Annotated in this window: 45 protein-coding genes and 2 pseudogenes (2 of these 47 cut by a window edge); 37 read left to right on the forward strand and 10 right to left on the reverse strand. The window is 42.6% G+C overall.

The genetic code is table 11. The annotated features are described in order from the left end of the window. Both V5J77_RS04540 and V5J77_RS04545 read left to right on the forward strand, forming a co-directional pair. Nucleotides 1-389 carry the 3' portion of a DUF47 family protein gene (locus V5J77_RS04540; RefSeq protein ID WP_338554607.1) on the forward strand. 223 nt of this gene lie to the left of the window's left edge, so only the last 389 of its 612 coding nucleotides appear in the window; its start codon lies off the left edge, out of view; the stop codon is at nucleotides 387-389. 24 nt (nucleotides 390-413) lie between these two features. Further along, nucleotides 414-1,409 (forward strand): inorganic phosphate transporter, encoded by a 996-nt coding sequence (locus V5J77_RS04545; RefSeq protein ID WP_338554608.1) that lies wholly within the window; start codon nucleotides 414-416, stop codon nucleotides 1,407-1,409. A 288-nt stretch (nucleotides 1,410-1,697) separates the two neighbouring features. Here V5J77_RS04545 and V5J77_RS04550 read toward each other — a convergent pair whose 3' ends face one another. Next, complete coding sequence (locus V5J77_RS04550) at nucleotides 1,698-2,267, reverse strand: hypothetical protein (RefSeq protein ID WP_338554609.1); 570 nt, start codon at nucleotides 2,265-2,267, stop codon at nucleotides 1,698-1,700. A gap of 341 nt (nucleotides 2,268-2,608) precedes the next feature. Between V5J77_RS04550 and V5J77_RS04555 the strand changes: the two genes are divergently transcribed. The 5 genes from V5J77_RS04555 to V5J77_RS04575 all read left to right on the forward strand — a co-directional run bounded on the left by V5J77_RS04555 (nucleotide 2,609) and on the right by V5J77_RS04575 (nucleotide 8,541). Beyond that, entirely contained in the window at nucleotides 2,609-2,899 is a 291-nt protein-coding gene (locus V5J77_RS04555) for a YerC/YecD family TrpR-related protein (RefSeq protein WP_046231556.1), read from the forward strand. A gap of 13 nt (nucleotides 2,900-2,912) precedes the next feature. After that, on the forward strand, nucleotides 2,913-3,701 hold the full coding sequence (locus tag V5J77_RS04560; protein ID WP_338554610.1) for a CbiX/SirB N-terminal domain-containing protein: 789 nt from the start codon (nucleotides 2,913-2,915) through the stop codon (nucleotides 3,699-3,701). Nucleotides 3,702-4,152: 451 nt separating this feature from the next. After that, the gene (locus tag V5J77_RS04565; protein ID WP_338554611.1) at nucleotides 4,153-5,070 is read left to right on the forward strand and encodes a diacylglycerol kinase; all 918 of its coding nucleotides are present in this window, start codon (nucleotides 4,153-4,155) and stop codon (nucleotides 5,068-5,070) included. A gap of 153 nt (nucleotides 5,071-5,223) precedes the next feature. Next, nucleotides 5,224-6,780 carry a 23S rRNA (uracil(1939)-C(5))-methyltransferase RlmD gene (rlmD, locus tag V5J77_RS04570; protein WP_338554612.1) on the forward strand — a complete coding sequence of 519 codons (1,557 nt, stop codon included), beginning with the start codon at nucleotides 5,224-5,226 and terminating at the stop codon, nucleotides 6,778-6,780. 1,131 nt (nucleotides 6,781-7,911) lie between these two features. Beyond that, a complete protein-coding gene (locus V5J77_RS04575; RefSeq protein WP_338554613.1) occupies nucleotides 7,912-8,541 on the forward strand; it encodes a hypothetical protein in 630 nt (209 codons plus the stop codon). An 87-nt stretch (nucleotides 8,542-8,628) separates the two neighbouring features. Here the strand turns inward: V5J77_RS04575 and V5J77_RS04580 are convergent. Next, a pseudogene (locus V5J77_RS04580) lies at nucleotides 8,629-8,810 on the reverse strand (IS5/IS1182 family transposase); the annotation flags it as partial. A gap of 447 nt (nucleotides 8,811-9,257) precedes the next feature. Then, nucleotides 9,258-10,421, reverse strand: a complete 1,164-nt coding sequence (locus V5J77_RS04585) for a DNA cytosine methyltransferase (RefSeq protein WP_338554614.1) — start codon at nucleotides 10,419-10,421, stop codon at nucleotides 9,258-9,260. A gap of 392 nt (nucleotides 10,422-10,813) precedes the next feature. On the opposite strand from V5J77_RS04585, the gene V5J77_RS04590 reads away from it, so the two are divergent. The 5 genes and pseudogenes from V5J77_RS04590 to V5J77_RS04610 all read left to right on the forward strand — a co-directional run bounded on the left by V5J77_RS04590 (nucleotide 10,814) and on the right by V5J77_RS04610 (nucleotide 19,268). Next, nucleotides 10,814-13,957 carry a sensor histidine kinase gene (locus tag V5J77_RS04590; protein WP_338554615.1) on the forward strand — a complete coding sequence of 1,048 codons (3,144 nt, stop codon included), beginning with the start codon at nucleotides 10,814-10,816 and terminating at the stop codon, nucleotides 13,955-13,957. Beyond that, nucleotides 13,954-15,864, forward strand: a complete 1,911-nt coding sequence (locus V5J77_RS04595; protein WP_338554616.1) for a response regulator receiver domain — start codon at nucleotides 13,954-13,956, stop codon at nucleotides 15,862-15,864. Before V5J77_RS04590 ends, V5J77_RS04595 begins: the two co-directional genes overlap by 4 nt. 74 nt (nucleotides 15,865-15,938) lie before the next feature. Then, nucleotides 15,939-17,615, forward strand: coding sequence for a hypothetical protein (locus V5J77_RS04600; protein ID WP_338557093.1), 1,677 nt, complete (start codon nucleotides 15,939-15,941; stop codon nucleotides 17,613-17,615). After that, nucleotides 17,598-18,845 (forward strand): annotated as a pseudogene (locus V5J77_RS04605) (DUF3427 domain-containing protein); the annotation flags it as partial. The gene V5J77_RS04600 and the pseudogene V5J77_RS04605, both read left to right, overlap by 18 nt. 15 nt (nucleotides 18,846-18,860) lie before the next feature. Further along, nucleotides 18,861-19,268: a (deoxy)nucleoside triphosphate pyrophosphohydrolase gene (locus V5J77_RS04610; protein ID WP_338554617.1), complete on the forward strand. Its 408-nt coding sequence runs from the start codon at nucleotides 18,861-18,863 to the stop codon at nucleotides 19,266-19,268. A gap of 260 nt (nucleotides 19,269-19,528) precedes the next feature. Here the strand turns inward: V5J77_RS04610 and V5J77_RS04615 are convergent, their stop codons facing one another. After that, on the reverse strand, nucleotides 19,529-20,359 hold the full coding sequence (locus V5J77_RS04615; RefSeq protein WP_338554618.1) for a helix-turn-helix domain-containing protein: 831 nt from the start codon (nucleotides 20,357-20,359) through the stop codon (nucleotides 19,529-19,531). Nucleotides 20,360-20,502: 143 nt separating this feature from the next. On the opposite strand from V5J77_RS04615, the gene V5J77_RS04620 reads away from it, so the two are divergent. Together V5J77_RS04620 and V5J77_RS04625 are read left to right on the forward strand one after the other, a co-directional pair. After that, entirely contained in the window at nucleotides 20,503-20,694 is a 192-nt protein-coding gene (locus tag V5J77_RS04620) for an S-layer homology domain-containing protein (RefSeq protein WP_338554619.1), read from the forward strand. A gap of 305 nt (nucleotides 20,695-20,999) precedes the next feature. Next, the gene (locus V5J77_RS04625; RefSeq protein ID WP_338554620.1) at nucleotides 21,000-21,401 is read left to right on the forward strand and encodes a hypothetical protein; all 402 of its coding nucleotides are present in this window, start codon (nucleotides 21,000-21,002) and stop codon (nucleotides 21,399-21,401) included. A 176-nt stretch (nucleotides 21,402-21,577) separates the two neighbouring features. Here V5J77_RS04625 and V5J77_RS04630 read toward each other — a convergent pair whose 3' ends face one another. Continuing rightward, nucleotides 21,578-22,573: a serine hydrolase domain-containing protein gene (locus V5J77_RS04630; RefSeq protein ID WP_338554621.1), complete on the reverse strand. Its 996-nt coding sequence runs from the start codon at nucleotides 22,571-22,573 to the stop codon at nucleotides 21,578-21,580. Between the two features lie 477 nt (nucleotides 22,574-23,050). Here V5J77_RS04630 and V5J77_RS04635 point away from each other — a divergent pair, with 477 nt between their 5' ends. Next, nucleotides 23,051-23,335 carry a hypothetical protein gene (locus V5J77_RS04635; protein ID WP_338554622.1) on the forward strand — a complete coding sequence of 95 codons (285 nt, stop codon included), beginning with the start codon at nucleotides 23,051-23,053 and terminating at the stop codon, nucleotides 23,333-23,335. A 537-nt stretch (nucleotides 23,336-23,872) separates the two neighbouring features. Here the strand turns inward: V5J77_RS04635 and V5J77_RS04640 are convergent. Beyond that, nucleotides 23,873-24,787 carry a 2-dehydropantoate 2-reductase N-terminal domain-containing protein gene (locus V5J77_RS04640; RefSeq protein WP_338554623.1) on the reverse strand — a complete coding sequence of 305 codons (915 nt, stop codon included), beginning with the start codon at nucleotides 24,785-24,787 and terminating at the stop codon, nucleotides 23,873-23,875. A 148-nt stretch (nucleotides 24,788-24,935) separates the two neighbouring features. Between V5J77_RS04640 and V5J77_RS04645 the strand changes: the two genes are divergently transcribed. Further along, nucleotides 24,936-25,526, forward strand: coding sequence for a TetR/AcrR family transcriptional regulator (locus V5J77_RS04645; RefSeq protein ID WP_338554624.1), 591 nt, complete (start codon nucleotides 24,936-24,938; stop codon nucleotides 25,524-25,526). Nucleotides 25,527-25,668: 142 nt separating this feature from the next. On the opposite strand, the gene V5J77_RS04650 is transcribed toward V5J77_RS04645, so the two are convergent. Next, nucleotides 25,669-26,130: a response regulator transcription factor gene (locus tag V5J77_RS04650; protein ID WP_338554625.1), complete on the reverse strand. Its 462-nt coding sequence runs from the start codon at nucleotides 26,128-26,130 to the stop codon at nucleotides 25,669-25,671. Between the two features lie 249 nt (nucleotides 26,131-26,379). On the opposite strand from V5J77_RS04650, the gene V5J77_RS04655 reads away from it, so the two are divergent. Next, nucleotides 26,380-26,598, forward strand: coding sequence for an S-layer homology domain-containing protein (locus tag V5J77_RS04655; protein WP_338554626.1), 219 nt, complete (start codon nucleotides 26,380-26,382; stop codon nucleotides 26,596-26,598). Nucleotides 26,599-26,690: 92 nt separating this feature from the next. Here V5J77_RS04655 and V5J77_RS04660 read toward each other — a convergent pair whose 3' ends face one another. Continuing rightward, on the reverse strand, nucleotides 26,691-27,299 hold the full coding sequence (locus V5J77_RS04660; RefSeq protein ID WP_338554627.1) for a transglutaminase-like domain-containing protein: 609 nt from the start codon (nucleotides 27,297-27,299) through the stop codon (nucleotides 26,691-26,693). A gap of 722 nt (nucleotides 27,300-28,021) precedes the next feature. Between V5J77_RS04660 and V5J77_RS04665 the strand changes: the two genes are divergently transcribed. The 15 genes from V5J77_RS04665 (at nucleotide 28,022) to V5J77_RS04735 (ending at nucleotide 50,467) form a co-directional block, all read left to right on the forward strand. Further along, nucleotides 28,022-28,540, forward strand: coding sequence for an HNH endonuclease signature motif containing protein (locus tag V5J77_RS04665; protein ID WP_338554628.1), 519 nt, complete (start codon nucleotides 28,022-28,024; stop codon nucleotides 28,538-28,540). A gap of 118 nt (nucleotides 28,541-28,658) precedes the next feature. Next, a complete protein-coding gene (locus V5J77_RS04670) occupies nucleotides 28,659-32,207 on the forward strand; it encodes a restriction endonuclease (protein WP_338554629.1) in 3,549 nt (1,182 codons plus the stop codon). A 16-nt stretch (nucleotides 32,208-32,223) separates the two neighbouring features. After that, a complete protein-coding gene (locus tag V5J77_RS04675) occupies nucleotides 32,224-33,885 on the forward strand; it encodes a restriction endonuclease (protein WP_338554630.1) in 1,662 nt (553 codons plus the stop codon). A 540-nt stretch (nucleotides 33,886-34,425) separates the two neighbouring features. Beyond that, nucleotides 34,426-35,133: a DNA alkylation repair protein gene (locus tag V5J77_RS04680; protein ID WP_338554631.1), complete on the forward strand. Its 708-nt coding sequence runs from the start codon at nucleotides 34,426-34,428 to the stop codon at nucleotides 35,131-35,133. A gap of 87 nt (nucleotides 35,134-35,220) precedes the next feature. Next, on the forward strand, nucleotides 35,221-35,799 hold the full coding sequence (locus V5J77_RS04685) for a DUF4256 domain-containing protein (protein WP_338554632.1): 579 nt from the start codon (nucleotides 35,221-35,223) through the stop codon (nucleotides 35,797-35,799). Between the two features lie 111 nt (nucleotides 35,800-35,910). Continuing rightward, entirely contained in the window at nucleotides 35,911-36,162 is a 252-nt protein-coding gene (locus V5J77_RS04690) for a hypothetical protein (RefSeq protein WP_338554633.1), read from the forward strand. 90 nt (nucleotides 36,163-36,252) lie between these two features. After that, entirely contained in the window at nucleotides 36,253-36,822 is a 570-nt protein-coding gene (locus V5J77_RS04695; protein ID WP_338554634.1) for a hypothetical protein, read from the forward strand. Between the two features lie 36 nt (nucleotides 36,823-36,858). Then, nucleotides 36,859-38,004: a response regulator gene (locus tag V5J77_RS04700; protein ID WP_338554635.1), complete on the forward strand. Its 1,146-nt coding sequence runs from the start codon at nucleotides 36,859-36,861 to the stop codon at nucleotides 38,002-38,004. Continuing rightward, nucleotides 38,004-41,057, forward strand: coding sequence for an ATP-binding protein (locus V5J77_RS04705; protein WP_338554636.1), 3,054 nt, complete (start codon nucleotides 38,004-38,006; stop codon nucleotides 41,055-41,057). Before V5J77_RS04700 ends, V5J77_RS04705 begins: the two co-directional genes overlap by 1 nt. A gap of 232 nt (nucleotides 41,058-41,289) precedes the next feature. Then, nucleotides 41,290-46,092, forward strand: coding sequence for an S-layer homology domain-containing protein (locus V5J77_RS04710; RefSeq protein ID WP_338554637.1), 4,803 nt, complete (start codon nucleotides 41,290-41,292; stop codon nucleotides 46,090-46,092). Between the two features lie 187 nt (nucleotides 46,093-46,279). Further along, a complete protein-coding gene (locus V5J77_RS04715) occupies nucleotides 46,280-47,242 on the forward strand; it encodes a YafY family protein (RefSeq protein WP_338554638.1) in 963 nt (320 codons plus the stop codon). A 92-nt stretch (nucleotides 47,243-47,334) separates the two neighbouring features. Continuing rightward, entirely contained in the window at nucleotides 47,335-47,961 is a 627-nt protein-coding gene (locus V5J77_RS04720; RefSeq protein WP_338554639.1) for a type 1 glutamine amidotransferase family protein, read from the forward strand. Between the two features lie 36 nt (nucleotides 47,962-47,997). Further along, nucleotides 47,998-48,402: a DUF3224 domain-containing protein gene (locus tag V5J77_RS04725; protein ID WP_338554640.1), complete on the forward strand. Its 405-nt coding sequence runs from the start codon at nucleotides 47,998-48,000 to the stop codon at nucleotides 48,400-48,402. A gap of 352 nt (nucleotides 48,403-48,754) precedes the next feature. Next, a complete protein-coding gene (locus tag V5J77_RS04730; RefSeq protein WP_338554641.1) occupies nucleotides 48,755-49,396 on the forward strand; it encodes a glycoside hydrolase family 11 protein in 642 nt (213 codons plus the stop codon). Nucleotides 49,397-49,531: 135 nt separating this feature from the next. Then, entirely contained in the window at nucleotides 49,532-50,467 is a 936-nt protein-coding gene (locus V5J77_RS04735; RefSeq protein ID WP_338554642.1) for an SUMF1/EgtB/PvdO family nonheme iron enzyme, read from the forward strand. 203 nt (nucleotides 50,468-50,670) lie between these two features. Here the strand turns inward: V5J77_RS04735 and V5J77_RS04740 are convergent, their stop codons facing one another. Beyond that, on the reverse strand, nucleotides 50,671-51,237 hold the full coding sequence (locus V5J77_RS04740; protein ID WP_338554643.1) for a TetR/AcrR family transcriptional regulator: 567 nt from the start codon (nucleotides 51,235-51,237) through the stop codon (nucleotides 50,671-50,673). A 210-nt stretch (nucleotides 51,238-51,447) separates the two neighbouring features. On the opposite strand from V5J77_RS04740, the gene lpdA reads away from it, so the two are divergent. The 3 genes from lpdA to V5J77_RS04755 are packed head-to-tail and all read left to right on the forward strand — an operon-like array spanning nucleotide 51,448 to nucleotide 54,487. Continuing rightward, complete coding sequence (gene lpdA, locus V5J77_RS04745) at nucleotides 51,448-52,836, forward strand: dihydrolipoyl dehydrogenase (RefSeq protein ID WP_338554644.1); 1,389 nt, start codon at nucleotides 51,448-51,450, stop codon at nucleotides 52,834-52,836. Nucleotides 52,837-52,887: 51 nt separating this feature from the next. Further along, complete coding sequence (locus V5J77_RS04750) at nucleotides 52,888-53,316, forward strand: HlyD family efflux transporter periplasmic adaptor subunit (RefSeq protein ID WP_338554645.1); 429 nt, start codon at nucleotides 52,888-52,890, stop codon at nucleotides 53,314-53,316. Further along, nucleotides 53,300-54,487: an ABC transporter permease gene (locus tag V5J77_RS04755; RefSeq protein WP_338554646.1), complete on the forward strand. Its 1,188-nt coding sequence runs from the start codon at nucleotides 53,300-53,302 to the stop codon at nucleotides 54,485-54,487. The genes V5J77_RS04750 and V5J77_RS04755 overlap by 17 nt, the downstream gene beginning before the upstream one ends. Here the strand turns inward: V5J77_RS04755 and V5J77_RS04760 are convergent. Continuing rightward, nucleotides 54,454-54,792 (reverse strand): hypothetical protein, encoded by a 339-nt coding sequence (locus tag V5J77_RS04760; RefSeq protein ID WP_338554647.1) that lies wholly within the window; start codon nucleotides 54,790-54,792, stop codon nucleotides 54,454-54,456. The two genes, V5J77_RS04755 and V5J77_RS04760, sit on opposite strands and share 34 nt — an antisense overlap. 306 nt (nucleotides 54,793-55,098) lie before the next feature. Between V5J77_RS04760 and V5J77_RS04765 the strand changes: the two genes are divergently transcribed. Then, a complete protein-coding gene (locus tag V5J77_RS04765; RefSeq protein WP_338554648.1) occupies nucleotides 55,099-56,652 on the forward strand; it encodes a glycosyltransferase family 39 protein in 1,554 nt (517 codons plus the stop codon). Between the two features lie 521 nt (nucleotides 56,653-57,173). Beyond that, on the forward strand, nucleotides 57,174-57,671 hold the 5' portion of the coding sequence (locus V5J77_RS04770) for a hypothetical protein (RefSeq protein ID WP_338554649.1). Its footprint extends 48 nt past the window's final position; the window shows 498 of its 546 coding nt (coding positions 1-498); its start codon is at nucleotides 57,174-57,176; its stop codon lies off the right edge, out of view.

The raw sequence follows: 57,671 nt of genomic DNA on the forward strand, positions 1-57,671 counted from the left end.
TGGCGCTGACGACCTCGCTTGACGATGTGCTGGATGGAATCGAGGCTTGCGCTTCGCGTTTCGAAATGTACAACATCAAGGAAAAGGATGAGTACATTCAGCTGTTTGGCGACATTTTGCTGCGCTGCGCGCATCAGATCAAGAAGGCTATTTATTTGCTGACGCAGAGGAAGCTGCTGGCTATTCGCGAGCCGAACATTGCGCTCAATGAGCTGGAAAATCAAGCCGATGATTTGCTTCGCGTATGTATTACAAGCTTGTTCGCGAACGTTAACGATCCGATTGAGCTGATGAAACGCAAGGAAATTTATGAAATGCTGGAGCAAACGACCGACTATTGCGAGGATGTTGCCAATACGCTGGAATCGATCATTATGCGCAATAGCTAACGCGGAAAGTGGGAGTCAACTCTAATGGATTCATATATTTTATGGACGGTTGTCATTCTGGCACTCAGTTTTGATTTTATTAACGGCTTCCATGATACCGCGAATGCGATTGCGACCTCGGTATCGACCCGTGCGCTGAAGCCTCGCGTTGCCATTATGATGGCTGCGGTGATGAACTTCCTCGGCGCGATTATGTTTACCGGGGTAGCCAAAACGATCGGAAGCGGCGTTGCGAATCCGGCTGATTTGCCGAATGGTGTCGAAGTCGTTATCGCGGCGCTCATATCGGCTATTATTTGGAATCTGGTTACGTGGTGGTTCGGAATCCCGTCCTCCTCGTCCCATGCGCTCATCGGCTCATTGGCCGGTGCGGTTATTGCAGGTTCAGGTATGGGCGCGATTAATGCATCGGGCTTTACAGATATTGTTAAGGCGCTCATTTTATCGCCGCTTATTGCTTTCACGGCTGGCTTCATCATTATGTGGCTGCTCAAGCGGATTTTCGCCAAATCGAGCCCGCATCAGGTGAACAAGGGCTTCCGCTTCAGTCAAATTATAACGGCGGCCTTCCAGTCGTTCTCGCACGGTACGAATGATGCGCAGAAGGCGATGGGGATCATTACATTCGCGCTCGTTGCAGCGGGAGTGCAGGATAATCTGGATGTACCGCTATGGGTTAAGCTGTCCGCAGCTCTCGCAATGGCGCTTGGTACTTCCGTCGGCGGCTACAAAATCATTAAGACGATGGGCACGAAGATTTTTAAAATCGAACCGATCAACGGCTTTGCTGCCGATATCGGCTCGGCTGCCGTTATTTTGACGGCTACGGTGCTGCATTTGCCTGTAAGTACGACGCATGTTATCACGTCCTCGATTCTCGGCGTAGGCAGCGCGAAGCGCTTCTCCAACGTGAAATGGTCGATGGCGGGCCGGATTTTGGTCGCTTGGGTCATTACGATTCCGATCACGGTTTTGATGGCAATGGCTGTCTACTGGGCAATAGATTGGTTGTTCATTTAAGCTTGCATAGCGTTTTGAGGCCCGGTCCGTTGGTGGACGCGGGCTTTTTTGTTGGGCGGGGAGGGGCAGATGGTGAAAAATAGAGCTCCTGCCAGCAGCGCCTGCGGCTGGCAGAAGGGAAGGAACGCGCTTCGGTAACCGTACATTTGTTGCTGCGGAGGCAGGCCAAGTTTACGGCGCTGCTCGCTTCGCATGGCGGTGAAGTCAGGCCGAGTTTACGACGCTGCCCGCTTCGCATGGCGGTGAAGGCAGACCGGATAGCGGGACTGCTCTCCGCAGTCTGTGGCCTTAGCGCCGGCGTTTTCTTCTGCGTCTGCGGTTGGCGGGGCCTGTGGCTGAGCCGCTGCCGGATTTGCGGCGCTTGCGTTTAGGGACGAATTCTTCCACGTCATCGGCGGCGTCATCCTCGGCCCCTTTTTTCCCAAAGGAGCCCATGATCACCTTCACAAGCGGAGCCATCTGGGAGACGCTGCTCATGACCTTCTGAACCTTCGTCACGGTCGACAAAATCCCATCAATGCCGCCTATGCGGTCGACGAAGCCTTTAATCTCTCCTAAATTGGCGAGCGAGAAGGCCCCGCCTTTGGCAGGTGCTACGGTTTCAGCAAGCTCGGCTGCGGTAGCTGGGACGACGGTTTGGGATTCCGGCTGTACGGCTTGAACCGCTTGAAGCGGCGGCTGGAACTCCGGGATCGCATTTTCATTCAGTAAGCCGGCTACGCTGGCGTTATGGTTAACGGCGGGGCTGAGCTGGCTCGGCCCCTGGCGGCTGCTGCGGTGCTGGAAATGCTGCGGCTGCTGAGCATGCGGGTAGCGGGGATATTGGGGATAGCCGCCGGGATTGTTGCGATAGTTCACGCTGATCACCCTTTTATTTTTTATAGTCAAATCGCCGTGCTTCATCGTGGAAGGCTCTGCCCGTGGAGGGCGAGATGCGTGGTGTAGAGCGGCTCCAGTGAAGCGCGGGCTCCTCCGCCAGAGCGGCGTTGAAGCGGTGTACACTTGGTATTAGTCTATGGCATAGGCAAACGTAAGGATTGGACGAATGTCACGGGTCTTGCAGAAAAATAACGGCAGATGTCCCGCGTTTCCTCTTCTGTTCTGTAAAGCGTGAATACGGTAATGCTTGAAAAAAACGGGTAAAAAAGCTACAATGTGAGCATTGGAAGTCCGGTTAGAAGACTAGAGGAGTGAAGAACATGCAGCTCAAAAAGCTGAACGATAAAGCAGTAGATCAATTATTTGAGGCCATATTAACTTTAAAATCCGTTGAGGAATGTTATGTGTTTTTTGACGATTTGTGCACGGTTAATGAAATTCAGTCGCTGTCGCAGCGTCTGGAGGTAGCACGCATGCTCGGCAAGGGCAGCACATACAATCAGATTGAAGCGGAGACAGGGGCGAGCACAGCGACGATCTCGCGGGTGAAGCGCTGTTTGAATTATGGCAACGACGGGTATAAAATGGCTTTAGAACGTTTAGGACGGTAGGTGCGTGAAAGCTATGAGAAAACCCGGTATTCTCGTCATAAGCCATGGCTCGCGCGATGCGCAGTGGGTGCGGCTTGTAGATGAAGCAGTAGAGCGGGCAACAAAGACGATGCAGCGGGCCGAGGTGCCCGTGTATTCGTCTTTTCTTGAAATTGTAGAAGGACGGCTCATTCAGGACGGCATTGATGAGCTGGAGGCGCAGGGCGTAACGGAGCTTTATGTGCTGCCGCTGTTTATTTCATCGGGCAGTACGCATATTGATGAGATTGGACAGGCCTTTGGCTTTGCGCCGATATCGGATTTTGAGGGCGATCTGGGCGTGTTTCGGGTGAACGCGCATGTCCATATGGGAATGCCGATTAATGATGATCCGGAAATTGCTGAGCTGCTGCTGGAGAATTTGAAGCCGCTCAGCGAGGAGCCGAGCCGCGAAGCGCTGCTATTAATTGGCCACGGCAGCAAGGAGCCGGTGTTCCATGAGCGCTGGCAGCAGGGTTTGGATGCGCTAGCTGGGCGTATTCGCGAGCTGGGAGGCTTCGCGCGCGCGGAAACGGCGATGCTGCTGCCTGATCAGGCGGCAGAGCGGTTGAAGGGCATGCAGGTGGAACGGCCGGAGGAAGCGGTTATCGTCGTGCCGCTATTTTTGAGCAATGGCTATTTCACGAATGAGGTCATACCGGAGCGCTTGTCGGGACTAGAGTACCGCTATAACGGTAGGCCGATGCTGCCTGATCCGGCGATTGAGCGCTGGCTGGTAAGGAATATGGTGGATTGGCTGGCGGGAGTGGAACGGATGGAATAGACGGAACGGATGGAATAGATGGAAGTCAAGTGAATCGAAGTGTATTGAATTAAAGTGAAATGTAATAGAATTGAAATGAATTGAAGTGTAGTGAAGTATAGAGGATTCGATTGAAATATAGTGAAGTACAGTGAAGTACGATGAAGTGAAGTGTAGTGGATTGAATCGAAGAGGATTAAATTGGAACATAGTGAAGTATAGCGAAGCGTATTGAAGTGCATTGTAGTGAAGTGGTTCGAAAGGCGCGAAATTCGAGTGAAATAACGCAAAGTTGGAGTGAAATAAATAGTTGGTAAATGAAATGAACACCCGAGTAGGCGGGTAAACGTATAATAGTGGAACGTGAATAGCTGGAAGTGGAAAGCAAAATACAACGAATGAAGCATGCGCGAAGGCGATAGGTAGGCCTACCGACACATGAGAAATAGCAAAAGGCTTGGAGGTCACGCTGATGGCAGCATATAAAAGAGCAAGATTAATCTATAATCCTTCCTCCGGCAGGGAAGAAATGAAGCGCAGGCTTCCAGATATTTTGCAGCGGCTGGAGCGCGGCGGCATTGAGACGAGCTGCCACGCGACGATAGGCGAGGGCGATGCGACGCTTGCAGCAGCCGAGGCCGCGGAGCGCGGCTATGATCTGATCATTGCGGCGGGCGGTGACGGAACGCTGTATGAGGTCATTAATGGGCTGGCGGAAAAGCCGAATTTGCCGCCGCTGGGCATTTTGCCGCTCGGAACAACGAATGATTTCGCTAGGGCGCTCGGCATCCCGAAGCATTGGGAATATGCGGTCGATCTGATCATTCAGCAGTATACGCGCCCGATTGATGTCGGCAAGGCGAATGAGCGTTATTTTATCAATATTGCGGGTGGCGGCTCGTTGACGGAGCTTACGTATGATGTGCCGAGCAAGCTAAAGACGATGATTGGGCAGCTGGCGTATTATATGAAGGGCATGGAAAAAATGACGCGCCTCAGCCCGACGGAGCTGAAAATCCAGGCCGCAGGCGTTGGCGATTTTCATGAGGAATTTATGCTTTTTCTCATCTGCAACAGTAACTCGGTTGGCGGGTTTGAGAAGCTGGCACCAGACTCGAAGCTTGACGATGGGTTGTTTGACGTTATTTTGCTGCGAAAATGCAATTTGGCGGAGTTTATTCGTCTCGTGTCGCTCGCGCTGCGCGGGGAGCATATGAATGATCCGCATATTATCCATTTCCGCACGAATGAGATGAAGGTCACGACGCCAGACTACGTGCAGATCAATCTCGATGGCGAGTACGGCGGCAAGCTGCCGTTTACGTTCTCGGTGCTGCCCTCGCATTTGCGAATTTTTGCCGATGAGATGGGCGAGTCGACCTATCGGTAGTATAATGGATTTATGTGAGCGTGAAGTGGATAGGATAGATCAGGGATTCGTGTATGATGGCGAGTCATTTTGTGAAAAAGAATAAGAGCAGAAAGTTGGCCGCTTAGCGGCCTGCTTGCGTTAATGGCGATATAGAGCGGAGCGGGTAGAGCAATGAACAGAAGGAATAACAGAGGTGGCGGCGGACGTGGGCGCAGCAATTCCCAGTCGAAGCCGCCGGAAAATGTGCCGGTAAGCAAAAATGAAGAGGTCATCCTCGATATTATCGGACTGACGCATGACGGGGAAGGGGTAGGCCGTACTGATGGCTACACCCTTTTTGTGCAGGGCGCACTCCCTGGTGAGCGCGTGCGCGCGAAGGTCATGAAGACGAAGAAACAGTACGGCTATGCTCGCTTGCAGGAGCTACTCATTGAGAGCGATGACCGCGTTGAGCCGCCATGCGATATTTACAAGCAATGCGGCGGCTGCCAGCTTCAGCATATGGACTATGACGCCCAGTTGAGCTGGAAACGCCAGCATGTGGTGGACAATCTCGTGCGGATCGGCAAGCTGAGCGTGGCTGGGGAAGCGGAGAAGTTACAGACACAGGCACAGGTTCAAGTAGGCAGCTCTGTGGAAAATAAAGTGGCGGACGCAGCCGTTATTGTACATCCGACGATTGGGATGGACGAACCTTGGCGCTATCGGAATAAGGCGCAGGTGCCTATTGGTATGATGACGGGCGGTCATGCTAATGACGGTGATGGTGCGGAAAGTAAGCTGATTGCTGGTTTTTATGCGCGCGGCAGCCATAGGATCATTGATATGGACGATTGCCTGATTCAGCATGATCGAAATGATGAGATCGTGAGGGCAGTGAAGTCGATTGGTCGTGAGCTAGGCGTAACTGGATATGATGAGGAGAGCGGACGCGGCGTGCTGCGCCATGTGATGGCGCGTACGGGCTTTGTAACGGGTGAAATGATGGTTGTGCTTGTGACGAATGTGCGCAAGCTGCCGCAGGCTGAGCGCTGGGTGGAGCGCATTCGTGAGGAGCTTCCAGGTGTGACGAGCATCGTTCAAAATGTGAATGAGCGGAACACGAATGTGATTTTTGGCGATGAGACGAAGGTGCTGTGGGGCAGCGACGTTATTTATGATGAGCTTGACGGTATTCGCTTCGCGATATCGGCGAGATCGTTCTATCAGGTGAACCCGCTGCAGACGGTAGCCTTGTACCGCAAAGCGGTGGAGTATGCGGCGCTGACCGGGACGGAGTCGGTCATTGACGCTTATTGCGGGATCGGGACGATATCGCTATTCCTAGCGCGGCAGGCTGGGCGCGTGTACGGCGTAGAGATCGTGCCGGAGGCGATTGAGGATGCGAAGCGCAATGCGGAGTTGAATGGTATTGGGAATGCGACGTTCGAGGCGGGTCCTGCCGAGGTCGTCATTCCGCGCTGGCGTGAGGAGGGCGGAATTGTGCCCGACGTCATCGTCGTCGATCCGCCGCGTAAAGGTTGCGATCCCGAGCTGCTGGAGACGATTCTAGCGATGCAGCCGGAGAGAGTCGTGTATGTGAGCTGTAATCCGTCGACGCTGGCGCGGGATTTGCGGGTGTTGGAGGATGGTGGGTATCGGACGGTTGAAGTGCAGCCGGTGGATATGTTTCCGCATACGACACATGTGGAGTGCGTGGTGGGGATATATAGGGATCATAAGCATTGATGCACGTGGGAAAAAGAGGAGTAGTGATATGTTCCCGCATTCAAAAAAATGTCGTGAGGTTGAGTGTGGAAACATTATATTCTTTTCATGCACATGGCACGTGGAGTGCTGTGTGTGGTTGGTTAGGGAGTAGTAATTGGATCCACATTTTACCTATATCAAAAGCCCAATCCTTTGTGAGAGGGCTTTTGTTTTATAATATGATATTTTAACAATACTGCAACTTCAATCGAGTATCTTTTTTTAGTACTGATTTTGCTAATTTTGTGGAGGATATTAGGTTCGTATAGTGAAACATCAAAGTTGTAATTTTTGAAATGAAAAGTATGGAGTGTTGAAATTGCTATAGAGATTACTGAGCAACAAAGTGAACTAGCCCGTATGCCCAATTGTAGCAAAGCTTTAAATCACATTACAGATTCTAATATAAATAAAATGACTGCCAATTTTGATCAAATAGGTTTAGTAACGGAAGTCTGTACTTGGATATAATAAATCAATGAAATTCAAAATGAAGTATTATAAAAGATTAAGTGAAAATGGGGGCTGGGGTTACATAGGATGTGGAACCCGCCATTTTTTAGAACATTGAGCAAATCTAAATCACGATGAAGGACGTGTTCAAGGACGGACTGGAGGCCAAAGTGGAGATTGACACCCAATTGGATTATGCCCATTATGATCATAATAAAGTAAACCAAGAACAGTTGAAACGACTATGGTAATAAAAACCGTGCACACCGAGTACTGCGATCAGGCGATCAAAGTCCCACGCGATCGGCTGGTCCTAATCGAAACTGTCGTCGGTTGCAATTAAAAGATAAATTTGTAGAATTTTGCAGGACTTTGTACCGGGTCTATAGAAGTAATTCTAAAATCATGGGTATTTTATCATTCTAAATAAATAATTGACTAAACGGAGGACGGCTGGGACGCCTACATTCGCTTGCTAGCTATCTCATTGGGTGCTACAGGTTGCTCTTACATCTATCCTAAGATCATTGAAAAGATTAACCAAAAACCTGCATAAGTCTCTCGGGAGACTAATGGTTTTTGCAAACTTAGCAGTTCAAAAAATATAAAATAAAGAATTACAGTTTAAAAAAAATAATTAAACTAAGTGAGGGAAATATGGGGGAAAATCAAAAAAATATTAATCAATATAACTTTAATGAAAAGACAAATTTTAATGGACCAACACAAATTGCTGCAGGAGATATAATAAACAACGTACCAAATACTTATCTTCAAGAGGCAAAATATACGCCTGAACCAGCATGGCGAAGCCCATTTACTATGGCTGTTTTAACGTGGATTAGCTGTGCCATTTCAATTGGAGGGTTGCTTCCTATTGGTAGTAAAATAGTAAAAAATGGTCTCAATGTTTTTCATGGAACTCCGAAGGCATCATTAGGTTTTGAAATTCAGGTTTATTTAATAATATTTGTAATATTGATTATCTTATTTGTGGTTTTTCTCAGTCTTAGGAGAATTGCCAAAAGTCAAACTAGGTACCCTCTGTTTTTTAATTTTGCAATCAGTGGTTATGGTAAAAGATTGACATTAGAGAAAATACATATTGATAAATGTCCTCAATGTGGGGGAAAGATGAAATATTATAATAAACCAGTGGAATGGAGGGAGGTACAGTATAGTGATGGTAGAAAAAAGCGTGAAACTACAAAAAGGGTACCTGCATTAGAGTGTAAGCGAAATTCAGAGCATTGGTATAGAGTTGACCCTGCCGAAGATATGTTATGATAGTTTTCGTTAGGTGATTCAATTTCATAATGCATTGACTTGAAAAATTACAGACGTCCACAATGTGATGGTGTTGCCTTTGTATTTTTATGCTGTTTGCATGTCTTGTTGCTTGCTGACACGGTCTACGAAGAGCTTCATGCTGTTGTAGACTAAGGTAACGAGGTTAAAATGTAGTTTTGCCCTTTGACCAGTACGGGTCGTCCCAAGTCGTTCAATTGAAAAAATTTGAGATACGCATTTACGTGTTCTACTACGGGTCTCCGCTTTGGCTCAAGGTAGACTTGGGCCTAAAGGGGAGGAGGAAATGTATATCTGGTCCATGCCGATCACTTAACACATGTGGAGTGCGTGGTAAGGTTATATCGGGAAGATAAGCATTGTCCCAATTGGGAAAAAGAGGAACAGTGATATGTTCCCACATTCAAAATATGTTCTGAAGTTAGTGCGGGATATACATGACATGTGAATTATTGTGTTGATGTTCAGGTAATGGGGTTTAGGATTATTTTGACTAATCAGGATAATACAGTAAAGGCTCCAGCTTAAATGCTGGAGCCTTTACTGTATACGTACTACTCTATTTTATTTATATATTTAATGGGGAGGAAATACTCATTAAAGGCAGTAGTAGAATATTTTTAGGAAAATAAACTTTCTTCCTAAAAGTATTTTTTGACTCTTGATATTGATTGTAGTGTTGGCTCAACGTAACTTTAAAATTTTTTTAAATCATCATAGAACATCTTAATAAATGAACTAGCCAATTTAACTGGGACGGCATTACCAATTTGAGTTGCAATATTCTCAGTTGAACCTTCGTTTGGCTTGCCATCAAGTCGTCCAGTGAATTTGTATGTCTCGGGGAAGGTCTGGATTAAAGCTGCTTCACGCATACTTATTGCCCGATCTTCTAACGGGTGACCAAACCGACCTTTGGTGTATGCTAAGCAGCCGCACGTAATAGTAGGAGAATAACTAAAAAAGTTCATTCTTCCATATACGTCTCCAAAGTTCACATTCTTTTTAGTGTGACACTCTAATCCTAGATTTAAAGTAGCCTCCCAATCTGATCTACTACCACCGTTTTTAGGTGTATTTTGAATTCTTTTCAAATTGGTCTCCGATAAGTTTCTACATTTGTGCAATTTATCGTTAGGATCAGTTTCCCCAGCTTTAATTGATGCCAATTTAAAACTTTTTAAGTACTCTCCTAATGTTGGAGCGGTTTTTTTCTCAGGCCACAACGGGAGTGGATTCTTTATAAATGGTATTCCTTTAGAATTGTACATAATTACGGAATCAATATTTGGGAAAATATCTATTTTTTTTCCGATTAATATAAGTCTTTTTCTATGCTGAGGTACTCCGTAGTCAACGGCATTCACGACTTCAAAACGAAGTTGATAAGAGGGTCTGTTCACATACCTTTTATGACCCGTATTTGTTAAGTTGCAAATTACCTCAAGAAATTTATGGAAAATTTCAAAGTTGAGAATATTGTCTACATTCTCAAAAAAAATAAATTTTGGCTCAAACAGGTTAGATACTCGAATAATCTCCATAATTAGTTTATTTCTCTCATCAGTGCTATTTGAACTTTTTTTTCTACTATGTCTGGAAAATCCTTGACAAGGGGGCGTAGCGACAAGAAGATCAAGATTTCTGCCATTAAGATTCATTTTCTTGATTTTGAGTAATTTCTTTTTCTTGATTTTTCGTATATCTTTTATGAGAAGATGGTCCTTATTATGATTCAATGAATATGTACTTGCAATAATTTTGTCGTATTCAACAGAACAAATTATTTTAAAATGTTCCTTCAATGCTTCGGACACTCCACCTGCCCCTGAAAATAAGTCGATAGCCGTATATTTCAACGAAGTAACCCTCCATATAATCAATCCTTATAACTCACTATTGTAACTTAAATTATGCATCTATGAAAAGGGGGAATTAATCATTGAAATCTATATTATAGTTTTTAAAATCTAAGATGAGGGAATAATCGAGAAGAGTATGAAAGTCTGAATGATTTTATAGGCGATAAATTGGGGGAATAATCAGTAATCATTATTGATAACACTACGGACCTAGCTAAGATGTGAGTCAGAAGAACGAGTAACTACTTGAAAAAACAAAGGTAAATAATTGATAAAGTGACATATAAATATTCCACTGTTTTAGAATAAATGGTAAACTAATTATGGGAATAGGCGATTTGTCCTAGGTATGGGTATGAGTATAATTTGATGGGGGGCATCTTCGCATCATGAGCTTAAATAAGTTTAGAACGAAGGCAAGAGCTGTTGAGCTATTAGGGCGTAAGCAAATAAGAGATGATATTACGGCACTTATTGAGCTAATGAAAAACTCATTTGATGCTGATGCAGATTCTTTATTAGTAGATTTTAAACTAAATCAAACTTCAACACCATATTTAATTATTTATGATGATGGACATGGTATGACTCAACAGGAATTGTTAGAAAAGTGGTTAGTAATAGGTACTGACTCAAAAAAAATGAATTCCAAATTAAAAAAATCAAGAAAAAAGAAAAGAACTCTCATGGGCGAAAAGGGAATTGGACGCTTGGCATCTGCGGCATTAGGTGAACAGTTCTTAATGTTTACCAAATCAATGGATGAAAATTGGAATTCGTTATATTTGAATTGGAATATATTTGAAAATACAGATTTGTTTTTAGATGATATTTCAATTCCTTTACTGTTAAATAAACCGAAAGAAGATTTGATTTCTAATGAATCAATAAATGAATTATTATATATGCAGAAAGATAATTTGAAATTAAGTGGATGGTTTGAGGATGAGAGTAGGGTAAAGGAAAAGTATTTAATTTTACACGAAAAAATCACTAGGCAGATTGACCAGTTTACCTCTCCAAGGGATCATTTGGAAAATATTATTGATTTCTTAGATGATTTAGGGCAGGGAACCATCCTTGTAGTAAAGGATCTTAGACAACGCTGGATTGATGTTTTCGACTTTAATATGGAAGATTCTGATTTAATCTCAAAATCAAGGCGGGATAGATTAGGCACGTTTGTTGATACATTTAAATCTGTTGATCCTGAGTTTGAAGTTCTAATCTATGCGGATAATAAACCCATAGAGTTTTCCTATGACTTTGATGAAGAATTATATGAAATCTATGATCTTAAAATCAAAGGAGTAATTGATAAAGGAAAGTTCATTGGAAGTATCTTATCTCCCTCAGCGGATGAAACTATACTTGCTGAAATCAATGAACAACTATGTAAGGGGATTCCAATAACAAATGGAATTTCTGATCCATTGAATAAAGACTGTGGAAAATTTAAACTTGAATTATGCCACTTTGAAATGAAGAAAAGGAATAGTTCATTGAGTGATGATGATCGAGCTAAGCTAGAGAAGAGATTAGAAAAAGCGGGAGGAATAAAGGTATTTAGAGATCAAGTAAGGGTATTGCCCTATGGTGATGCGGAGAATGATTTTCTTAATATAGAAATGAGACGTACTAAAAATGCTGGGGATTATTTATTCAGTCATCGTAATATGTTTGGAAAAATACTAATTACTTCAGAGGAAAACCCTGAACTTGAGGACAAATCTAGCCGTGAAGGTCTTTTAGAAAATGAACAATATTATTATTTTATAAATACAATTCAAAATCTCTTAGTGAAAATAGCATTCGACTATCTTACAGATAATAGAGTAAATTCAAAAAAGTTAAGATCTACCTATCTTAGTAGAAATAATCTTGAATACGATAAAAAAACGATGGAAGAAGGCATGCTCAAACAAGAAAAATCTGATGGAAAAAAAGAGTTTCTTAGAATTAAAAAGGAGTTTTTAGAAAAAACTAACGCACTAAAAAGAGAAATGAGTAAAGAATCTTCTTTTACATTTATTGAAATGCCAGTAGAGTTGAAATACAGCGTCTTGTCTGAGAGATATGGATTACTGCGACAACAGTTTAGTATGTTCAATAAAGAGAGTGACGAAAGAAGGAATTCTTACACAGTTGACATCAATTCTAGATATATAGCTTATATTGAAGATGAACTTCTGGAAGATGTATATCTTCATAATACTAGAGTAGATGAGTATTTTTCTTTATTATCAGAAAAAGTTCGAATATCATATGAGGTTTTAGAAAATCAGTTTAAATCAAAACTTGATAGATGGAAAAAAACTGTTTCTGATTATTTGAATAAGGATTTTGATAAATATGTAATTTCTACAAAACAAAGAATTGATTTTATAAGAAAAATGATACTAGGGCAACTTTTTGAATTAGTGGGAGCAATAGATGAACAACTGAATAAAAAGAAGAACTCTGTCGAATCGACTGTCACAATAGAAAATGTATTAATGGATTGTAGAGGACGCTTGATTTTAATAGCGAATACATGGCATGAGGAATTACAAAAAAAATTGGATAATGCTGAAGAAAAGCTAAACGAAATTCTATCAATTATTCCAAGTGAGTTAAAACAAGAAGCAAACAAGTTAGAAGAGATTCTAATTAAAATTGAAGAAGCATCTAATGTTGAACCAAGGCAAATACTACTCAACGCAATTGATAATATTGAACATGTTTTTAATGAAGAAATAAAACAAATTATCGAAAAACTTAACAAGAATTTCGGGGGAGGTTCTGAAGATTCAAAAATAATAGGTGCTTTATCCGAAAGAGTTGCGGCTTTAGAACGAGAAAATGAAATATACGCTGATTTAGCTAACATGGGGATGGCTGCTGAGATTGTAAATCATGAGTTTAATCAATTATTTACTAATGTTAATGATTCAATTAAAAATCTAAAGATAGGGGCAAATCAAAATCAACGTTACTGGATTGATCAAATCGAATCTGGCTTTAAAGCGATATCAGCAAGACATACGCAACTTTCACCAATGTATAGAAGTTATAACTTGAAAAAAAGACCTATAAGTGTTTATGAAATTGTTAGTGACATGCTTACGTTCTTTGAATCAAGAGTTAAGAAAAATCAAATTGAAGTAATTAATGAGATAGATCCGGAATTCATGCTCAGTTTATCTCCGTCTAAGGTGTATCCCGTATTTTCTAACTTGATAGATAATGCAATATACTGGATTCTTAATCAAGATGTGAAATTGATACTCTTTAGAAGTGATATTTTTAAAAATGCAATATATATAGAAGATAATGGTCCAGGTATTTCATCTCGCATGGCACAAAGAATATTTGATCCTTTTTTTACTGGAAGACCTCAAGGTAGAGGGCTGGGACTAACAATTGTGAAAAAAGTATTGGACTCACAAAATCATCAAATAAACGTAATAATGAGTCCAGAATCGAGACGATTGAAAGGTGCTTGTTTTGAAATTGTTTTCAATGATGCTGATAAAGTGGGGACTTTAATATGAGAACAACGCTAAATGAAGATGTGAAAAATATTGCAATTAAATACTTTACCGATATAGTTTATATAGATGATGCTTTAATAAACCCTAGAGATTTCTTTCAAAAAAACATAACTCAACTGGAGCAAGCAGCGGGGGCCGAAGGAAGTGTATTACAAGATGCTTCTCCATCTTTTAGAAGACCTATGAGGAAAAATATTGGACAGTTTGAATCTCAAGAGATTGAAGGAACACTGCGCCAGGATAATTCTGTTGTGGATATGAGTGATCATACGAGCGCATTTGATCTACTTTATGAATTTCAACAATTAGGTTGTAAGGCGAGTCCATATTATTTTGAATCAGCACAATCAATAGATCAAGCGGTTAGACTAATTGAAATGTCTCATCTTACAATTTTAGATTGGGAACTTGATTCTACAGAAGGAGAGACCACTGTTAAGATATTAAACCTTGCTATTGATAACAAAAAGAGAATGAAAATGATAGTTATATATACTCGATCTCCAGATAAAGCTAGAAATAGCTTGCAAGAAAATTATGAAAACTTTCCTCCCGTTAGTATTAAAGGTAAGACAGGAACAAAGTATGATTTGATAAAAATGGATAATGCTTTGATTCTAATTTGCGATAAGCAAAGTTTTAACGCTGAAGAAATATTAGAGACATTCATTTCGCAAATAATTTCAAATTACGGTTATTTTCCATTTGGTTTTTTCGATGCTATTAATAAAATGAATGATCAGACGGCTTTAATATTACAACGTTTTTCATATCCGTTTGATAATGCATTAATTTTGCAATTAAGTTCTTCAGGGATCAGCCAAAATGATTATGCACAAATTGTTTCGAAAATGATTTCTAATCATCTATACAAATCGCTCGAATTGAACCCAATAATTCTTCAAAGCATTATTGATAATTGGAAAGTGGAAATTCAAAAGCTTCGCCGGATGAAACAAGAAGAATTTTTAAAATTTATAAATGAATATATTGATGATATTTGTGGTCAACATAAGTTAAATAGTTCTAATGGGAAGATAAATGTAAGTTATCTAAGACTATTGAAACATGTAGAATATGAAAAATGGCAAAGTTACCTACATTTATTAGATAGACTGGATCTATTTAAAACGAAGCCATTTAATGAGCTCCAGGAACTTGTAATGGAAGACTTACTTATAATTAAAACCAAGTTAGAGTTGGAGAAACATCCGTATCATGAAAGTTTAGAGAGCGTGGATTCAAAAATAAAAGAAGAGTATGTTAAGATGTACGGGAATAAATTTAAAGAGAAAATGTTCAAGGTCCTAGAGCCATTGATTCCTGTTATTTTCGTGTTCCTCTTATCTTCTAGGTCGAAGGCTCAAAACATAAGACAATCAGTCAGAGAATTAGTGGATATTATGAAAGTCGTCCCCTACGATTCTGTCTCCATTTCTGAAGTAGATTCACTTAGTGGAGAACGATTGATTAATTATTTTTCAAGTGGGGATTTGTTATTTGGACAAAATAGTAAAGTTTTGGCATGCATTAGCCCAAGCTGCGATGCATTTAATCCGGCAACTAAAGTCGAATATAGTTTGAAATTTATATGTGGTACTATTATTGATAAGGATTCTTCATTTCAGAATTTAAAGGAAGGACAGCATATCTCAGTCCTTCCCAAACCAGATTCTCCAAATGATTTAATTTGCATAAAATGGGATTTCTATAAAACGGAGATTATTGATATCAAAAATAATTTTTCTAATTATAGAACATATACAAGACCATATAGATTTGAACAATCATATTGCCAGCAAATTATTAATTCGTATCTTTCATATCATTCTCGCTCGGGAGTTGACGAATTATTTTTTAAGAAAGATTCTAGTATGAGAAATTTCTTTGTTTTTACAAATGACTGAAAACGTAAGAAGGACTAGATTGTTTTTACAACTAGTCTTTTTTTGTATTTTATTTAATCTAGAGGAGGGTATACATGAATAATTCAGCAGTAACCGAATTAGATAACTTATTACAAAAGAATATCGACAGTTTGAAGGAAAAAGGATTGAAAAACGACCAAAAGGCCATTATTCAGCTTGTCAGAACAATGGATTATTATTTACTTGGATCAATGTTTGGAAATGAAAGGTCAAAAAAAATTCTTAAACATTATTGTTATGGTTGGGGGATTGCTTTTAATGTTTTTATTGATAAGGCAATTGATAATGACAATGTTCCATCTTTTAAAAGTAATGATCGATTAATTTGGTGGGCTGATGCTTTACTAGATTACTGTAATGTCTTAGGAGTATTAAAACAGTGTATAGATCACTCCAAAACTGGTCTTGCAACTGTTGAAAAATTAGCTGACGAAGAGTTTCAAGTTCGTTACAGTAATAATACTATTATGGGAGTGGAAGCCATTGAAAGAGAAGAGTTTTTTTGGCACAATGAATTTATAACACGAACACAAGCTACTCAAGCCAATTCATTAGGTAGTTCAGCAAAGGATATACATGAATCAATGAAAAAATTGGTTTTTATATCGCGTGGATATTTTTTGGGGTATGATACGACGCCGGAGATCGACACTTTTTACTTTAAGTTATCTAAATTAGAAATTCAAAAGAAGATGGGTTACGATTCCTTTCCACCTAATACGTTGTTTGGTGAATATACTTATGAATTTTATCTAGAGGCACTTTGCATATTAAGTAGCTTTTCATTAAAACATTTAGGATTTGCATCTAATCAACTTGCAAAGGGGGGAGAATGTAACTCTGTAAATCTTGTTCAGCTTTTTACGTTAAAATCAGATACTGCAGAATCTTTATCCAAAGCTATGCAAATTGATGTTGAGACAGCGAATAAGTTTATAGACATTTTTACTCTACAAGATGTAAATAAAACCTATGCTTGTTCTAAGGTGAACGGACCGATCCCCCCTTTAATAAAGATATCAAGTAATCATATTTTATATTTCCATTCTGGATTCATGGCACAGCCAGTTCTATTTATGCTAGGTGAGTTAAGAAGGCATTATCAGAAGGATTGGGATCGGGCATTAGATAAAAGAGAAGAAATATTTAGAAATGATCTTTATTCATTATTTCCATTAGATAGATTTCTGAAAATTAATCGACCTATAGTTATAAAATTAGATAGAAAAGTACTTACGGATATAGATGGATTTATTTATGATCAGGACACTGGAACATTAGCATTATTTCAATTAAAATGGCAAGAACCATTTGCAAATTCTATGTTTGAACGAAATAGTAGAAAAAAGAATTTTGAGCAAGAAAGCACTCACTGGATAGAGGCTATTTCTAATTGGCTTTTAGATAAGTCAAGTGAAGAACTGGCTTCTTCTTTTGGTTTGAAAAGTAATGCTTTTAAAGATTATAAAAGAAGTAGATTATTTGTGATCGGACGCAACTTCTCGCAATTCTCTGGGAATGAACTTCCTGATGAAAGAGCTGCATGGGGAATGTGGCCTCAATTAATGAGGTTATTACTTGAGAATAGTTATACTGAAAATGATACTTTGAATTGCTTATTCAACTTACTAATCAAAGACAGCCCTATTGGAAAAGCTAAAAAACGGAATGAGGATTTTGAGAATCAAATAATAGATATGGATGGTTATCGAATAAAAATGATCACTTAATACAATGAGGGTGTCGATATACCAGAAGTGAATACCGTGCTGTTCCTGCGGCCGACGGAAAGCTTGACGGTTCTCGATTTTATCGGCCAATCGCATAAGGACTACAATTTTCAAGATAAGTTTCGTGCGATTTTGGGCAAAACGAAGCATTCGGTCCAGCATTATGTAGAGCATGGTTTTTCGAGTCTTCCGAAGGGAAGCTTTATTCAGCTGGAGAAGCTCGCCAAAACCTTCATTTTACATAATTTGAAGCAGGCCACGATAAACAGAAGAAGCCTTATTTACAAGCTGAAGTATTTTAAAGGGGACACGTGACTTGAGCTGAGCCTTGAGAATTTTGTCCATTACCATGGAATCACCCTGCAGGAGCTTTATGGCGGGAGAACAGGAAAACGTTTCTTGCGAGGCTTAATGGTGGAGGCAGAGGTTCTGGATGCTTTCGCATTCGAGCAGGAGGACTATTTGGTCAAAAGATTGCCCGCCTTGCTCAGCCTTAACTCACGCAGGCTATTAAAATTCCTCATTGCTTACCTATCTGGTGAAAAAAACGCGGCTACAGACGAAGAGCGGCTTATGCTGAATCTGTTCTACTATACGTTCTATCCATCAGAGCCGAGCAAGCAGGGCTTTACAAGCATTGAGCAGGGGATTCAATTTATTGTATCCTGCCAAGCCTTCCGGGAAGAAATCCTTGATATTTTGTCCTATAATGAGAAGCATATCAACTTTGTTGACGAGTCCAATACTTTTCCATATGCGTGTCCACTCCATCTGCATTGCAGATATTCGACCAATCAAATATTAGCGGCTTTTGGCGTGTGGAACGAGCATAAGGCGCCAAGCTTCCGTGAAGGCGTGAAATATTTGGAGGACAAAGGGACGGATATTTTCTTTATTACGCTTAATAAATCAGATAAGGATTTTTCGCCGTCTACCCTATATGAAGACTATGCGATCAACGAGCGGCTGTTTCATTGGCAGACCCAAAGCCGGATCTCGGAGGAGACGAAAACTGCTCAAAGATATATTCATCATAAGCAGCTTGGCCATCGCATCGCCTTATTCGTTCGGGAATACAAGGAAGAGCACAGCTTTACGTCGCCATTTATATTTTTGGGAGAAGTGGAGTATGTCAGACATGAGGGAAATAAGCCGATGAGCTTTGTGTGGCGCTTGAAGAAGGAGATGCCTCCTGCGTTAGTGCCGGCAGCGAATAAAGCCATTGTGTAGAAGGAGGGGATTGGAATGCTTGAGGTGGCTGCGGCTATTATAAGCAATGAACAGAATCAGCTCTTAATCGCTCGGCGCAAAAAAGGAAAGTCTCAGGAAGGACTATGGGAGTTTCCTGGCGGGAAAATCGAGCAGGGAGAATCGGCGGAGTCCTGTCTCCGCAGAGAGCTGCTGGAAGAGATGCGAATTGAGATTGCTCCCCAGCAATGGTTTGGTGTGAATGAGCATTATTATGGTGCTGCTCCTATCCGGCTAATCGCGTATAAAGCTTCATACATAAGCGGTGAGATTATTTTAGTCGATCATGATGACTATCGTTGGGTGAGCCCTAGGGAACTGAAAGATTATAGCTTCGCGCCAGCCGATATTAAGTTTGTTGAGCTGCTGGAGCTCGAACAGAGCTTAGAGATAGATGGAAAATAACATAAACGGGCTATGATAAGCTCAGAAAACCTCAGATTTGAAAGCGATTAGCATGGCTATTGTTCTGCAAAAAAACAATCAAATGGTATTTCGAACCGTGCTCTCACCAGACGTTGACTCCTTTTCGACATCGCAAAAACTCCCATCATGGCAGCAGTAGAATTTTTTTACTACTGCCTACTATGATGGGAGCCTATCAAAGCCTGTTTACTGCTGATGTGATGTGAAAAGTGCTGTTAATGTGTAATCGTCTAGCAATTTTAGTCTAACGAGGTTATCCTTTGTGCAATCATTTTAGTCATAGCATGCTTATGAGGAATACCTGATGAATGGCAGTCAAACACAATTTCCGAGCTATCCTTAATTAACCAGTCATGATAATGTGTGAGTAATTCACCAGAGTACCACTTAAAGGCATTTGGTTCTTTTTCGGGCGGTGGGGCAATAAAAGGCTTATTTACAAACACATTAAAAACGTGTATGCCGTTTTCATTTGTAAACTGCTTATAATTATCAAATATTTCTTTACGATATTCCGGTTTTATGTAGTGCAGCACTCCGCTAGAATAGATAATGTCAAAATGAGTATCTAAACGATAGTCTAAAACGTCTGCCTTAAATACATTGACATGAACACCAATTTTTTCAGCAAGCCTTTTTGTCTTTTCTATTCCTGCGTCAGTAACATCAATTGCGCTAACATCATATCCATTTCGAGCAAAGAATACGGCGTCTTTCCCTTCGCCACAACCAACATCTAGTAATTTTAAGTGCTTTGTAGGCGGCATAAACTGTAAAACCTGATAACAGGCTTCATTGGGCTCAGTTCCCCAGTAATATTTTTCTGTTTTATATTCTTCCTCATAAATGGTAATCGGTTTGTCTCGCGCTACATATCCAAGAAGCTTATCAATGCTTATTTCTAAAATTTTTGATAACTGAGGCAGTAACGAAATATCCGGCATGGTCTGAGCATTTTCCCACTTGGATACTGCTTGAAAAGAAAGCCCTAGCATTTGTGCAAGCTCTTCTTGTGTAAGTCCCTTCTCTTTACGGTATATGCTTATATTTCTAGCTAATTTTTCTTTCATAAATTCCCCACGCTCCTTCATATGGCTCCATTTTATTGAAGTCTCTTGGAACAAACAATAACTTCATATTTGATTTTTTTTAATATTCAACCACCAGTTGAACCAAGCAATAAATTCATATTACACGCAAAGAGATGGTAGTGATGATCGCAAAAGCACTTAAGCTATCGACCGAAACAAATTCAGAATCTGGTTTCGCAGATGACAAGAGCATTCCAGCATGGGTTAATAGCGCAGTAGCAAAGATCAAAAAGCTTGGCATTGTGGAAGGGAAGGGCAATAATCAATTCGCCCCTCAAGACCATGCTGCAAGAGCAGAGGCCGTGTTAATGTAAGGATATATCTTAATTATTCAAGATTAACGTTATTTGCCCCTCTTTCTGATGAAGAGCTTAGAATAGTTGTAAAAAGACGATTTCTTAACGGATATACTCGTTACCGTTGGTGCGTTGCGAGCGCGAACATAAAGTTTTCTTTACATTTCACTTATGTAGCAGTCTACCATGATAAATTAGAAGTAATCGTTGTCGTTTATTGACCGAAGAAGATTTAACTGTCATGGGAGATGGTAGATGCAGCCGTGTACTTGGGCCAAGGCATCGTTGTATGTGACGATATTTGTAGATTAGGAGTGAATGGCGTGAATGTAAAATCCGTGCAATTGGTCAGCGATTATTTCAATGCGATGCAGCAAAGCAAGGAAGCTCGCGCGACGAATGATCAGACGCGTGTGGCAGCTATTCGAAATACACTCATGCAGGGAAAGAAGCTGCGCATCGACGAAATGAACTACTTACAGCGAAAGGATTCCAATTTGTATAATCAGGCAATGAGCCTCTCGATGGAACGCCAAGCATATAAAGACGTATTGCAGCATAGTCGAAGCAAAGCGGACGCGAGTTATTACAGAACGTTCAAGCTGATGCAGATTGCTGGGCAACTAAAGCATGGTGGCTCCGAGGAGCAGCTAATGCGGGTGAACTCGATTCAGGAAGCCCATCGCGAGTTCACGCGATCTAGCAAGTATGCCTCGCTGAGGTAGGGTGGGGCGTAACTGCCAGTGAATGGTTAAGAAGCTTTAGTGAAGCAGCGACAAAACAGGAGCGAGGCAGACAGAAGGGGTGCCAAGAAGGCTGTAAACTACAAGTCTCAGGGCGCCCCTCTTTTTTGTTGGGTTTGTTATTGTGCGAGTATTCCACTCACGTTTACCTTTTTGGATTATATGGTGTTGTAGTGTTCTGGGAAAACAATTTTTGTTAGATCATTTCTAATCTGTTCCACATTTGTAGTTGATAAATTGTTCAAAATGATGATTGTTAACCTGTCATTTATATAACGGATGATCTCATTTTTAAAGCCAACAATGCCGCCGCCATGATAAATTCTTCTCCGATTCTGATCTTCATCTATAAACCAACCGTAACCATAACCATAGCCATGGGAAGTGAATATAGTATCAAGGCTTTCCCTTGTAACTAATTTCTCTGTATACAATGACTGGTCCCACTTGAATAAATCTTCAGTTGTAGAATAAAGATTTCCACCACCAATTGGAAAACTCATATCCATATACTCTGCATTAACAATGCCATTATCGTATTCATAACCCTGTGCCCTGTTAGGTATTATTTCTTTGTGGTTATCACAGCCGGAGTTCTTCATACCCAAGGGTAAAAAGATTTGGTTATTTAAAAAGTCTTCATAAGTAAGTCCTGTAGTCTTTTCTATAATATAGGCCAATAAAATATAGCCTGAATTACTATATTGGAATTTGAAATTTGGAACAAACTCAGGCTCCAAGTCCAGTATTAAACGAACTGTTTTTTCAGTCGTGGTCGGTTGCTTCATTAATTCTTTAATATTAGGGAGTTGTGTAATATTGGGGATACCTGATGAATGTGTTAATAAATGATGCAATTTAATTTGATCACCGTATTTATATGAGGGTATAAACTTTGAGACATTATCTACTACGTTTAGTTCCCCCTGCTCCTGAAGTATTGTGATAGCCATCGCTGTAAACTGCTTTGTTATCGATCCAATTCTGAACTTAGTCTCAGGTGTATTTTTTACTTGGTGCTCTCGATTGGCAAAGCTATATCCACGATTAAACAATATTTTTTCATCCTTAGAGATCAATACACTTCCACTGTATTCCTCGTTCCTTTCCAAAGATGTAAAGAAATCATGAATTTCACTTTCTAGAGTTCGCAATGATTTATCCCCCAGTATTTAAAAGTTATATCTTTTATCATATAGGAAAACATTGGTAAAACAAGCCTTATAGTTTTTTTACCGTTGTGGTAAAATAGAGTTAAGGAGGTCTACACAGACCTCCTTCAGGCTATCGAGACATTCTCGACAGCTTGGAAACACACACTACACTAACTTTGGTTAGTGTTTTTTTTATGGCTTAACGCCTATGCTTATGTCCGAATTCAATAGTGGTATGGAGGAGAAAATGATTGATCAAGGTTTTTTTTAGGTGTGATTTTTTATGCTGGGCTAAAAGGAAGAGGACAAAAGTATGACGATCTGTGGGAGCAGATGGGCATTGGAAGCAGAGCATTTTAATGGCGATGGTATTGTGATGACAAGGCTGTCAAGGAAATCTTGGCAATCATTTCAGAAAAGGGTTGAGCACATGAGATTTTATGAGATGAAGGAGCGAAATTGGGCGGGCTGGAGAAGATGGATATCCCTCTTGCTGGTTATTTGTCTGGTGCTGTCTGTCAGTCCGTCAGTCCGACGGTTCGAGCCGGAAGTTCCTCGGGGACAGATAGACTGCCTGCCATTGAAGTGAGCAGCACGGAGGGCAAGCCGGAAGATACACTGGTGGATGTTGGGACAACTGCTACCTTCTCTGTAATAGCTAGCGGCAGTGGCCTTACCTATCAATGGCAGGTAGATACGACAGGTACAGGTAACGGCTTTAAGGATGTGAGTGGAGCAACAAGCAGCAGCAGACTTCAATAATGATGGATTAGTGAATGAGATGGATGTTAAGGCAATCCTAGCCTATATTATAGGAAAATCCTAAAAATTTAGTAATTGGAAAGTAACTCTACGTAAAAGATGAGGACAGCAGCAGACCGTATTCCTCGATCATTTGACGCTGCGGTCGCCGACTGCTTCAGATACAGGTTGAATATGCCTACATTGTAACCGTCTATGTGTTCAGCTTTCTTGGTTCCCGCATATGACACATGTGGAGTGCTGTGTATTGTTGATGAGGGAATAGTGAGGTGGAGAAGGCCGATATCCCGCCGCTTCATGTTCTTCAGATGACAGCCCTGCCCTGCAAAGGCTGGCTTTCTGGAGCGGATGAATGATGTGGAGACCGTGGATATCGGCAAAAACGCCGATTTGGTTCTTCTGGACGCTAGCCCCATAGAAAGCGTGCAAAATCTTCATGGTATTAACGCTGTGATTAGAATCTAAAGCCGAAATGAACCGTATGATGACAGAGAATCCGGATCATTTTTATGATATGGAATTTTCATTAGCCTTGTGTTATTCATGGTTTTCAAATGCCATAGTAAGACGTGGTAAAGGTATGTCTAACTTTTTTGCTTCTCTCACAACTTCAAGTACCGCAAAACCTGCTTTACTATTGTTATATTGTATGAATAGCCGTGGCAAGCTTCCCTTTGCAAAAATAACCTTGTTAAAAAGCGTGCCGAGAAGTGCAGGTGGAATCCTCGTCAACAGTAGAGTAATCATATCCAGCTTTGCGCCTCTTGCTTTAAGCACAGGAACCATTTCCCTCATATTTTTACCGACATTTGCGAATGAGCTGCTATGATTCATAAGTGCTGGAAAGCTTCCCTGTTTTAACACCTCGGTCTCCATAGCCGCATTCATGGCAAAGTGATTCCATAGCCAGCTTTGCATATCCTTCATCCAGCTTATTTTAAAATGGGCACTTTCAAATAGTTCTTTGACCATGTGGTTGATAGGTTCAGTGCCTGCTCGTGGTTTTTCCAGAAATATCATTTTCAAAAAGCCGCCTCTAAGCCGATTGTCCGCGATGCCGCCACCTGCTCCGGGGAAGCCAAAGACCACATTGTTCATAGACAATGGTGTGATGGATGATTTCAAATCCTGCCAAATGTTATTGAATATGAGAATAGGGGAATTTGTTGCGGCAGTGGATAGGAATTGTGCTGCTTCTGGAAGCTGTTCGGTGTTGACGCTCACAATAATGAGATCATAATTTGGAAGGAGCTCCTCATGTAGTGTGACGTTCCAGCTTTCTTTTATGAGCTTTTTCCCTCTTCGTGCGTCCCACATTTCAAGCTCTATACTGCTTCCGAGGGCTTCTTTTCTGCCTTTTCTAACGTAAAACTCAACTGTATGCCCTGCCTTTTCAAAAGCCCAGGCATATTGGGTTGATATTACACCTCTACCGAAGAATAAAATTCTCATATTGCCTCCTGAAAATATATATTTATCCTTGTTCATGATCAAACAACGTGTTGTATAATGTTATTGTATAGATTCACTATACGGTCATCAACCATCAGATTTTTAATATCTGTCGTATAAACGATTGAACAGAAAATGGAGGCAAAGCATGAAGAAGCAACCTGAAATTACGGACAAAACCAGGCAAACTTTTATAAATGTATTTTGTGATTTATATAGCCAAAAACCAATTGAAAAAATATCTATTCAAGAAATTGCTAACCGATCAGGATATAATCGGAGTACATTTTATCAATACTTTACGGATATTTATGCGTTGCTGGACTGCGTTGAAGAGCGTGTCTTGAAATCCATTAACGAGGAAATGGCGAGCAGAGAGTTTTCTACACATACTTTCCAAGATGCACTTCAATGCTTGGAAAATGCAGAGGAAATTTCAGTGCTTAAAGCCCTCTTGGGAGACTATGGTTCTGTTCATTTTGTCGAACGCCTGAAAAGAGAAATTCCCTTTGAGCGATTGATTGTGGACCTTCCAACAAATGATGTGTTAGCACCCTATATCATTGAGTTTTACATATCAACTTTAATATCTATGTTTCGCCTTTGGATACAAAGCGACAAGGATCTAACTTCGGAAGAATTGGTCAAGTTGGTAGATAGCCTATTCTCAAATGGGATAACACCGTATCATATCTTTGGCAAGGTCAATCCTCGGCGCCTTAATTTGAACAACAAGTAAGGGACGAGGAGAACGAGATTGAATCAGAGACATGATTTGCGAAGCACTAACTTTGGTTAAACGATGCAGTAATACAAGGACGCAAGTGTGACGAAGGATTAGTCGCGTTCGGAATCGGCTTATAGCTTTGCGCCAGCCGTTATTAGTCGTGTACACGATCACTCATATCGCTAGGCTCGCGCTTGTCGGCCACCAGCATATATCCTGTCCCACGGATCGTCCTGATTCTCTCGGGAGTAGCGGGATCGGACTCGATTTTTTTTCGTAAATTACTGATGTGCACAGCGACCGTTCTCGTATCCCCCAAACTCTCCATTCCCCAGATAAGATGGAACAATGTATCGACAGTGACGACACGATTAACGTTTTGTGCCATATGGGACAGCAAACTAAATTCTTTTTTCGATAAAAAGATGGTTTTACTATCTAGGTTGACGGACTGTTCGTAGAAATCCAGTGTCAAACCCGGTAACTCCAGCAGCTGTTCCCTTCTGCTTGTCGACACTCTGCGAAGGTGAGCCTTGATCTTGGCCATGAGTACGCCCGGACTGAACGGCTTGGTCACATAATCGTCGCCGCCATCGGATAATGCGCTGATTTTCACCTCGTCTTCCTCACGGCTGCTCAGAAACACGATTGGCGCATTCGTGTAAAAACTAGATTAAACAACGCCTGCTCCAATCGTTGGGCATCCACCTCGACAATAGGCAAGCCTGATCCTTGATCCTCCATATTTCCGATATCCAGTATGAAATCCAAACCTGCGTCACGCACAACCAGCTCATATTGCTCAAAAAAATCCCGCAAGAAGTGAATAGCGTGAACCGGCTCCATTCGTGCGGAAATGGTTGATATGATTGCTAGTGCGCTTAAGCTGCCGACCGAATCGGGAGCAACGGGCTTCGTGGACGACAAGGAAATACCTGAATGGGCGAGAGGCGCGATAGTTGCGATAAAAAATCTTGGCATCATTCAAGGTATGGGGAATAATCGGTTCCATTCGGCTGGCAATGCGACGAGAGCGGAGACAGTAACCGTTCTGATCAACATGCTGGCTCGGCAAAATCAGTAGGTCACTTGGCTCATTAAAATGGCGGCTACAGAGGAAATATCCCTGTACCGCCATTTTATATTTCAATGGAAAAGCAAGTATAGAAGTTATGACTACAAGCTCGAAGGCAAACCATGGAGACACATAGCGGTGCAGTCTGAATGCTGAAGTAAAGCGCTGATTGTTTTGACATGGGGCTTCGCATAAATGACAGGATAATTGAATTCTTCGTATTCCTCTCGTATTGGAAAAGCCACTTTCTCTTCTTCTAATGAGAACTGAGCATCTACCCCCGATTTATTTCCCCGTGCATCTAATCGAATCCATTTTCCAATGGACCTCATGTAAACGGCGTTTAGCGCATGGATGACGTGACCTGTATCAGGAGTATCTCCCAAGGTTAGACGCTGGTAACAGAACCCGGCTGGTATTCCTTTGCTTCTTAATAAAGCGCATAATAGATTCGATTTTGCATAACAAATGCCCTCCTTGAAGAAAAGAACCTCAGATGCTTTGCACGTAATGCGTGAGCTTTGGATATCCCATGAATGCGAGATGTGGTCACGGACATATTCAAAAGCATTTTTAACATAATCTATTTCATTCGACGATTGGCTATCCAGTTCCGCAGCTAATGCTTTTATTGAAAAATGATCATAATCAACCTCTGGTAACAATTCTAAATAGTCCTCTAAATGATTGGACTCGCATGTAAATGTCATTTGGCTTCCCTCATAATGTTTATTTTGATTTCCAATTCATATACTCCTTTGATTTTTTCAGCAATCTATTTTCATCTACACTTAAAAACCTATTTATGAAAGAAATTGTTTCTAAAATTTAGAGATCCCAATCTTTTTTTATAGGTATGTAGAAACCCTTATACAGAGGAGTACGTACTATAGTGGATTAAATAATTATGCATAATAACTAATATTTATGCAATATTAATTTTGATTTTAAGTTATATCATAAATATTATTAATCACAATCTTCTATTCTATATGAGTTGGTTATTTACATCCTTTGTATAGCCTTAATCCTTGAAATGGCCTATATCTTTCGATCAATAGTTAAGGGAAGGGGGCGAGGGACATGATCTAACCGCTTGAGGGTATGTCTATTACTAAAGGTTGCTCTATAGGTAAGAGGAGGTTCTGTTTTCCTACACGGTTCGACACTAAGGTTTACTATTTTGATTTAAAATTGGTAATATTGAGTGGGTGATAATAATCAAAATGACGGAATAATTATTATGAAACAAACTAAGGCTCATTAGAATAAGAACGGATGTTCATTCCACATATCTCTCCTAGTAGAGATATGTGTTTTCCGTCTTTGCAGAGTTAACATTATATCTAAGACGCACGGTGATATTGAACATGTATAAAGTATTGTGTAATTGAATGACAACAAATGATATTTAGGATAATAGGAGATGAATATGGGAAACAGAAATATTAAGACTTCAAAAACAGATATTGCGGATTATTGGTTTTCAATAGTGGATGAAAGTGATTTAAGTGTAGATGCCGCAGAGGCATATGAAAGATGTTGGAGATGCGGATACGAAAAATCATTAGAGAAATGCCACATTATTCCTGACTCTTTAGGCGGTGAAGATAAGCCTTCTAATCTTGTTTTACTTTGTAAAAGATGCCATTTGGAAAACCCTAATATTGCAGACCCAGATATTATGTGGGATTGGATTCGAGCTTATAAAACTCCATTTTACGACACATTTTGGGTAGAGCAAGGAATGAAAGAATATGAATTTATATACCGAAAATCTTTAGAGGAGGAAATTAAGGAGAGAAATATATTCGATGTAATTAAGTTTAATAAAATAGTCAAAGAGCAGATTAGAAAAACTACCTATCATTTTGGACATCCGTATCTAAATTCAGCAACAATTGCGGGAGTTTTTAGAATTTCATTGAAAAAGTATGAAGAAGACAATTAAGCTTATGTATTTTTATTTCTGATTTTAAACTGAAACAGCAGTAATGCGTCAGTATAACATTTAATTCATTGAGATACGTGTAACAATAGAAATCATAAAAATAGTAGAAGGTGAATAAATGCCCCCTAATTACGACTTTCACAATTGTCTATCTCCACGTGAGTTTGAGGAATTTGTCAGAGATATCTTAGAAATTAAAGAGAAAGTACCTTTTGAAATTTCTGGTCGAGGTAAAGATGGAGGAGTTGATCTTCGCTATTGGGAAGAAATGAAAAAAATTATCGTTCAAGTAAAATGTTATCAAAATAATTACAACCAGCTATTGAATGTCTTAAAAAACCAAGAAAAGCTGAGAGCGAGGGCATTAAATCCCACCCGTTATATTCTTGTTACTTCTATAAAACTTGAATTAACGAAACGGGATGAAATATTTGCATTATTTGAAGGGTTAATTAAGAGCCATGATGACATTATTGATAGGGACGATCTGAATAAGCTACTTGGACAAGAGCAATATCAACATGTAGAGCGTACACATTATAAACTATGGCTCAGCAGTACCAGCATCTTAACATCACTGATTGAGGAAGTAGTTCATCGAGATATTTTAGTAGCATCAGGGTGGGAGTTAGAGGAAATAAAGAAAACAGTGAGAGTGTTTGTCCAAAATCCTAGTTTTGGACGTGCTTTAGATATTTTAGAAAGATCAAGGTACGTTTTGATTTCGGGAGAAGCTGGAATTGGAAAGACAACTTTAGGTCGTTGTTTATCAGCCTATTTCTTACAATGTAAGGGATACAAAGAGTTCATTTATGCAGATACTGTAGGTGTGGCTCTTAGAATGTACAAAGAGAAAGAAAAGCAGGTTTTCTTTTTGGATGATTTTTGGGGAGATATATTTAAAGATGCAAAGCTTCCTCATAGTGAAAGAAAAAATTTGCTTAGTTTTATTCGGCAAATTTCTGATTCTCCCAATAAACTACTAATAATGACCTCTCGTGAATATGTAATACAGCAAGGTCTGATTGAGTATCAAGATGAACAGCTTAAAAGAACATTCGACCTTGGAAAATGCTCGCTTCAACTAGAGGATTATTCAGACCTGATTAAAACAAAAATTCTATTTAATCACCTATATTTCTCACGTTTTGAATGGGAGTATGTCAGGGTAATTGCTAATGGATACGAACGAATTATTCAACATCCTAATTATAGTCCAAGAATTATTGAAACCTTTCTTAATCAAGGCACAGTTTTATTGGAGGATAGTTCTCCCTTGGAGTTTTATAAGAAGTTTCTTAAATATTTGGATGAGCCATTAAGTTTTTGGAAGCATATTTTTATAAATCAAACCTATGGTGCTCAACTAACTTCTCTTATTTTATTTTTATCAACACAACCTATGAGATTATTTGATTTAAAGGAAACTTATTACTCTTGTATAGAAGCTAGTGGTAAAATGGACAACCAAATTCAAGCAATAGAATTTGAAGGCATAATTACACAGTTGGAAAAAACCATGATAAAAACTTATTATAACAGAGAAACCGCATCGATTTTAGTGAATTTTCATAACCCCTCTATTAAGGATTTTTTATATCAACATCTTAGTGTTAATTTATCACACTATGGCAGAATAATTATTCAAGGTAGCCTCTTTTTAAATCAACTTCTTTATATTTTTAAGGCAACGAATATAAATCGCCATATCTATGATGAATCAGATGAGAGCAGTTTTTCGCAAAAAAAGATTCGCTTACCTAAAAAACTTGAAGATATGCTGACTGATAAGATTATTTCAGAGTTTGATCAATTAAAGTACTCTTATGCTGAGAGTGATGTTTTTGAACATAAGGCATCCATTTATGTGAGTTCTGAGGACTGTATCGTGAGGAAGCTACATGATATTTTATTTAACTTTGGTGTTAATGAAAATGCTCAAATAGATAAGTTCGTCGCAAGCAAAATTCAAGATTTATATTTAAAATTCAATAATGAAGAGTATCCATTATCTTATGATGACATGGTCGAATTTCCCTATTTAATCAAAATGGCAATGCCGTTAAAAATTGAAGTTGACGGATATTTGTTAATTAATAACTACTATAAGTGCTCTAGATTCGCAGAGCATTTGCTGATGATTAACGAATTTGAAGAGGTATTCCCCAAAGAATTTATTGATTTTAAGAAAAAAAATTACAAGTCAATTAAGGCTGATATTAAATATGTGCTTCTGGATGACATAGATTTTTTTGCTTCGGATGGAGAATACGACCGAGTCGATTTCCTAATTGATTTTATTTATCCAGAGGTATTGAAAAGTTATAAGTTGCGTGATAGCAAGGCGTTTTGGAAAGAGATGAGAATGACTGCTGGTTACGATGACGATAATGTTAAAGCGGAAAGTAAAAAGCGGTTAGAATGGCTAGAAACTAACAGAAAAAAAATTGAATTAGAGGAGGAACATGAGAGGAAAACAGCAGAATTGATAAAAGCTGAAAGGGAAGCATTATTAGGTGTCAATGAAACATTTTCCGACGAAGAGATCAACGATTTTATCAAAGTGTATTCCCATACCCATACAGAAGCCAGAGAGTTGATTATCTGCTATGAAAACGAAAAACCATGGTATATCTATCCCTTTTTCAACAATTGGAACAGACTATCTTTGTTATTGGATTTCTATCATGACAAAAAGAATCTACCTCTTTCAAGCGCCTATTTTTATGAACAGTTTGCCTCCTACTTAATTAAGATACATAGTATTACGCAATCTAATGGAGATGTAAATGCTATTGTTGAAATGTTTTCTGAATTTGCATTTGATATGATGAAAGATGGCCGAATTGTTTTTTCACAGCAGAATATTGAAAATCATCATGCCTTCATGGATAAGTTGGAAACAGGGCAGATAGATTTGTCCTCGCTACTAGCATTTCCTTTTATAGTTCAAAGAGGAAAATGGTATGAATTTCAGACTCTTATGTTTCAGGTATATTTATCATTGAAAAAAATTTTAAGTCATAACGAAAAGCAACGAGCAGTTTCTTATGTTGATTTTTTGAATTTGAAAGATGCTTTTCTAGATCATGAACACGATATCTGGGTTCTATGTTCGGAGTTAGATCTTCAAGTTTTTAATCAAAATTATTTAGTTCCGATTTTAAATGAATATTTAACGGCTGTTAATACGATTAATCCCCAAACAGTATGCAGCTCTGCTTTCCGTTTTTTTGAGCTCGTTTTGAATTTTAAAATTCCGCAGAATACACTTCTTCCAAGTAATTCAGGATCGAGTTGCAACGGGTTATGGGTCTCAGCGTTAGAGTTTATCGATCACGATTTATTGGAAGTGGAACTTTACATGAGCAGTTCCGAGGATGAGGTTAATAATAATCATTCGGAGTTGTTACGTTTAAGTGGATTTATTATGCAACATGGCTCAGAAGGTCTCGATGAGGATGAATATGAACTGGACCTTGCTAAACACATTGTAAATCCAGAACTGCTGGAGATCCTTGACGATTTGGGTGTATGTAGTTTTTTATGGAATTCATATCATCAAATATTAGAGATTGTAGAGAATACAGTAGCTGCTAATTATAATCTACGCTTGGATTCTTATACTAATAACCCGCAAACTCGGAGATTTGCTTTGGTCGATTAATAAAGGTGGTTAAGATATGAGATTTCCGGATAGTGCGGGTTTGCATTTATCTATAGTCGATGGTTTTGTTGAAAATGAAGAAATAATAATTCAATGTATCGATAATTATCATTATCCTTTTCGTGATTTTGTTGGGATGGCTAAGAAAAAGGATCTTATTTCTTTCGATCTTGATGATTGCATGCAAGTACCTAGACTTTATATTATCGCGGGCCATCCAGCTAAGGTTAGTCGTACAGAACAAGTTTGGAGAAAAAGGATTAAGCAGGCTTTTGATGATCTTTTACAAAGTGATAATATTCTTAAAAAGATAAATAGAAACCTCAATGAAACAGAGTATTACTGCTTAGAATCTTTTTATTGGCTCTATCTATCAGAAGTGATAACTTCTGATAAGGTTTGTTTTCCGCTGGTGAGAGGATTTAAGCCATTTGAGGATGACTTGGATGTTTTAGTATTTTATATGGATCATCATCCAAGTGAACACTCACTAGAAATGATTGAAAAGACAATTGCTTTCTGGCTCGACCGTGAGCAACCAACTTTAAAAGGTTATCAATGTTTAACACGTTCATTTATTTTGCGAAATATGGTGGGCCGTAAAATACTTTCCACTTTTCCTGACAAAGATGGAAGTTGGGGCATGCTATTGGAAGGAGGTATATTTTTACCTCTGGCGGATGATTTTGATGTCGGCTTAAGTAAGCTAAATAGCAAACATATTGGGCAATGGACTGTTGGTGAAATAGAGGAGATATTACTTAATCCTATATATGCATACGGATACTATTATCAACACATCGATTTAATTTGTGAATGGTTTTATGTTTTTCTTTATTCTCTGGTCACAATTAACGAAGAAGAATTGAAAAACATTAAACTTGAAATATTATACCGTGATTATTGCGAATATTTAGGCAGACATATTTGTCCCTATAAATTAATTGAACAAAAGAATATTGAGGTAAATCAATCTATAGCAGTATTTAATAAAAAGTTAGGTTCTCTAAGGGAGTACTTAAAAGGTGAGGAGGAAATTGGTGTTTCTAAAAATATTTTATTGATGATGCGCAATCGTAATGCTTATTTACCTGCAGTTCATCGTTTTATCCATAAAAATACTGGCCTGGTTGTAGATCATATGAATGACACTATTCCTTGGAATAATGATAGCTGGAAGTATGCTCTATCTCAGTTGGAGACGGTATCTTGTTCTTATGAAAAAGGAACAAAACTGGAGGAACTAGCGCAATATTTTATTCGTACAATACCGGGTATAAAAATTACAGATGTTAGATCAAGAAAAGGAAGGGCAGAGGTTGATATTTACTGCTGCAATGTTTCATATGATTCTAGTTTGTGGAAACTCGGTGCTTTGATTTTAGTCGAATGCAAGAATCGAGAGACTAAAGTTGTAGTATCGGATATTCGTAACCTGGTTGCGACTATGGAGGCTAAAGGCATTATTGGTGCAATGTTTTTCAGCAGAGCTGGCTTTACGTCAGTTGCAGAGAAAGAAATTAAACATCAACTATCGGGTGGCAAAATGATTATTCCAATTTGTCTTAGTGAACTGAAAGGCATAGACGAAAATGATGGAGCTTATGGTCTTGTTAGGAGAAAAATAGAACAATTTGAGCATACCATGGAAGACAAAACGGAGCAGTTGTACTTTTAATTCAAGGATCCTTATTAGCACAAAAACGATATAAAAGACGACTACCGAACACTAGGAGGTCGGCTTTTTCGCATCAAAACGCCAAAAATTCAGGAAATAGTCATTTCGTTTCAAATTGTAACTCGTCGATTTGCGGGACTTGCGCATGCTTTTCGGTTATAGAGTATTGCTGATCGGAGGCTATATCGTTAAATTGATGGAGTAACGGAGCGGTAATCCAGACTTGCTGTCCATCATTACTACAATGATTAATAGCGCTTGGTGTTCTTGAATTTGGACATCGGCAGCATTCTGGGCTTGAATGATGCGGTATCCTACTCCATGATACAGCGACCATGGGAATTACCCGAATAAAAAGGGCTGGAGCTGTGGCTGTTATCGTTTCATGAAGAAATAAAGCGAATATTTAGGTAGAAGGTTTGCTGATTTTTCACTTTGGGAAATCTATAATGAAGAGGAGTACGAATAAAGCCTCATTTCAGTTATCGGACAGGCTCTTTACAATAAGATGGTTGCTGACCAGAGAAAGCAGGGATTCTGATGAAGGTCGAAGAGGTTATGCAGGAGCTTGAAGCACTTGGCAAGGAGCACACCAAAAAAAAGTATGTTTCCAATGGAGCTCATGAGCCCTTGTTTGGTGTGGCGACAGGCGTGATGAAGCCGATTGCCCGGAAAACGAAAAAAAATCAGCCGCTGGCTGAGCAGCTTTATGCGACAGGAAATTATGACGCGATGTATTTTGCCGGCGTTATTGCGGAGCCTAAGGCGATGTCGGAGGCTGACTTTGAACGCTGGATAGACGCTGCTTATTTCTTCATGCTGTCTGATTACGTCGTAGCCGTAACGCTTTCAGAAACGGATATTGCGCAGCAGGTGGCTGATAAATGGATTGCAAGCGGCGAGGAGCTGCGTATGTCGGCAGGCTGGAGCTGCTATTGCTGGCTGCTTGGCAGCCGTAAGGACAGCGAGTTTTCCGAGAGCAAGCTGGCCGGAATGCTGGATAAGGTTCGCGATACGATTCACGATGCTCCCGACCGCGCCAAATACGCGATGAATCATTTCGTCTATACGACAGCTGTATCCTATGTGCCGCTGCATGACAAGGCAGTCGAAACCGCCGCGGCTATTGGTCCGGTGGAGGTCGTGGATGCGAAATCCAAGAGCAAGCTGCTCAACGCATCGGGCAATATTCAGAAGGAAGTCGATAAAGGACGAATCGGCTTTAAACGCAATTACGTAAGGTGCTGATACTGGCGCTTGTTCAAGAGAACCGTGCAGCCTTGATCAGGCTGAATCATGTAAGGCGGCAGCATAATATGGAGAGGAGTAATAAAGATGACAACGAGTCCAAACAGCGCTTCAAAGGAGCTGTCAATCGAGCAGCAGGAGGAGCTGCTTAAAGTCTTGAAAGCCCGTTTCGATAAAAATACAAATCGGCATCAAGGTCTTGAATGGGCGAGCGTCCAGGCGAAGCTTGAAGCTCAAGCTGGAAAGCTATGGTCGCTTTATGAAATGGAGCGAACCGGCGGTGAACCGGATGTCGTTGGTTATGATACTGAGACGAGCGAGTTTATTTTTATAGATTGCTCGGCGGAAAGTCCTAAAGGCCGCAGAAGCATTTGCTACGACCGTGAAGCGCTAGAGTCTCGGAAAGAGCACAAGCCGCAAAATAGTGCCGTAGAAATGGCGGAGTTCATCGGTATTGAGCTTTTGACAGAAGAGCAATATCGGGAGCTTCAGGAGCTTGGGAAATTCGATTTAAAAACGTCAAGCTGGGTGAAAACGCCCGCTAATATTAGAGAGCTTGGCGGTGCTGTTTTTTGTGATCGCCGCTATAATACGGTTTTCATGTATCACAATGGAGCAGAATCCTATTATGGCGCTAGAGGGTTCCGGGGCTGGCTAAGGGTGTAGCCCTCAGGTGGAGAGCGATTGATTTTTTACAATAGATAGCAGGGAATATAAACATACACTGGAAGAGTCCATAACGTCTGGTTTTACGATGTCGGAGACACTTAATTCCGAATGATAGACGATGAAGAGCAAATACTTTTACGAGATGTTGTTTATGCAAAGAATGCTATCGGCCTATGGTATACCTATAGCTGGTGCCAGAGAGAATTATTAGCGCTTTTTGATTTATTCCTTTCTTTGTGTATTCCAATTGAAACAATAGCAGCATCATGTTTTGAATTCAGTATTGAATTTGGCAATACATATTTACATAATAAGAATGCTTTAACCTCTACTCTCAACGGCGGAGGTTTTTTTATTTGAACATAGAGGCTTGGGATTGGTTATTGTATTATAGATGATAGCAAGACTGCATCAAGAGGCAGTTATTAATAGAGAACATAGGAGGAGCACATGTCCTGGAGTAAAATGAAACAAAATCTGGAGAGCTTTCTCTGTCCTGCGTTAATTGGAAGAGTCGAATACCGTTCAACCAGCTATCGTTATTCGCCCGATAAAGCAGGGCTTTGTTATTTAGCGGTAGATAAAAAGAACGTGCTTAATATGAGTGATGCTGCGAGCTCCATTAGATGGTTTAAGACGGAGCTGGAAATTAAAAATGATTCAAGTATCCAGCTTTCGATCAGCCCTGCTGAAATGGAAGCAGTCAGACTAGAGACTAAGGGGCAAGTTCCAGAGGAGCGACTGGCAGTCATCGCCCGAGGCAGAAAAATATCCGAGCATGCCAAGGAGCTGATGTCGGCACAGTCCGCACTAAGCAAATCCAATTTTGTCGTTGTAGCGAATCATTTTTTATCCTCCCCTATAGATGAAAGTATGGAGAGCGGCGATATTCTATTGAATATTTTAGCTTTAGTAGACAGACGTGTCGGGAAAAAACGAATAGTAAACCTGAATGAAAAAATAAAGCTAAAGCATCCAAGCGTGCAGTATTTTTATGAGCTGCGGCTTCATACGTTCTGATGGTACAGGCATAATAGTTGAAGGAGATAAGAACGAATGATTCGTGTAATGCTCATTGACGATGAAGAGGATGCACTGGATTTATTGGAAATACTGCTAGGGCAAATGGACGATGTTCAAGTAGTAGGAAGATTTATGAATCCGATTCAAGCGATTGAGGCTTTAGGCCAGTCACCCGCGAATGCCGTGTTTTTAGACAACCAAATGCCGGGAATGAAGGGCACGGAGGCTGCTAGAATCATCAGAAGCATGCTCCCGCAAATGCCGATCGTATTCACAACGGCTTTTGCCGAATATGCGGTCGAAGCGTTTGAAATTCAGTCGATTGATTACCTGCTGAAGCCATTTACAATAGACAGATTGCAGAGCACGGTGTCGCGCATTAAGCAAACCTTGGCCGAGTCCGCTATTCTTTCACGTCAAAGAGCGGGGGCGAGCCCCGCTGTTCAATGCTTGGGAGGCTTCCAGCTTGTATTGCCTGATCACACAAGCAAGGGGCTGACATGGAAGACGAAGAAGGAAAAGGAGCTTTGCGCGTTTCTGATCCATTATTCCGGGCGGTCTGTTGGGACTGCCTCCATTATTGAAGCATTATGGCCGGGCTATGATTTGAGCAAGGCAAAGACATATTTGTATACATGCCTGTCTTATTTAAGGAAAAGCCTGGCGGAGCATCATATTCCGATTCATATTACAAAAGCGGATCAAGGCTTTGGCGCTTCCTTGGATGGAGTGAAGGTTGATGTCATCGAATTTGAGCAGCTGCTCAGCAGTACCTTGGCTATGGAGGAGCTTGATGAAAGGGCCTATCATAAAATAAATCAGCTGTACAAAGGCGAATACATGGAGGCCTGCGATTTCAATTGGGCTACTGCTAGACAGCTGGAAATGAAAGCCTCGTACATACACGTGCTTCGCAAAGCATGTGCACATTTTCAAATTCAGGGCAATCTTTCGCTTGCAATAGACAGCCTGCAAAAGCTATTGTCGCTAGCCCCGGATTCGGAGCTGGACGGACGAGAGCTGATTAAGCTGCATTTGAAGATGGGCAATCGCAATGAGGCGTACCGTGTTTGTCTCCAGCTGCAACAAGCAGTCCGCTTGCATTTGGGTGTCGAGCTAGAGGCAGAGACCTTGCGGTTAATTAAAGAAACGACAGACCTAACAGAGCGGCAAGGCTGATGAGAAAAAAAATGACGGCGGCGCTCATAACCTTATCTTTGTTGATTGCAACCTACGTTATGCTGTTGACTTATTCTACTATTCAGTTGAAGCCTATGCCGAAAGCTGTGAATGGGGTTATGGACTTAACGGCGTGGAGGTTCGAGGAGGAAGGGGCGGTTCGGCTGGATGGTCAGTGGGCATTTTATCCAGATCAATTGCTCACCAAGCAGCCCGCTTTCTCCTCTGACGCTGCGGGGGTCATGTCACCTGCACTCATTCAGGTTCCCGGATCATGGTCAAAGCAGATGGACACCCTTGGCATGGCGACCTATCGCTTGCAGCTTCAGATGGGTGATGCGGGTGCTGTCTACGGCTTGAAAACAGCGTCAATCCTAATTTCTAATCGACTCCTTGTTAACGGGGAGGTTGTCGGAGCAAGCGGGAATCCGGCGGAGCAAGAGCATTACAAAGCGCTTAATAAACCATATGTAAGCTATTTTACATTGCAGCCAGGCTGGAATGAAATTCTGGTTCAGGTAGCCAACTATGAATTTCATGTTGGCAGCGGGATCGGTGAATCCCTTCTCTTAGGCAAGGCTGAGCAAATGTCCGACATTCGCGATCAGGCGACCGCACATGATTGGATCGCGTTAACGGCATTTCTGATTATGGGGTTATATTTTATTGGGCTATTCTCGCAGCGCCGAAATGATTTTTCATTGGTAGTGTTTGGCTTCGTTTGCTTATGTATTGCTGTATTTACAAGCGTAAGCGGCGAAAGAGTGCTATTTAATGCGGTCGGCCCCCTTCCATTCTGGGTGTATTTTCGTATCCAGATGGTCTCTACAGTGGGCGTTGGTTTAGGATTTTTTCTTTATGTTTATACTGCTTTTCGGCCCTACTGCTTTAAATGGCTTACTCGAGGAGGGTTAGCCTCTGGAGCGATACTTGTTATGCTGAATATGGGCTTTGCCTCCCAGCTTTCAACAGGCCCCTTTCGCCAAGTGACTTCGCTGTATGTTACGATTTCGCTGCTGTATGCCACATATGTATTCGTATATACGGCTTTGCATAAAGTAGCGGGCAGCGGTTTTTTAGCTGTGGCGGCAATGGCATTGAATGCGCTAGTGCTGAACCAGAATATGAACGTCTATTTCGGTGTGCCCATCTATTCGCTTCCGCCGATTGAGCCTTTTCTTGTGCTGCTAATGCTTGCCTTGCTGATGTCGCTTCGCTTCTCGAATGCTTTCCAAAAAATTGAGGAGCTGTCTGGGCAATTGCTGCAAGCGGACAAGCAAAAGGATGATTTTCTCGCCCGAACCTCGCATGAATTCAAGACGCCGCTTCATGGGGTGCTAAATATTTCCCAATTGATGCTAAGCGATACTGCGCATCCGCCAACTGCGGAGCAACGGGAAAAGCTCCAGCTAATGACCGACATTACAAGGAAGCTTTCGCAGCTCGTTTATGACATTCTGGATTTATCCAAGCTGAAGCAGGGCGAGATGAGGATGGTTCCCGTGCCGATTGATGTTCGTTCGGTAGCAGAGTTGCAGGTGCGCTTTTATTCCTATTTATGTAAGGAAAACCAGATTAGGCTCGTGAATCAGGTGCCGGCGCAGCTGCCATCCGCTTTTGCCGATGAAACCCGCTTGAGTCAGATTATCGGAAATTTACTGGATAATGCGATTAAGCATACGAAAAGCGGAGAAATCATCATTACCGGCAGAGAGCAGGGAGGAAAACTCGAAATTTCGGTGCAGGATACGGGAGAAGGTATTGATCCGCAAAACCTTCCCTATATTTTTGAACCATTTAAGTCACTTGAGGGAGCACAGCATCGCGGCTTTGGATTAGGGCTGCCCATTGCGAAGCAGTTGGTCGAGCTGCAAAAGGGAACGATTGCGGTTGTATCCACGCCGGGAGTTGGATCGACCTTTACATTCACGCTTCCGATTGCGGAGGAGCGGGGAGAAGCGTCTGCTCTCTCAGTCTATTCAAATGCTCAGGCGATGCTCAAGGAACCCGATTATTCCTTCCAGACGCCGTATTATTCAAATCCAAGTGGAAAGCATACGGTACTAATCGTCGACGATCAGTATGTGAACCTGAAGGTTTTAATAGACGCCCTTCAAGCTCTCGACTATCACGTCATCGCGGTCAAGAATGGGTACGAGGCGCTGGAGCAGCTGGATCAATCGGGCAGAATCGATCTCGTTATCCTCGATTTAATGATGCCAGGCATGTCAGGCTATGAAGTGTGCCAGGAAATTCGCAGGCAATATTCGCTGCTGGAGCTGCCCGTTCTGATGGTTACGGCAGCTTATCAGCCGCAGGATAAAGTAGCGGCCTTCCAAGCAGGGGCTAACGATTATTTGCCAAAGCCATTCGATCCTAATGAGCTAAAGGCAAGGATCAGCAGCCTGCTCGCCATGAAGGAATCGCTTGGGCGCGCTGTCCACTTGGAGGTGGCGTTTTTACAATCGCAGATCAAGCCTCATTTTTTGTATAACGTGCTGAATAGTATTGTGGCATTAAGCTATAAGGATGTAGAGCGCGCTCGGAAGATGATTGTCGATCTGGCCGATTACCTGCGGGGAAGCTTTCGCTTCAGCAATACGGAGGAGCGCATAGGGTTTGCAGAAGAGCTTAGTCTTATCCGTACGTATGTGGAGATCGAGCAGGCCCGCTTCAAGGATCGAATTCGCTTCGAATATACGATTGAGGAGTCTGCATATAGCTTGCGAATGCCGCCGCTTATATTGCAGCCGCTTGTAGAAAATGCAATTCGTCACGGCATCGGTGATCGCATGGAAGGCGGCATGGTTACAATGACGGTGGAGGAGCTTGATTGGGGCTGGCGAATGGTCGTAGCCGACAATGGAGTAGGAATCGCATCTGAACGCCTGAAGACGCTGCTTGAACGCAATGATGCAGCTGAGCCGCAGGGGGTCGGTCTGCGTAATATTAACAAGCGCTTGAAATACGAATACGGAATTTCGCTGGAGCTGGAGAGCGAGCTAGGGCTCGGTACAAAAGTCACCATACGTATCCCTGCCTCGCGGGTTTAACAGGCTGCTAGGCTGAACGCGGCAGAGCTTCAAAATAGGTCTCCATACAGGCATTCATAACAGGCTCTCATCGTTTTTCGATGGGGCCTAGTTTTTTTGTGGAAAAATGTCGGTTTTTAAGGTTTTTTTAAGGTGCCTTCCTGTATGCTGAGCTAGATTCTATGAACTATGCGACAGAATGATAATGCGGAGAGGAAGATGCAGCTTGGTTCCAATAAAGAGTAAGCGAAGAATGAACGATATAATCCGAAAAATGGTACATCTTGCACTTGCCGTTATGCTTATGATATCGCTGCTATCAAGCGGAGGTACGGCTTGGGCGGCAACCGGCTGGACATCAGTGGATGGCGGCGGTACGAATGGCTTGAACGTGAACGCAGTAAGAGGAGCGGCCTACACTGTACTAGCCGTGTTCAACAATGAATTATATGAAGCATGGCAGGAAACGAATGGATCGGCAGACCAAATTCGCGTTAAAAAATATAACGGAACAAGCTGGACGAGCCTCGACGGCAACGGGACAACTGGCTTGAACGTAGACACTACAAAGGCGACATATCAGCCTGCTATGACTGAATATGATGGTGCTTTATATCTCGCTTGGGCTGAAAGAAACTCAACCTCCAACATTAATCAAATAAAGGTAAAGAAATATAATGGCACGAGCTGGACGAGCGTTGATGGCGGCTCAGATGGTCTAAACATTGATGCTTCAAGAGGAGCAACATCCCCTGCATTGACTGTTTACAATAACAATCTGTATATAGCGTGGAATGAGGTTAATGATAACAACGCCAATCAAATCCGGCTCAAGAAGTATGACGGCACGGCTTGGACAAGCGCTGACGGCGGCGGTGCGAACGGTTTGAACGTAAATACTTCAATGGGTGCGGCTATCCCTAAAATGGCTGTATACAATGGTTCTTTATATGTGGCGTGGCAGGAAACGAACGGAAGCGCTGTTCAAATTCGCGCCAAAAAATATGATGGGACGGCTTGGACGTCAATTGATGGCGGCGGCACAACCGGTTTGAATATAAACGGGGCAAAGACCGGAGCCATTCCCTCATTGGCTGTATTCAACAACGCCCTGTATTTGGCGTGGGACGAAATTGTCGGAACGAATGATAATCAAATTCGAGTCAAGAAATACGACGGAAGCGCTTGGACGAGTGTGGATGGCAACGGGACGTATGGTATAAACAAGGAAACTGATTACAGGGCAAACTATGCTGTGTTAGCGTCGCTCGGTAACGCTTTATATGCAGTGTGGCAGGAGTTCAATGGAACCGCTTTTCAAATCCGGGTCAAAAAGTATGACGGTACGAGCTGGGTGAGCGTAGATGGAAATGGAGCCAATGGTCTGAACGTACAGGTCTCGAGAACGGCACAATTTCCTGCGGCAGCAGCGTTCAACGATGTTTTATATGTCGGGTGGCAGGAGACGAACGGAACGGCTGTACAAATTCGCACATCCAGTTATTTGCCGCCTGTGCCGCCGACAATTAATAGCGTAACTGTGAGTCCAGACACTGCAAGTGTTGCACAAGGAGGAAGCAGCCAGCTTAGCGTTACGGTGGATGCAGCAGGAGGAGCAGCGACGACGGTAACCTGGACGAGCAGCGATTCGAGCAAGGTCGCGGTGAACAGCACGGGGAATGTAACCGTAGCAGCGAATGCAACGCCGGGTACTTACACGATTACGGCAACGTCAACGGTGGATAGCAGTAAAAAAGGCACCTCGACGATAACCGTCACAGAAGCGCCAGCGATCAACAGCGTCAGCGTGAACCCAAGCACGGCAAGCGTCGTGCAAGGAGGAAGCGAGCAGCTTTCAGCATCGGTAGATGCAGTAGGCGGAGCGGCGACGACGGTAACTTGGACGAGCAGCGACGCGAGCAAGGTCGCGGTGAACAGCACGGGGAATGTAACCGTAGCAGCGAATGCAACGCCGGGTACTTACACGATTACGGCAACGTCGACGGTGGATAGCAGTAAAAAAGGCATCTCGACGATTACCGTCACAGAAGCTCCAGCGATCAACAGCGTCAGCGTGAACCCAAGCACGGCAAGCATTGTGCAAGGAGGAAACGAGCAGCTTTCAGCATCGGTAGATGCAGTAGGCGGAGCGGCGACGACGGTAACTTGGACGAGCGATGATGTGAACAACAAGGTAGAGGTAGATAGCACGGGTAATGTAACGGCAGCGTCCGATGCAACGCCGGGCACCTATACGATCACAGCAACGTCGACGGTGGATGGCAGCAAAAAAGGCACCTCGACGATAACCGTCACAGAAGCACCAGCGATCAACAGCGTCAGCGTGAATCCGTCTAGTGCGAGTGTCGAGCGTGGAGGAAGCAAACAGCTCGCAGCATCAGTAGATGCAGTTGGAGGAGCGGCGACGACAGTCACCTGGGCAAGCGATGACGTGAACAACAAGGTGGAAGTAGATAGCACGGGAAATGTCACGGTCGCAGCGGATGCACCGTTAAGTACCTACACCATCACAGCAACGTCGACGGTGGATGGCAGTAAAAAAGGCACCTCGACGATAACGGTCACGGAAGCGCCAGCGATTAACAGCGTTAGCGTGAACCCAAGCACGGCAAGCATCGTGCAAGGAGGAAACGAGCAGCTTTCCGCATCGGTAGATGCAGTAGGCGGAGCGGCGACGACGGTAACTTGGACGAGCGATGATGTGGACAACAAGGTGGAAGTAGACAGCACGGGTAATGTAACGGCAGCGTCCGATGCAACACCGGGCACCTATACGATCACAGCAACGTCGACGGTGGATAGCAGCAAAAAAGGCATCTCGACGATCACGGTCACAGCGGCAGCCTCCTATTCCATCAATGCAATTACGGATCAATCGTTAACGGCACTTGTGCAGGGATACGAAGCTGGCACTCAACAAACAAAAACGATTCTGGTCGCAAATTCGGGAACGGGCATCTTGTCGAATCTGTCGGCAGCGCTTAGCGGCGCAAACGCTAACGATTTTGCAATAACCCAGCCAGATTCTATTCTAATGAACAGCGCGTCAACCGATTTTAATATCCATGCAAAAGACGATTTGCCGGCAGGCACCTATACGGTAACGGTAACCTTATCTGCCGATCATATGACATCCGTCTCCTTTGTCGTTACGCAAGTCGTAAACTTGCCGAATGCTCCCGAAAATCCACAAAATCTTGTGGCAGTCGGCGGCGACCGTCAAGTTATGCTGAACTGGAGTACAGTATCGGACGCCTTGCAATACCGTATTTATATGGCAACGGATGCTGACCCAAATAACCTCGTTGAGGTGGACATTGTTACATCACCTACTTACAACGTACAAAACCTGGTCAACGGCACAACCTATTACTTTGTCGTAAAATCAGAAAACGCGGGGGGCTTGAGCGGGGCATCGAACCTCACAAGTGCGACCTCATCCACAATTCCGGAAGCGCCAACGAACGTGTCCGCAGTGGCGGGCAACGGGCAAGCTGTCGTCACGTTTACGGCTCCAACGAATAATGGTGGAAGCGCGATTACAGGCTATGAGGTGACAGCATCTCCGGGAAATATCAGCATAATTGCAGGAGCAAGTCCAATTACGCTCACAGGTCTGACGAATGGAACAAGCTACACCTTTACGGTAAAAGCAATGAATGCGACGGGTAGCAGCTCTGCTTCTGCGGAATCGAATGCAGTCATTCCGGCAGCATCCAATACGCCATCTCAGCCTTCTGCTCCATCGACATCGGGCACTCCGAATACGACGAATACTCCAAACAACGGTGTGAATATTTTGGTAAACGGAAAAGTTGAGAATGCGGGTACGGCAACGGTTGGAAGACGAAACAATCAAACCGAAATAACGGTCATTGTGGATCAGAAAAAGCTGGATGAGAGACTCGCTGCGGAAGGGCAACAAGCTGTCGTCACGATTCCAATTGACCAAAAATCCGATATTTTCGTCGGAGAGCTGAACGGTCAAATGGTGAAAAACATGGAGGACAAGCAGGCTATCCTCGTGTTCAAGACCGAAAATGCGACCTACACGCTTCCGGCAGGACAAATGAATATCGCTGCCATATCCGAGCAGGTAGGTGAATCCATCGCCTTGCAAGATATTAAAGTGAAAATTGAAATTGCCCATTTGACAACAAATACGCTCGAGATGGTGGAGAACGCAGCAGTTAAAGGCCAGTTTACGCTGGTTGGTCAGCCGCTGAGCTTTACGGTGAGAGCGGTCTACGGAGCTAAAATTATCGAGGTCGTGAATTTTGATGCCTATGTGGAAAGGTCGATTGTGCTTCCAGATGAAGTGGACCCGTCCAAAATTACGACAGGTGTTGTCGTTGAGGCAGATGGCTCCGTACGTCATGTGCCAACTAAAATTCGTCTAATTAACGGGAAGTATGTGGCACAAATCAACAGCTTGACGAATAGCGATTATACGGTTGTATGGCATCCGCTTGAATTTAACGATATGGTGAACCATTGGGCGAAAAATGCCGTGAATGACATGGGCTCGCGCATGGTCGTCGAGGGAACAGGCAACGGGCTGTTCAGCCCCGACCTGGAAATCACCCGTGCTGAATTTGCAGCCATTATCGTTCGCGGATTAGGTCTGAGGCTTGCGAATGGAGCTACGCCGTTCTCGGATGTGAAAGCGACCGATTGGTTTAACGGCGCGGTCAATACAGCTTATTCCTTGCAGCTTATCAATGGCTTTGAGGATGGTACCTTCCGTCCGAACGACAAAATTACAAGAGAGCAAGCCATGGTTATTTTATCCAAGGCGATGGCGATAACTGGTCTGAAGGCGAAGCTGCCTGAGCAATCGGCAGAGGCTGCCCTTCATCCGTTCGCGGATGCAGCGGAAGTGTCTGCATGGGCGCAAAGCGGCATTGCGTACAATGTGCAAGCAGGCGTTGTATTCGGTCGAAGCGGTGATTTACTGGCACCGAAGGGGAATATGACCCGTGCTGAGGTTGCAACCATCATACAGCGATTATTGCAAAAATCGGATCTGATTTAAGCCTTATAATCATATAGGAATATCCTTTTCATCAAGTCCTGCTTCATTATCGAGCTAACGCTGGATAGTGGCAGGACTATTTTTTTGGAGCGAATATAGCACAAAATATCCACTAACGATCTTGTAATAGGCGCTTGTCAATTTGATAATAGAGGTAGACTATCTATAGAAGCTGAGGATGCGTGAGATGCCAAAAAATGATAATATGCTGGCTATTCTCTGGATGCTGAATGCGGGCGGGAAGATGACCGCAAAGCAAATATCCGAGAAATTAGAAATAAATATAAGAACCGTATACCGATACATAGATGCTTTATGTGCCAGCGGAGTACCGATTATTGCCGACCCTGGACATCATGGCGGATATCGCCTTCTGAATCAGTTTATCCGTTCACCGTTGGTATTTAATATGGAAGAGAAAAAAGCGCTGCTTCATGCTGCTGTCTTTGCAAAAGAAGCAGGCTACCCTCTGAGCGAGGCGTTAGAACAGGCCGCTTCCAAGTTGAAAATGTATTCCAATCAGGAGCAGGAAAGCTCGCTTAACCGTCATATAGCCGATTTTGAGGTGATTAACCGTAAGGGTGACCCTTCAGTTCAACCGATTTTGCTGGAATTGGAGCGGGCTATTGCACAGAAATACGCTGTAGAGCTGCTTTATCACACAGGACGTGAGGAGCGGCCCAAAGCTAGAGTGCTAGACCCCTATGGAATGATTAACTGGAACAATAAATGGTATACGGTGGGGTTTTGCCATCTCAGAGAAGAAATACGCAGCTTTCGAGTGGAAAGAATTGTACAGCTGAAGCAGACCTCGATTCGATTTAAGCGTCCTGAGGTTTTTTCGGCCCGTGAATTTTTTATGCAAAGGCTGCTGCCTGATATATCAGGCAAGGATGGATTAATTTCACTGATTATTGAGGGAAGATCAGAAGCTTTGGATGACCTGTGTCACCATTGGTTTTTGGGGCATCATCTGCAAGAGCGAACAGCCAAGCAAGCTATCTTTTTACTTGAAGAGGTACCCATTCATACACATATTCCTTATATGCTTTTACCCTTTGGGAAATCCATTCAAGTCGTCGAGCCAAGGAGCCTAAAGGAAAGGTTGGTTGTGGTTGCGTCGGAGTTAATCGAACATTATCGGCTTTAATAGCTTCACTGACAGTGGATGTCAGTGAAGCTATTTTATAATGGAGATCATAACGGCTTGCTGCTGAAAGGCCAAATTAGGAGGAGTTACAAATGACGAATACGGTATATCTTTATGTGTTTGACACTATGTCAGACTGGGAAATCGGCTATTTAACGGCTGAGCTGAACTCGGGCAGATATTTTAAAAAGGGGATAGCCCCCTCCAAAATCGTTACCGTGGGAACGGAACAGGCACTTGTAACGACAATGGGCGGATTGAAAATATTGCCGGATATCAGGCTGGACGAGTGCAGCATCGAAGGCGCAGATACATTGATTTTACCCGGTGGAGATACATGGACAGATTCCGTTCATCAACCCGTTTTAACGATGGCTGATAGGTGCTTAAAGGAAGGGACATTAGTTGCGGCAATTTGTGGCGCGACAATAGCTCTTGCCCAGAGCGGATTGCTAAACACACGCGGGCACACAAGCAATGATCTGGATTACCTCAAAATGGTCTGTCCCGCGTACACAGGAGAGGACTATTTCAAAGCGGAGCCCGCGGTAACGGATGGACGATTGATCACTGCTTCTGGGGTAGCTCCATTGGAGTTTTCCGTCCATGTCTTGAGGGAACTTGATGTACTCTCGCCAGAAGCCTTAGAAGCCTGGTATGGCCTCAATAAAACGCAGGAATCCAACTATTTCTACGAATTGATGAGTGCTGTTCAGTGAAGCAATCTTATACTATCTTTGGAAAAGAGTGATGAAGTGGAAACAGCTATTTTTACTGTAACAAAGTGGGAGGAACAGCCCCTTGCTAATCCTCTTAGCAGCTTCCCCATTAATACGGCAAAAGTTGAATATGAAATTAAAGGAATTTTAGAGGGGAAGGCCACTTTAGAATATTTGCTGTATTACTTAGATAGTAATATGGAGGATGCTGAGAAGGCTAAGTCCAAAATTGCGGGTTTTCTCCACTTTGAAGGACATTATGATGGTCAATATGGAACGTTTACAGCTTGTGAAAATGGGTTGTTTGATAATGGCACTCTGGATAGCCCAGCTCAAATTATTAATGGAACAGGAGAACTGAGTAAGTTAATCGGTAGCTATAATTATCATTTTATCGGCCACACGAGTGAATTAGTATTAGATTTTGAATGGGGAAAATAATATCGTTTACCCTATTTAAGTAATGACCTGCCCTGTCTGGGTAGGTCATTTTATTAGGGCGTGTCTGAAAACCCGCTCAGTGGCCCCTTTCACCGCTTTTTCACCCCCTGGTACGCCTTCACAAACGCGCCTTGCATGGAACGAAAATTCGGCTTTAAGAAAGCTGCAAAAATTATGGTAAGACCTATAATTTAGAATGTATTAATGTATGCGCTTACTTGCTATAATTTACCTTAATAAGGGGGTGATAGTAAGATGGTGTTGAGACATGACACAGGATAAGTGTTATGCGGCAAAGTGAACAATCTACCCTATATAGGCAGATAATAACAAAAAATTAGGAGGTATTTTTATGTTTAAATTAAAGCTTAATAAGAAAATTTTGACGGTGTGCCTTGCAGCTTCAATGAGTTTGGGTATGTTCTCAGCAACCTCAAGTGCAGCGACAGACTATTGGCAAAATTGGACCGATGGTGGCGGATACGTAAATGCTGTCAATGGGTCAGGCGGCAATTATAGTGTGACATGGTCGAATGTCGGGAATTTTGTTGTGGGTAAGGGCTGGAATTTTGGAACGCCAAACCGGGTAGTTAACTACAATGCCGGCCTTTGGGCTCCGTCTGGGAATGGATATTTGACGTTTTACGGATGGACAAGAAACTCGCTTATCGAATATTACGTCGTTGATAGCTGGGGTACTTATCGTCCTACCGGAACGTATAAAGGAAGCATGACCAGCGATGGCGGCACTTATGACATTTATACGACTATGAGATATAACGCGCCATCCATAGACGGCACACAAACCTTCCCTCAATATTGGAGTGTCCGCCAGACGAAGAGAGCAACTGGGGTCAACTCCGCGATTACGTTCAGCAATCACGTTAATGCATGGCAAAGTAAAGGAATGAATCTGGGAAGCAGCTGGAGTTACCAGGTATTCGCGACAGAGGGCTACCAAAGCAGCGGAAGCTCTAACGTAACGGTGTGGTAAGAGCTATAGTAACCGTTGTTTAATTATGAATAAGGCTTGCCAAGGCCTGCCGGCCACATAGCCGGCGGCCTTATATATTTCAAAAGAAGATAGCTGCCTGCATACTTTTTCTATCCGCTTAAAGGAGAAATATGAATGAGAAAACGATTTATTTTCCTTTTACCCGTATTCCTAATGGTTGTTATCGCTTGCTCGCAACAAATGCCTGAAAAAACCGAAAAAGCAGGAAAGACCGAGAAGATTGAGAATGCCGAAAAGACCGAAAATAACGAAATGATAGAGAAGACCGAAAATAATAAAAATAAGGATAGTCTTGTCTTTGTAAAAGGTGGGACTTTTGTCAATACGAAGTCCAACTTTTATGGGAAAAGTATAACCATATCAAGCTTTTACATCGACAAATATGAGATAACTCAAAAAGAGTGGGTTGAGGTTATGGGAAGCAATCCCTCAGGATTCAAGGGCGACGATTTACCAGTAGAAATGGTGAGCTGGTATGATGTTATTGAATACTGTAATAAACGAAGTATAAAAGAGGGCCTGATGCCTTATTATGAGATAGACAAAAATAAAAAAGATCCAGGTAATAAGAGTGAGCACGATCAACTAAAATGGACCGTAACGATCAATGAAGGAGCAAATGGTTATCGGTTACCGACCGAAGCGGAGTGGGAATACGCCGCGGGCGGAGGTCAGGCGAGTAAAAGCTATATGTACAGCGGGAGCAATAATGTAGAAGAAGTGGCTTGGTATTGGAAAAACGCTGGAGACAAGCCATTATCAGGAGATTGGAACTGGACGATGATAGAAGGCAACAAAAATAAAACAAAAACGGTCGGTCTCCAGAAGCCTAATGAGCTAGGACTTTACGATATGTCAGGCAATGTAAGGGAATGGTGCTGGAACTGGTATGAAGACGGAAATTTGGACAGCGCTAGCGGCTCTTTACGAATTGTAAAGGGTGGCGGTTGGATTGGCGACATCAGAAACAACGAGATATCGTATCGGGGCAAGTTCGAGGCTAACGGCTTTGGCCCGGATCAAGGCTTTCGTGTCAGCCGCGCTGGGTAAGCGGGAGCAAGCGCGGGAAAGAGGCGGCGACATTCTCGGCTCTTTCTGATAAGCATCTCAAGGAAGAGATTCTAATGAAGGGTACCTTCTCGTGGAAATACGAGTCAGGTGCCCTTTTGCGTTCGCCGTTAGCCTATAGTGTTGATAAACATGCGAGCCCTTCAGTGCATTCCATAAATCACATGTTTTTTACATGTAGCGCCCTATGTCATAACCAGAGCTTTAGCATACTGTTTGCCTGCCGATAGAAGGCTGTCACTCATCTCCAGATCTTGAACCGACCTTGCAAGAGCAAGAGAGCCGACCATGGTGCTGAGCAGGGCGCTGCCCTTGGTTAGGTCGATTTCCGCCAGATTGGAAATAAAAGCAATCATCCGCTCCAGTTCAAAGGTGAATACTTGCCGAACCTCTTCGGAGGAACGGGAGATTTCGCTGGAAAGGGCAGGAAGAATGCAGCCCATCTCCGTTTTGTCCCGATGGTACGGACTTAAATAATAATCAATGACCGTATTGATTTTGGGATTGTGAAGCTCCTGATCAGCGATATTTTGCAGCAGTGCGATCGTATCGCTGATGGCATACTGGCAGGCTTCAGCGACCAATTGTTCTTTATTTTCAAAATGCGAATAAAACCCTCCATGGGTCAACCCGGCCCCCTTCATAATGAATGGGACACTTACATCGTGAATACCATTGGTGCGAAAAGCCTGGGCAGCACTTTCAACGATTTTATTCCGTACTTTAAGCTTATGGCCTTTGGGATATGGCACTATAATCACCCCCTAACTTCTTTATTACCTTCATCATTTTATCTTTTAAAATATTATAATCGTCATAATTAAGCGTGTCAATTTTGCGATTCAAAAACGGTTAAAGCAGAAAAGGTTAAACGCGGCTGTTGACGCTTTTAAAATATGATGGTTATAATATATTATGTTCATCATATTTTGGGTAACGACTTCATCAGGAGGTATCACGATATGAATAAGCTTGAAGCTGTTGAAACGTTGGTCATTGGATCAGGTCCGGGAGGTTATGTGGCGGCGCTGCGCTGTTCACAGCTTGGAATGAAGACGGCAATTGTGGAACGCAGTCAGCTTGGAGGGGTATGCACACATGTTGGCTGCATTCCATCCAAGGCATTAATAGCAGAGTCGTATCGCTATGATTTACTGCAACAGTTTTACCCTGTAGAAGCGGCAGCGTCCTTTAAGGCTGCGCAGCTAATCAAGCAGGGGATTGTGAATAAGCAGGCAGGCGGAGTTCATTATTTATTGCAGTCTGCCGGTGTAAGCATTTTGGAAGGAGAGGCCCGTTTGGTTGACGAGCATACAGCAATTATCAAACAAATGGGACAGGAGCAAACGATATCTTTTAAGTACGCCATACTGGCAACAGGCTCTCGCCCGATTGAGCTGCAAGCTTTTCCGTTTGGCGGGCGTATGCTGTCTTCGACAGAGGCTCTTTCTCTCCCAGAGGTTCCTGCTAGCCTAGTGGTCATCGGCGGTGGATATATCGGTATTGAGCTGGGGCAGATGTATGCCAAATTTGGCGCCAAGGTAACGATTCTAGAGGGAGGAGAGCAAGTTTTGCCGGGATTCGAGGCGGAGCTTGCAGCCCCTGTTGTCAAGCAGCTTAAGACTGATGGGATAGATATCGTAACTGGCGCGGCAACCGGGAAAATGGTACACCATTCGGATGCTATTACGGTTCATTATTCTAAAAATGGGGAGCAGTATCAGGTTACAGCGGAATTTGCATTAGTTACTGTAGGCAGAAAACCAAATACAGACGGTGAGCTAGGGCTGGAGCACATCGGCTTGAAAGTATCAAGCAGGGGACTAATCGTGACGGACGAACAGTGCAGAACGGCTATCCCGCATATTTTTGCAATTGGAGATATTACAGCTGGCCCGGCGCTAGCTCATAAAGCGTCCTATGAAGCCAAAGTTGCAGCCGAAGCTATTGCAGGTCTTGCCTCCGAGGTCGATTATAAAGCGATTCCGCTCGTCGTTTTTTCAAGTCCAGAGCTGGCCAGCGTTGGCTTAAGTGAAACGGAAGCAAAGGCAAGAGCCATCCCGATTGTTATTGGGAAAGCCTCATTTTCCATTAATGGAAGGGCACTGGCATTGAGGGAAACCGAAGGCTTCGTCAAAATTGTCGCGGACCCGATTTCAGGAATCGTGATGGGTGCGCAAATCGTCGGAGTAGAGGCATCCACACTCATATCGGAGCTTGCGCTTGCCATTGAGATGGGGGCAGCCGTGGAAGACTTGGCGATGACGATTCATCCCCATCCTACATTGGGAGAAGTTATTATGGAGGCTGCTGAAAATGCGGTCAGAAAAATGAAGCTGAAAAGTAAATAAGAGCAGCAAATATAACTGTATAAAGAGAATGTGAATAGGAGAGATCGAACGATGCGGATAAAAGCAGGTTTTTATATGGGGATTGCGATTGTGCTGATCGTTGGTGGAGTACTTCTTGTTATGAAAGGAAACGACGCTGTCAGTTTGGCGGAGAGCAGGAAGCAGGGTGTGCTTGAGGCAGGTGTGAGCTTGCAAAAGAATACCTATTATGCGGATTTCTACATTCAGGAAGGTGAAATAGGCAGGCTTAAGGTTAATCAAAAGGTTGCTGTTCATTTTCCAAATTTGGCTCGTGAGATTCAGATGGAGGGTGTTGTGACTTCCATTGCAGCCGCGCCGCAATTTGCCAACCTGCGTATGACACGTGAGAAAGGGCAAGCAGACTTAAGCATGTTTCTTGTTCGAATCTCAATGGAAGCAAATGCGAATTTGCTTCCGGGCATGACAGCGGAGGTGAGAGTTGATGAATTCGCTGATTGACGAATGGAAGCATGTAGCGGGCAGCAAATATGCTCGCCTGATCTTTATTGGACCGATCCTTGCGGCCCTCTTTTTTGGATTGATGTTTTCACATAATCAAATCAGTGAATCGCCGGTTGTTGTCATTGATGAGGATCACAGCTCATATTCTCGGCAGCTGATCTCCAAAATAAATGCTTCTCCCTATATGAACGTTACTAATGTGTACGCCAGCCGTATGGCCCCAGAAACCTTGCTGGCAAACGAGAAGGCTGTAGCGGTTATTATGCTTCCGAAGCAGCTGGAGCAACGTCAACAGCAGGGATTATCAACGAATATCGGCATTTTAATGGATAACACGATGCCCTCGGGGCTGACTGGCATTCGAACCGCGATTCAGGAAATCATCGTAACGGAAAATACGACCCTTTCCATGACCCGTCTGCTGCAAAAAGGAATGGATGCCGAAGCGTCCAAAGGGCTTGTGTCACCGTTGTCCCTGCAGCAGCGGATGCTGTTTAATCCGACCACAAGCTATGTGGGCTTTATGGTGCTTGGCTTTGTGAATATTGTGGTGTTGATGCTTACAACAAGCGCAGCGGGCACGGTTGTACCGCGTCTGCGTCAGGAGGGGAAGCTATTTGCCCGCGAAAAATCGCCGCTTCAGCTATGGATGCGCAGTGTGCCTTACGCTGTTCTGAGCTCCCTTTCGCTGCTCCTATGCTATGGATTATTAAAGCAGGTAGGTGGAATGCGGTTTGAAGCGGAGCCCTATGTTTTTATCGTCCCATTACTTGTTTATGCCTTTGCCTTGTCCCTTATGGGAATGCTGCTCGGTTATTCCGCCAAAGACTTGTCCAAAGTCAACCTACGAACGAGCTTCGTATTGTATCCATCGTTTCTTGCTACGGGCATCCAATTGACTCCGCTTGCGTTTCCAGAGCCTTTTCAAATTTTCGCATGGGCCTTGCCTATGAACTGGCTTAACCGCCTTATTCGCGGGATGGCTTTTCGCGAGGGGACGCTAGCCGCCTACAGTCAGGAATTCGGGGCTTTGCTCATCATTATTGGAGGAGTGTCCTTATTAATGGGACTATTGCTGCTGCGGGAAAAGGGAAAGACTGATTTGAATTCGATTAGTAAGCTGGGAGGATACGATTATGACACCAGGATTAGTAAAGACCATTGTTGAGTGAAGCTCGCACCGCCACTGTAATTTGTGCTGTTTACGATATATGTGCCAAGGTCCAGAGTTGTATTGTTATAGGTCCAGTAGTAATGCAATTGAATGGCATTTGCTGCCGCTGCTGTTACCTTAACGCTAGTACCAGACGTTTTGGCATTAGAAAGAAAATAGGCAGAGGTTTGCCCAACTGCGAGCGTATCGGAATAGGTATTTCCGTAGGCTGCGACAATCGTACTGGCCGATGCTGTCAGGCTGAGCATAAGAGACATAGCCAAGACAAGTACGAATAATGTTGCGCTTCGTTTTTTCAAATAGACTCCGTCCTCTCGAAATGAATTGTTTTCAAGTTTGACTGGAACTAAACTAAAAACCACTCGAATAGGGGCGCATCATTCCTCTACATCTCATTAAACGTTAGCGCTAACATTTATAACCATTTCAATATATCTTATTTAGAATCCAGATGTAAATGGTAGGCTTTCTTTACAGCTTGCAGGTCATTAAACCAAAGAAGACGCTCGGGACCTATTCCTGAAGCGTCTTTAATTTGCTATTCATGAAATTTTCAGATTAGCCGCTTATAATGCCTCTATACGAATGTGGCAAGGAGGTTGTCCATGGTTAAGGGCATTCAAAAACTATTATATATATTACTTGCGGGTTTTATAGGGCTGTTCATTGCGGCGTCATTATTTGTGAGGGCGGAATATAATTTCTACGAATATGGCGATACGCCGCATTTGGGCGAGCAGCAGCTGCTTTTATTTATTTTGATTACAGGGGCAGTCCTTGCCTTAAGCATCTTTCTATACAAGCTTTGCTTGAAGCTGAACAAATACAGTGGGAAAATCGTCATTCCTGCCACGCTGCTGTTCTCGTGTGCGCTCCAAATGGCGATTGTTTTCCTGTTTCCCCGCCTGCCTACGGATGATTCGGAAACGGTGCTTTCACTTGCGATGAACATGCTGTATCAAAATGATTATTCCACCTTTCAGACGGGCGGCTATCTCCATATGTTTCCGTTTAACTTTTCCATCGTTCTTTATTTGAAGACGCTGCTGCAATGGTTTCCAGATAATTATTTGGTCATCAAAATGTTCAACATTATATTTACACTCATAACGACACTTATGATTTATTTGCTTTATAAAGAGCTGAACAGCAAGTCAACGGAAAATGACTATGGCGTGTTAGTGTTTGGCGCGACCTATCTTCCTGCATTGTTTATGAGCAACTTCATTTATAACGATGTAATCGCTACGGCTTTCCTGACGAGTGCTTTGTATGCTTCCGTGAGATTTATGCGGACAAAATCAATGAAACTGATTATCCTTGCCGCTATTTTGCTAGCCATGGGCAACTATTTTAGAAGCATCGGCGTTATTTTTCTAATCGCTGTGCTGTTTAGCATTATTTTCAACCTGCGACAAATTGGTGTGAGGAAGGCGATTGCCTCGTTGATTATCATGACGGCACTGTTTAATGCTCCAGGCTGGACACAGAATGCTGTGCTGCAAGCGACGAATGTCGTAGATGAATCGGTCAATGACAATTCCGCGCCTGTCTATATGTGGCTGAATATGGGCATCAACCTGAATACGTTTGGGTTCTGGGATAGCCGGCAAAGCTACAATATTTATCAAAGAGACGCGCACTACAATAAGGCAGCAAGTGTCGAGCTATTTAAGGAGTCGATTAGCCGTAAGCTTTCCGAGGCAAGCGTTGGAGATTTAACAGTGATGTATGTGAAGAAGCTCATCTGGACGTGGACGGAAGGGACGTATCAGATGGAGCGCTACGGCATCGGCAATGATGGAAGCGTCGCGGGAGGAGGAAGGGCCTTTAACCAAGAGCGCTACAGCTATACGACATGGGCGACGGATTTATTCAAGGCCGATTCGAATTATCGAGTTGGACTGCTTTGGGTCATCTATGCGCTCAGCTTCCTGATGTATGTCGGTATTTTCATTCGCTTGCTTGGCGGCATTAAAGCCCGAAGGTATGAGGAAAACACGCTCATTCTCGTCATTTTGGGGTTTATTGGATTTTATTTGCTGTGGGAAATTAAGTCCCGCTATATTTATCCGGTGTATCCGCTGCTGATTGTGTTATCTTACATGGGCTTTAAGGACGGTTATAAGCATATATGGAAAAAATATTTCCAGAGGTAACGATGTATAAACGGGGAGAGGTGAGCTAAAGTTGCGCAGTAAAAAATGTAGTCTTGCTGTGTTTGTCCTCATGCTAAGCTGTACCTTCTTGCTGGCCTCCTGTGAGGCTATTACGGCTCAAGCGATAACCCCGTCGGACGCGGGCTCAAGAGGAAATGGCGGAGCGGGGATGAACATACGACCAGATACAAATGGTATTCCAGGCATAGATGGAAGCAGGGTAGGAAGGAACGGGGATCAAGGAAGAGGCGGCAGGCCTTAAACATGCTTTTCAAATAGGTGTTTAGCGAATATGTTTTTGAAAAATAAAGGTATATGCAGAGCTTGTCGGCAGCTTGGCCGGCTATAGCTCTTAGACTGCGACAATACTTAAGGGGCTTGCTGAATGGCAGCTCCCTTTTGTTTATTGAAGTAATGGAGAGGACAATGAAACAATATCCAAATGTTTACGTCTAAATAGCAGAAGGGAAAATTATACGGGTAAGAATCTGAAGCCCTCGTTTTGGGAAGGAGAATCTATAATGGACAGCTCCAATCAAATGATACGTACAATGGTAATACTCATGACAATTACTATCTTGATGCTGTTAGTCGGCTGCAAAAACAGCAATGTGCCTGCTGAATCTATGACTCCCAGTACTGATTCGAGTTTAACACCGAGTTCAACACCGACTTCAACGTTACCTCAAGCACCTTCTAAGACACCAAGTCCGACACAAAACGGAGAAACTAAAACATTTATTTATGGTGGACTTAAACTTGAGGTAACAAATGTCTACGAGGTTCGAACCGAAAGCATGAACGATGACGGAGGTAATCCACGAGAGTACAGTGTGTTTGTCTGCTATCCCAACGCAACTGTTACCGTATTAACCGCCGATATGAGTGATAGTAATTTCACTGCCGATGGAAAGTCTCATGCAAATTGGGGTGTGTTTTTGGCGTCTGGTGAACGGAAAGATATCGTGGACAACATGGATTCATTTAATATCACCCCAGATATACTCGGCATTTATAAC

Origin of the sequence: Paenibacillus sp. KS-LC4 (assembly GCF_036894955.1) — a bacterium.
Classification (GTDB): Bacteria; Bacillota; Bacilli; order Paenibacillales; family Paenibacillaceae; genus Pristimantibacillus.

Coding starts and splice junctions, on each gene's coding strand:
- V5J77_RS04620 (WP_338554619.1), top strand. CDS start 20,503: ATGATCGCAAAAGCACTTAAGCTATCGACCGAAACAAATTCAGAATCT.
- V5J77_RS04645 (WP_338554624.1), top strand. CDS start 24,936: ATGAAGAAGCAACCTGAAATTACGGACAAAACCAGGCAAACTTTTATA.
- V5J77_RS04600 (WP_338557093.1), top strand. CDS start 15,939: ATGAATAATTCAGCAGTAACCGAATTAGATAACTTATTACAAAAGAAT.
- V5J77_RS04660 (WP_338554627.1), bottom strand. CDS start 27,299: ATGACATTTACATGCGAGTCCAATCATTTAGAGGACTATTTAGAATTG.
- V5J77_RS04735 (WP_338554642.1), top strand. CDS start 49,532: ATGAGAAAACGATTTATTTTCCTTTTACCCGTATTCCTAATGGTTGTT.
- V5J77_RS04720 (WP_338554639.1), top strand. CDS start 47,335: ATGACGAATACGGTATATCTTTATGTGTTTGACACTATGTCAGACTGG.
- V5J77_RS04615 (WP_338554618.1), bottom strand. CDS start 20,359: ATGAAAGAAAAATTAGCTAGAAATATAAGCATATACCGTAAAGAGAAG.
- V5J77_RS04595 (WP_338554616.1), top strand. CDS start 13,954: ATGAGAACAACGCTAAATGAAGATGTGAAAAATATTGCAATTAAATAC.
- V5J77_RS04640 (WP_338554623.1), bottom strand. CDS start 24,787: ATGAGAATTTTATTCTTCGGTAGAGGTGTAATATCAACCCAATATGCC.
- V5J77_RS04690 (WP_338554633.1), top strand. CDS start 35,911: ATGATAGACGATGAAGAGCAAATACTTTTACGAGATGTTGTTTATGCA.
- V5J77_RS04695 (WP_338554634.1), top strand. CDS start 36,253: ATGTCCTGGAGTAAAATGAAACAAAATCTGGAGAGCTTTCTCTGTCCT.
- V5J77_RS04545 (WP_338554608.1), top strand. CDS start 414: ATGGATTCATATATTTTATGGACGGTTGTCATTCTGGCACTCAGTTTT.
- rlmD (WP_338554612.1), top strand. CDS start 5,224: ATGAACAGAAGGAATAACAGAGGTGGCGGCGGACGTGGGCGCAGCAAT.
- V5J77_RS04635 (WP_338554622.1), top strand. CDS start 23,051: ATGGATATCCCTCTTGCTGGTTATTTGTCTGGTGCTGTCTGTCAGTCC.
- V5J77_RS04765 (WP_338554648.1), top strand. CDS start 55,099: ATGGTTAAGGGCATTCAAAAACTATTATATATATTACTTGCGGGTTTT.
- V5J77_RS04705 (WP_338554636.1), top strand. CDS start 38,004: ATGAGAAAAAAAATGACGGCGGCGCTCATAACCTTATCTTTGTTGATT.
- V5J77_RS04715 (WP_338554638.1), top strand. CDS start 46,280: ATGCCAAAAAATGATAATATGCTGGCTATTCTCTGGATGCTGAATGCG.
- V5J77_RS04675 (WP_338554630.1), top strand. CDS start 32,224: ATGAGATTTCCGGATAGTGCGGGTTTGCATTTATCTATAGTCGATGGT.
- V5J77_RS04575 (WP_338554613.1), top strand. CDS start 7,912: ATGGGGGAAAATCAAAAAAATATTAATCAATATAACTTTAATGAAAAG.
- V5J77_RS04655 (WP_338554626.1), top strand. CDS start 26,380: ATGATTGCTAGTGCGCTTAAGCTGCCGACCGAATCGGGAGCAACGGGC.
- V5J77_RS04560 (WP_338554610.1), top strand. CDS start 2,913: ATGAGAAAACCCGGTATTCTCGTCATAAGCCATGGCTCGCGCGATGCG.
- V5J77_RS04565 (WP_338554611.1), top strand. CDS start 4,153: ATGGCAGCATATAAAAGAGCAAGATTAATCTATAATCCTTCCTCCGGC.
- V5J77_RS04590 (WP_338554615.1), top strand. CDS start 10,814: ATGAGCTTAAATAAGTTTAGAACGAAGGCAAGAGCTGTTGAGCTATTA.
- V5J77_RS04755 (WP_338554646.1), top strand. CDS start 53,300: ATGAATTCGCTGATTGACGAATGGAAGCATGTAGCGGGCAGCAAATAT.
- V5J77_RS04680 (WP_338554631.1), top strand. CDS start 34,426: ATGAAGGTCGAAGAGGTTATGCAGGAGCTTGAAGCACTTGGCAAGGAG.
- V5J77_RS04670 (WP_338554629.1), top strand. CDS start 28,659: ATGCCCCCTAATTACGACTTTCACAATTGTCTATCTCCACGTGAGTTT.
- V5J77_RS04555 (WP_046231556.1), top strand. CDS start 2,609: ATGCAGCTCAAAAAGCTGAACGATAAAGCAGTAGATCAATTATTTGAG.
- V5J77_RS04730 (WP_338554641.1), top strand. CDS start 48,755: ATGTTTAAATTAAAGCTTAATAAGAAAATTTTGACGGTGTGCCTTGCA.
- V5J77_RS04710 (WP_338554637.1), top strand. CDS start 41,290: ATGAACGATATAATCCGAAAAATGGTACATCTTGCACTTGCCGTTATG.
- V5J77_RS04610 (WP_338554617.1), top strand. CDS start 18,861: ATGCTTGAGGTGGCTGCGGCTATTATAAGCAATGAACAGAATCAGCTC.
- V5J77_RS04685 (WP_338554632.1), top strand. CDS start 35,221: ATGACAACGAGTCCAAACAGCGCTTCAAAGGAGCTGTCAATCGAGCAG.
- V5J77_RS04750 (WP_338554645.1), top strand. CDS start 52,888: ATGCGGATAAAAGCAGGTTTTTATATGGGGATTGCGATTGTGCTGATC.
- lpdA (WP_338554644.1), top strand. CDS start 51,448: ATGAATAAGCTTGAAGCTGTTGAAACGTTGGTCATTGGATCAGGTCCG.
- V5J77_RS04700 (WP_338554635.1), top strand. CDS start 36,859: ATGATTCGTGTAATGCTCATTGACGATGAAGAGGATGCACTGGATTTA.
- V5J77_RS04665 (WP_338554628.1), top strand. CDS start 28,022: ATGGGAAACAGAAATATTAAGACTTCAAAAACAGATATTGCGGATTAT.